This window comes from Pseudomonas sp. UBA3149, from assembly GCF_002364655.1.
GTDB lineage: Bacteria > Pseudomonadota > Gammaproteobacteria > Pseudomonadales > Pseudomonadaceae > Chryseomonas > Chryseomonas luteola.
In genome coordinates this window covers 340365-397033 of sequence record NZ_DEYV01000006.1, presented here as the reverse complement: position 1 = coordinate 397033, position 56669 = coordinate 340365, and the positions used below count along the sequence as shown (strand labels likewise).

The following is a 56669-nucleotide window of genomic DNA, read 5'->3' as shown; positions in this document are numbered from 1 at the left end:
CCGTGAAGAATTCAACATCGATAAGCTGCGTTATCACAATATCATCATCATGACCGATGCTGATGTTGACGGCTCGCACATCCGTACGCTGCTCTTGACGTTCTTCTTCCGTCAGATGCCCCTGTTGATCGAGCGTGGTTATATCTATATCGCTCAGCCTCCGCTGTATAAGGTCAAGCGTGGCAAGCAGGAGCAATACATCAAGGACGACGAGGCGATGGAGGAATACCTCACGCAGACCGCCCTTGAAGATGCCAGCCTGCACGTGAATGAGCATGCTCCAGGACTTTCCGGCGTTGAGCTGGAGAAAATGGTGAACAGCTATCGTACGGTGATGAAGTCACTCAAGCGGCTGTCCCGCCTGTATCCGTCGGATATCAGCGAGCACATGCTTTACCTGCCTCGTGTTGAATTGGAGCAACTGGCTGACCAAGCGGCGATGAACGTATGGATCGACATGCTGCGTACGCGTCTGAAGACCAATGAGCGCTCCGGTCTTGCCTACGAAGTCAACTTGCGTGAAGACCGCGAACGTCATCTTTGGCTGCCAGAGGTTGAGACCAAAGCGCACGGGCTCTCAAGTTATGTCACCTTCAACCGGGATTTCTTCGGTAGCAATGACTATCGTCAGATCACGACGCTGGGCGCTCAGATCAACAACCTGCTTGAAGACAGCGCTTATGTGAAGCGTGGCGAGCGCCGCAAGGCAGTCTCTACTTTCCGTGAAGCTCTTGAGTGGCTAATGGGCGAGACAGCGAAACGCTACAGCATCCAGCGCTATAAGGGCTTGGGCGAGATGAATCCGGATCAGTTGTGGGAAACCACAATGGATCCGAATGTACGTCGCATGTTGCGTGTCACGATTGAAGACGCTATTGCTGCTGACCAGATCTTTAATACCCTGATGGGCGATCAGGTAGAGCCGCGTCGCGACTTTATTGAAAGCAATGCCCTGGCAGTATCGAACCTGGACGTCTGACCGCTACGTAACAAACAAAAGGCCAACGGAAACGTTGGCCTTTTTTATTGTGGTTAACTTTAACAGCACCAATACCATGCGTTGATTTTCCACAGCTGTGTTGGAAATCTGCTGGTAACACAGCTTGTGTATATCTCAAAGTTATACACAGTCGAGTTAACACATGTCTTCTCTTCCCTTGTTGAAAACACATCGTTTGCAGCTAAGGCCGTATGTCCCTGCCGATGCGCCTTTTCATTATCTGCTGGCTGACAATCCCGATATTGCTTCCATGACCGGGACGCTGCCCTCGCCTTATACCCTTGAACTGGCAGAGCACTGGATCTCCAATCATGAACGTTGGTTTATGGAAGGACGAAGCCTTAATCTGGCCGTTGTGCTTCAAGAACATGCTGCATTGATTGGAACGATAAGCCTGAGCGGTTTCGGCTCTCCTCATCGGAAAGCTGGCTTGGCTTACTGGATAGGCAAAGCCTACTGGAATCAGGGCTACTGCAGTGAGGCAGCAAGGGTGGTAATTGAATATGGTTTTACTACGCTTGGACTCAATCGGATCTTCGGCGAGTGCTTCAAGCGAAACCGCGCATCTATCAGAGTGCTGGAAAAGCTAGGCATGAGCTATGAAGGGTGCCGGCGCGAAGATATGCACAAGGCAGAGCAATTCGAGGATGTGATGATGTATGGCTTGCTTCGAAAGGAATGGAAACAGACCTCTGTATAGTTTTCATCTGTGCATAAAAAACCCGGTTATCCCGGGTTTTGTTTTTTGACCTGATCAACTATTAGTGGCGGGCCTGACTGGAGGCTCAGTTAACGCTGAGTTATGCACAGGTGATATAGAGGCCAGCGCTTGATCGATAAAGGACTGACTACGCGTATTAAGGTCTACAATCGCACGGGGATCAGAACCATTGGGCGATAGGGCCGGACCAATAATCACTTTGATGGTGCCGGGACGCTTGACCCAGCTCTTGTTTGGCCAGTATTCACCGGCGTTGTGAGCGATAGGCAGTACCGGCACGTTCAACGCACAAGCCAGCGCAGCGCCACCGCGAGAAAACTTGCCAGTCTCTCCCGGCGATACACGAGTACCTTGGGGAAAAATCAGTACCCAGCAGCCTTGCTTGATGTAACGTCCGCCTTGTTCGGTAATCTGCTGAAGGGCAACCTTGCCATTGTTTCTATCGATAGCGATTGGCTTGAGCAAAGCAAAAGCCCAGCCGAAGAACGGTACCTTGAGCAACTCGCGCTTGATTACCTGCGAGGTGGGTTCAAACAGGGCAGACAGGAAAAAGGTTTCCCAGGTGCTCTGGTGGTTGGCAATGATGATGCAGGGTGTCTTGGGAATATTCTCAAGCCCTGAAATCTCATAACGGATACCGCAAATCACCTTGGCCAGCCAAACGGCAAAACCCGTCCAGGCCTTGACGATAAAGCGATAGCGCGCTCGATAGGAAAGCAGCGGAGCGACCAGCAGGGATACACACGACCAGATGATGCCGCTGGTGCCAAGGAGAATATAGAAGATCACAGTACGCAGGACGCGCATGGATTAGTCCTGTAGGAGATGTTGTACAACAGCCGCCAGATCGGGAAAGACCTGTGTTCCTTCCGGGAGCGGCTTCTGCAAGGTTCGCTCACCCTTCCCTGTTTTCACAAGGTAAGGCGTACAGCCCACGGCAATACCAGCGGTCAGATCACGCAGGCTGTCGCCGACCACAGGAACCCCGGTCAGGTCGGTCATGCCGTAATGCTGTGCCACCTGGCGGAACATACCCGGGCTTGGCTTGCGACAGCCACAGCCGTCATCCGGGCCGTGGGCGCAGTGAACGATCAGATCGACATGGCCGCCCTGCCCGCTCACCAGCTGCCTGAGTTTTTCGTGCATGGCCTCCAGTGTCTCGCCATCGAACAGCCCGCGCGCAATACCAGACTGGTTGGTGGCAATCGCCACCTTCCAGCCGGCTTGGCTCAATCGGGCCATGGCTTCGATACTGCCCGGGATCGGAATCCATTCCTCGACCGATTTAACAAACGCGTCGGAATCCTGATTGATGACGCCATCCCGGTCCAGCACGATCAGCTTCATATCGATCAACCCAGCAACGAGATATCGGCAATGCCCAGGAACAGCGCCCTTAGACGTGCCAGGAGCGCGTAGCGGTTTGCGCGGATATGCTCGTCTTCAGCGTTTACTAGTACCTGATCAAAGAAGCTATCGACCGGTTCACGTAGACTTGCCAGGCGGTTGAGTGCTTCGCGGTAGTTACGTGCCAGTGACAGCGGCTCGACGTTCTGCTCGGCATCAGTGATTGCTTCGAGCAATACCCGCTCGGCGTCGTGTTCGAAGAGCTTGGCATCGACCTGGGCCAGTACCATGCCTTCGGCCTTGCCCAGAAGGTTGGATACACGCTTGTTGGCTGCTGCCAGCGAAGCGGCTTCCGGCAAGCCACGGAAAGCCTGAACGGCCTGCACTCGCTGATCAAAGTCCAGTGCCGAGTTGGGTTTCAGGGCGCGTACAGACAGATAGACTTCAGCGGCAACGCCTTCATCCTCATAGCGCGCGCGCAGGCGGTCAAAGATGAAATCCTGTACCTGCTGAGCCAGATCGCCCGCTTTGACCTTATCACCGTACAGTTCGATGGCCTTGTCGATCGCAGCCGGAATACTGAGGTCCAGCTGTTTTTCGATCAGGATGCGTAGCACACCCAGGGCCTGACGGCGCAGGGCGAACGGGTCCTTGCTACCGGTGGGCAGCATGCCGATGCCGAAGATACCAACCAGGGTATCGAACTTGTCTGCCAATGCAACAGCGGCGCCTGTAGCGGTACGAGGCAATTCAGCTCCTGCACCGCGGGGCATGTATTGTTCGTTCAACGCGTGCGCAACGTCTTCGGCTTCACCGCCATGCAGTGCATAGTAATAGCCGGCGACGCCCTGCATTTCAGGGAATTCACCTACCATTTCGGTAGCCAGATCGCACTTGGCCAGGATGCCTGCACGTGCTGCTTTCTCTACGTCGCTGCCCAGTTGTTCGGCGATATATGCTGCCAGCTGGGAAACACGCTCGGACTTCTCATAGACAGTGCCAAGTTGAGCCTGGAAGACCACATTCTTCAATCGCTCGTTGAAGTGCTCCAGTGGCTGCTTCTTATCCTGTTTAAAAAAGAATTCGGCATCGGTCAGACGCGGGCGAACAACCTTCTCATTTCCAGAAACGATCTGGGCTGGGTCCTTGCTTTCGACGTTTGCCACCGTGATGAAGCGCGGCAGAAGCTTGCCGTTGGCGTCCAGCAGGCAGAAGTACTTCTGGTTGTCCTGCATGGTGGCGATGAGGGCTTCCTGGGGAACCTCGAGGAAACGTTCCTCAAACGAGCACACCAGTGGTACCGGCCATTCGACGAGTGCAGTCACTTCATCAAGCAGACCTGCCGGCACGACGGCATTGCCCTGCTGCTCGGCAGCCAGCTCATTGACGCGGCGCTCGATCAACGCGCGACGTTCGGCAAAATCGGCCAGCACATAAGCTGCGCGAAGGTCTTCAGCATAGTTGGCGGGAGCCGTGATGTTTACGCTGCCTGGACTATGGAAGCGGTGACCGCGAGATTCGCGGCCGGCTTTCTGGGCCAGGATTTCGCAATCCAGTACGTCATTGCCAAAGAGCATGACGAGCCACTGGGTCGGACGAACAAATTCTTCACGACGGGCGGCCCAGCGCATGCGCTTGGGAATAGGCAGTTCACCCAGGGAAGCTTCAACAATCCCTGGCAACAGGGTGCCGGCTGGTTGACCCTGAATTGTCTGGGAGAAACGAAGCTTCGGACCGCTACGGTCGATTTCGCTGATATCCACGCCGCACTTGCGGGCGAAACCCAGCGCCGCCTGTGTAGGGTTGCCGTCGGCATCAAAGGCTGCTTTGACCGGCGGGCCGTCCAGATTGACGCTGCGATCAGGTTGCTGCTCATCCAGTTGGTTGATCAGCACGGCTAAACGGCGCGGTGCAGCGTAGTAACGGGTACCGCCATAGTTCAGCCCGGCAGCCTTGAGGCCTTTTTCGATACCGGCGAGAAACGCCTCACCCAAGCTTTTCAAGGCTTTGGGTGGCAGCTCTTCAGTACCGAGCTCGACGAGGAAATCCTGGGCGCTCATTGTTCGGCCTCCTTGAGTTTGGCGAGTACTTCGTCACGCAGTTCGGACGTGGCCATGGGGAAGCCAAGGCGTGCGCGGGCCTTCAGGTAGCTGTGCGCCACAGCACGGGCCAGGGTACGAACGCGCAGAATATAGCGCTGGCGCTCGGTTACAGAAATGGCGCGGCGAGCATCCAGCAGGTTGAAGGTATGCGAGGCCTTCAGCACCATTTCATAGGTCGGCAACGGCAATTCGAGCTCAAGCAGGCGGTTGGCTTCCGACTCGTAAAAGTCGAACAGCTCGAACAGCTTGGGCACATTGGCATGCTCGAAGTTGTAGGTGGACTGCTCCACTTCGTTCTGATGGAACACGTCGCCATAGGTCACGGTACCGAATGGACCATCGGTCCAGATCAGGTCATAGACCGAGTCGACGCCCTGCAGGTACATGGCCAGACGTTCCAGGCCATAGGTAATCTCACCGGTCACTGGATAGCACTCGATGCCACCGGCCTGCTGGAAGTACGTGAATTGGGTAACTTCCATGCCGTTCAGCCAGACTTCCCAACCCAGACCCCAGGCACCCAGGGTGGGCGATTCCCAGTTGTCTTCCACGAAGCGGATGTCATGGACGAGCGGGTCAAGGCCGATGGCCTTCAGGGAGCCGAGGTAAAGCTCCTGGAAGTTTTCCGGGTTGGGCTTCAGGACTACCTGGAATTGGTAGTAGTGCTGCAGGCGGTTGGGGTTTTCGCCGTAGCGACCGTCGGTTGGACGGCGGCTGGGTTGTACGTAGGCGGCGTTCCAGGTTTCCGGGCCGATGGCGCGAAGGAACGTGGCGGTATGGAACGTACCGGCGCCGACTTCCATGTCATAGGGCTGCAAAACAACGCAGCCCTGCTCCGCCCAGTAGTTTTGCAGGGCGAGGATCAGATCCTGGAAGGTGCGCACGGCGGGTGGAGTCGAAGTCACGGCGTTCACCTGTGCTGGAGACGGTAAAAGTCAGGCAGTATAACCGATTAGACTCGGATGATATTTAGGTGAACGGCCTGTTCTGACCATTAGGGAGCCCTCATGCCGCGTTGCTACTGGTGTACTGACGATCCGCTGTATATCGCCTACCACGATGAGGAGTGGGGAATACCGCTGAAAGATCCGCAGCGGCTGTTCGAGTTGCTGGTGCTGGAAGGCTTCCAGGCGGGATTATCGTGGATCACCATTCTGAAAAAGCGCGCCCGTTATCGGGAAGTGCTGTTCGGTTTCGATCCTGGGCGACTGGCGGCCATGACCGATGAGGAGATTGAGATACGCATGCAGGATGCAGGCATCATTCGCAACCGGATGAAGCTCAAGGCTGCCCGGCAAAACGCCCAGGCGTGGCTGCGCCTGGAGGATCCGGTGACGTTTCTCTGGTCGTTCGTCGGTGGTGAGCCAAAGATCAACCATTTCCGCGATCGCAGCGAGGTCCCTGCCATCACGCCTGAGGCTGAGGCGATGAGCAAGGCGCTCAGGAAGGCAGGCTTCACGTTTGTCGGCCCGACCATCTGTTATGCCTATATGCAGGCCGCCGGGCTGGTGATGGATCACACGACGGACTGCGACCGTTACGCCGTGTTATGTGGTGATCAGATGCCGAAAGGCTGATCAGCCCCGGCGTGCGGCAGTACAATAGTGGATTTTATGCTTGTGGGAGTTGCTCTTGGAAAAGCTCAAAGGCGCGCTGATTGTCGGCTTCTTGCGTCTGTTGGCCCTATTGCCCTGGTCCATGGTACAGCGGCTGGGTTCCTTCATTGGCTGGTGCATGTGGAAACTGCCGACACGTGCTGGCAAGGTGACCCGGATCAATCTGGCCCATTGTTATCCAGAGCTTGAGGGCGAAGCGCTGGAGCAATTCTCCAAGGAGTGCCTGGCTGGTATCGGCAAGACCCTGACCGAAAGCGCCTGTGCCTGGATCTGGCCAGCAGAGCGCTCGCTCAAGCTGATTCGTGAAGTGGAAGGCATGGACGTGCTGCAGGAGGCATTGGCTTCAGGCGATGGCCTGGTGGGCATTACCAGCCATCTGGGTAACTGGGAGTTGCTCAATCACTTTTATTGCTCCCATGCCAAGCCGATCATTTTCTACCGTCCGCCCAAGCTGAAAGCAGTGGATGAGCTCCTGAAGAAACAGCGGGTTCAACTGGGCAACCGTGTGGCACCTTCTACCCCGGAAGGCATCATCAGTGTGATCAAGGAGGTGCGTCGGGGCGGCGCTGTGGGTATTCCGGCCGATCCCGAGCCTAGCCGAAGTGCGGGGCTGTTCGTGCCCTTCCTCGGCACTACGGCGCTAACCAGCAAATTTGTGCCGTCGCTGTTGGCCAAGGGTAAGGCGCGGGGTGTGTTTTTCCATGCGGTGCGCCTGCCGGATGGCAGTGGCTACAAGGTGATTCTCGAGGCTGCTCCACCGGAAATGTATGACAAGGACCCGGAAGTGTCCGTGGCCGCCATGAGCAAGGCGCTGGAGCGTTACGTCAGTACCTATCCTACGCAATACATGTGGAGCATGAAGCGCTTCAAGAACCGCCCGGATGGCGAGCCTCGCTGGTACTGAGCGTATTCCATGCACTTGTGTGGTCAATCATTGATATTCAGCCAAGTGTGATGCCTGGTATGTTCGGGTTCAGACCAGGCCTTGATACAGGCAAACCGTCTTACTGATCGAGAGCAGCAGGTGAAATTCTCAATTCCCAAAATTGCTACAGCACCCTTCTGTCCCTCCGAGGTCAGTGGGTCGGTGCCTGTCACGCCCGGTGCCCCCTTCTGGCGCAAGGCTTTCCAGTTTGCAGGTCCGGGCCTTCTGGTCTCGATCGGTTACATGGATCCTGGCAACTGGGCGACCGCCATCGAGGCAGGCTCCCGCTTTGGCTACAGCCTCTTGTTTGTGGTGTTGCTGGCCAGCCTGGCCGGCATGGTGGTTCAGTGCCTATGCGCGCGTCTGGGGCTTGCCACTGGCCGCGATCTGGCGCAGCTCTCTCGCGAGCGATACAGCCCGCGGACAGCCAAGACGCACTGGGCATTGGCACAGATATCCATCATCGCCACCGATCTGGCGGAGGTGCTGGGATGCGCGTTGGCATTTCACCTGCTGCTTGGGTGCTCGCTAACCACGGGGATCATCCTGACGGCCTTCGATACCTTGTTGATCCTGAGCTTGCAGCGTCGGGGGTTCCGTCAGTTGGAAGCCATCATGCTGGGGCTGGCCGCCACGATCGGTATCTGCTTCTTTATCGAGCTGATGCTGGTCAATCCATTCTGGCCCGACGTGGCGAAAGGCTTCGTACCGTCCTGGGAGGCGATCGCTCATCAGGAGCCCTTGTATCTGGCGATCGGCATCCTGGGCGCGACCGTCATGCCGCACAACCTCTATTTGCACTCTTCGGTGGTACAGACACGTCTGGTGGCGAAGGATCAGGCCAGCCGGCTAGAGGCCATTCGGCTGGCGCGTTTCGATACCATTGGCTCGCTGGCGCTGGCCTTGCTGATCAATGCGGCGATCCTGATTCTGGCCGCTTCGGCATTTCACCGTACCGGCCATACGGATGTGGTCGAGATCCAGGATGCATACCACCTGCTCGATCCGCTGGTTGGCGGTGCGCTCGCCAGCATTCTGTTTGGTGTGGCGCTGCTGGCTTCGGGACAAAGCTCGACCTTTACCGGGACGGTAGCCGGACAGGTCATTCTGGAAGGGTATCTGCAACTCAAGATTCCCTGCTGGCAGCAGCGATTGGCCACACGCGCCATGGCCCTGGTCCCGGCGCTGATTGGCGTGTGGTGGTTGGGCGAGGGTTCCGTGGGCAAGCTATTGGTGCTGAGTCAGGTTGTCCTGAGTCTGCAGCTTCCCTTTGCGCTCTACCCGCTCATTCGCATGACGAGCGATACGAAACTCATGGGCCCTTTTGCTAATCGCACCTATACCAAGCTGCTGGCCTGGTTTCTGTTCGGTATCATCAGTCTCGCCAACCTGTGGCTTCTGGTGCAGTGGTTATTCTGATGACAGACGGAAAAGCAGTAAGTAGGAGAGCCTGATGGGTATCAATCAGAGACGCCACCCCCGTGTAGCCATGAAGTGCCGGTTGCGCATTACGCACCCGGACTTTGGCGAGCTGATCTGCCAGACGCGTGACCTTTCCGACGGTGGCGTCTATGTGCAGCACGAGACGCTGACGGAGTGGCCTGTGGGGACGCGGGTACAGGGACAGGTGCTGGACCTGCCCATCGAGGCACCTGTTGTCGACATGGAGTTGATGCGTGTGGATGCGCTCGGTGCAGGCTTTCGCTTTCTACGAGGGTAAACCCTGCGTTGGCTTAGCCCTTCTTCTTGTCCAGACGCTTCAGGAAAACCGTCATTTCCTTTTCCGACTGCTTATCGCCCTTGGTCTGCGCAGCAGTCAGGCCTGACTCCCAGGCCGCGCGGGCACCTTTACTGTCTCCCTGCTGTTCCAGGGCCTTGCCGAGCAGCTTCCAGGCGGCCGAATAAGTGGCATCCTGCTCTACGCAGCGTTGAAGATGTATAGCGGCCTGCGCGGCATTTCCGGCATCCAGATAGCCCTTGCCCAGCCCGAAACGCAACATGGGGTTATCCATGCCTTTGGCTAGCATGTTTTCCAATGATTCGAGCATGGGCATTTCCTCTTATTTGGCGATCTTGATCAGCTTGGCGTAGTAGAACCCGTCATGGCCATTTTCCTGGGGAAGTAACTGCCGGCCGTGGGGCTGTTTGATTCCCCAGGGGGCTGGAATATCCAGCTCTCGAGCACCCGATGTTCGGGCTAGAAACGCGCTGATGTTGTCGGTATTTTCGACCGGCATTACCGAGCACGTGGCGTACAGCAGAATGCCTCCCACCTCCAGCGTAGGCCAGAGTGCATCCAGGAGTTCGGCCTGCAGTTGGGCCAGGGCTGGGATGTCTTCGGGCTTGCGGGTGAGCTTGATGTCGGGATGACGACGGATAACTCCGGTGGCTGAACAGGGTGCATCCAACAGGATGCGCTGGAACGGTTTGCCGTCCCACCAGCTGTCCACCGCACGGCCATCGGCAGCGATCAGGTTGGCAGAGAGATTGAGGCGGCTAAGGTTTTCACGCACACGCACTAGGCGCGACGCTTCTGCGTCGATCGCTACAACCTCAGCCAGCCGCTCTTCTCGCTCAAGGATATGGCACGTCTTGCCGCCCGGTGCGCAGCAGGCATCCAGGACACGTTGACCCGGGGCCAGCTCCAGCAGCAGGGCTGACAGCTGCGCAGCTTCATCCTGAACGCTGACGCGTCCCTCGGCAAAGCCCGGCAGGGTTTTAACGTCCTGAGCGACCACCAGGCGAATACCGTCCTCGCTGTAGGCGCAGGCTTCGGCCTCGATACCTGCGGCGACCAGTTCAGCCAGGTAGGCATCGCGCGTTCCCAGGCGATGGTTTACCCGCAGCATAAGCGGCGGATGCAAGTTGTTGGCGTGGCAGATCGCTTCCCACTGCTCCGGCCAGCGGGCCTTGAGTTCTTTCTGTAGCCAGCGCGGATGCGACAGCCGGGCCGCCGGGTCACGCTCAAGACCTGCCAGCAGCTCTTCGCCTTCGCGCTGGGCACGGCGCAGCACTGCATTGAGCAGGCTTTTTGCCCAAGGCTTTTTAAGCTTGTCCGCGCAGCCTACTGTTTCACCTAAAGCTGCATGGGCAGGCACGCGGGTGTAAAAAAGCTGATACAGACCAACCAGCAGCAGCGCTTCCACGTCGCGATCAGCTGCCTTGAACGGTTTTTGTAACAGCTTCTCGGCTAGCAGAGCCAACCGGGGTTGCCAACGCGCCGTGCCAAAAGCCAACTCCTGCACCAGCGCCCGATCTCGTGGATCAACCTTATCCTGTTGGGCTGGCAGGCTACTACCCAGCGAGGCGCGGCCTGCCAGTACGGCAGCCAGTGCCCGAGCCGCAGCAAGACGGGGATTAAGACTCATAAGCCAAGTACCTGACCTGCGGCAAAGCGTTCACGGCGGGCATTGAACAAGTCAGCAAACGCAAGCGGTTTACCGCCAGGAAACTGTATACGCGTTAACAGCAACGCGCCTTCACCACAGGCAACCCGTAAGCCTTCACGGCTGGCCTCCAGAATCTCACCTGGCTGTCCGTTACCGTCTACCACTGTTGCTGCGTAGATTTTCACGCCCTCTCCCGCCAAGGTGCTGTGGCACAACGGCCATGGATTGAAGGCACGAATCAGCCGTTCCAGATCGACAGCAGGACGACTCCAGTCCAGCTTGGCTTCTTCCTTATTAAGCTTATGAGCGTAGGTTGCCAAGGCATCATCTTGCAGCTTGTCTGGCAACGTACCGGCTGCCAGCGCAGGAATGGCTTCGACAACCGCTTCTGCGCCGAGTAAGGCGAGACGATCATGTAAGCTGCCACCAGTGTCCTCGGCGGTAATCGGTGTGCTTACCTTGCTCAGCATGGGACCGGTATCCAGGCCCGCTTCCATCCGCATGACCGTGACGCCCGTTTCGGTATCGCCCGCTTCGATGGCACGTTGAATTGGCGCAGCCCCTCGCCAGCGAGGCAACAGCGAGGCATGGCTGTTAATGCAGCCCAGGCGCGGAATATCCAGGACAGCTTGAGGCAGAATCAACCCATAGGCTACGACGATCAGAAGATCAGGCTTAAGGGCTGCAAGCTCTGCCTGTGCATCAGCGTTGCGTAGCGTCTGAGGTTGATACACCGGAATATTGTGAGATTCCGCCAGCTGCTTGACGGGACTCATCGCCAGTTTCTGCCCTCGTCCGGCTGGACGATCAGGTTGTGTATACACGGCGGCTATCGAGTAGCCTACCCTTAACAAGGCATGCAGATGGCGGGCGGCAAATTCTGGTGTACCAGCAAAGACAATACGTAACGGTTGAGTCATGGGGCTCTCATGGATCAGTACAAGGCAGCAACTGCTCGCTACTATAAAGACGAGTCTTGCATAGGATAGAGGTCTTGGCACCAGAATGAAAAAGGCCTGCTGCTGCAGGCCTTTTCAGAGCAATCAGGCGTTCTGCTGGATACGGTGCTGCTTTTCCAGCTTTTTCTTGATGCGGTCACGCTTGAGCGAGGACAGATAATCCACAAACAGCTTACCGTTGAGGTGGTCGACCTCATGCTGGATGCACACAGCCAGCAGACCTTCACAGATCATCTCGAACGGCTCGCCGTTACGATCAAGGGCATTCACCTTGACGCGCTCGGGCCGCTCTACTTTCTCGTAGAAGCCCGGCACGGACAGGCAGCCTTCCTGGTACTCGCCCAGATCCTGGGTCAGGGGTTCCAGTTTGGGGTTGATGAACACGAGCGGCTGACTTTTGTCTTCACTGATATCGATGACGATCAGCTGCTTGTGAACATTGACTTGAGTGGCGGCCAATCCTATGCCAGGTGCTTCGTACATGGTTTCGAACATGTCATCGATCACCTGACGAAGGGCATCGTCCACCTCCGCAACCGGCTTGGCGATAGTACGCAAGCGGGGATCAGGGAATTCTAGGATATTTAAAAGGGCCATGATGTGTGTGAAGCACGTGTGGAATAAATTCGAAAGGCACTGCTAAGATGCAGCAGCGTTGATTTAACAGCCCCGCCAGGGAGTGATTGGGGCATTCCCTCAGGGTTTTTTTGCATATTGCACATAGTAAAGGGATTCACCGGATGAGGAAATCGTTGTTCGCCCTGTTGCTGGTGGCGGCTAGCAGTTGGGTGCAGGCCGACGTACAGCTGCGCCAGGGGCATCCAGACAGTTACACGGTGGTGCGCGGCGATACCCTTTGGGATATTTCCGGCAAGTTTTTGAGCAAGCCCTGGCAGTGGCCAGAAATATGGCATGCCAACCCACAGGTCGAAAACCCGCATTTGATCTATCCCGGCGATAGACTGAGTCTTGTCTACGTGGACGGGCAGCCTCGGCTGATGCTCAACCGTGGCGAGTCCCGCGGCACGATCAAACTGTCGCCTACCATCCGGTCGACACCGATTGCCGAAGCGATACCGACGATTCCGCTGGAGGCCATCAACAGCTTCCTGCTGTCGAACCGTGTGATCGATGATGCCAATCAATTCAGGAACGCCCCCTATATCGTGGCCGGCAATGCCGAGCGTGTTGTCAGTGGCGCCGGTGATCGAGTCTACGCACGTGGCCACTTCACCGAGGACCAGCCTGCCTACAGTATTTATCGGCAGGGAAAAGCGTATAAAGATCCCCAGACTGAAGAATTTCTGGGCATCAACGCCGATTATATCGGTAGCGGCGACAAGGTGACCTCTGAAGGCGACATGACCACGCTGGTGCTCAGCCGCTCCAATGAAGAGGTTCGCCTGGGCGATCGCCTGTTCCCCACCGAGCAGCGTGTCGTCAACTCGACCTTTATGCCCAGTGCACCCGACAGGGACATCAACGGAATCATTCTTGATGTTCCGCGTGGTGTTACCCAGATCGGCCAGTTCGATGTGGTCATCATCAACAAGGGTATGCGTGACGGGCTGGTCGAAGGCAACGTACTGGCTGTCTACAAGACCGGCGAAACCGTACGCGACCGGGTAACGGGTGATAACGTCAAGGTGCCCGACGAGCGCTCTGGTCTACTGATGATCTTTCGCACCTATGACAAGCTCAGCTATGGCCTGGTCCTGAATGCGACTCGTCAGCTCTCGGTTCTGGACAAGGTCCGTAATCCCTAAATAGTCACACTGGCGCAGCCTTTCAAGGGGTGCGCCACGATCAAGGATGATCGTATGTCGTTTTCTTCCCCGGCGGAGCTTGAAGCCCGCCTGCGTCTGCATAACCTCCCTGAAATTGGTCCGCGCCGCTTTCACCATCTGATTCATGCCTTTGGCAGTGCTTCGGCAGCGCTCAGTGCGCCGGCTTCCGCCTGGCAGGCATTGGGTATTCCGGGCGTCTGCGCAGACGCCCGCCGTACCGTTGAAACCCGTGAACGTGCAGCCCATGCTCTCGCCTGGCTGGAAAGTGAACATCACCACTTGGTGTGTTGGGATGATCCTCGCTATTCCGCATTACTGGCCGAAACCAAAGGGGCGCCACCTCTGCTCTATGTAGCGGGAGCCGTGGAACTGCTGGAGCGGCCCCAGCTCGCCCTGGTCGGCAGCCGCCAGGCGAGTGCCTATGGGCTTGATAACGCTCGCCGGTTTTCCAAGAGCCTTGCGGCGGCAGGTTTCTGCGTAACCAGCGGCCTTGCGCTCGGCGTCGATGGTGCAGCTCACGAAGGTGCGCTGGAAGCCAGCGGTGCTACGATTGCCGTATTGGGCACAGGGCTTGAGCGACTCTATCCTCGTCGCCATATCAGCCTGGCTCGTCGTATCGTCGAGCACGGTGGCGCGCTGGTGTCAGAGTTACCCTTGGATGCAGCACCCAACGCCGCCAACTTTCCGCGGCGTAACCGTATCATCAGCGGGTTATCACTCGGTGTACTGGTGGTCGAGGCGAGTCCTTCGAGTGGCTCCCTGATCACAGCGCGGCTGGCAGCAGAGCAAGGACGCGAAGTGTTTGCCATTCCCGGCTCGATTCATCATCCCGGCGCACGTGGCTGCCATCAGCTGGTCCGTGAGGGGGCGCAACTGGTCGAGAGTATCGAACATATTCTGGAATCGCTCAGAGGCTGGCAAGTACCGTTTGGACAGTCATCCCTGCCCTTGATGAATGAGCCCGAACCAGTAGATGTTCCACGTGAAACGCATCCTTTGCTGGACGTGCTGAGGGCTTCCCCCCAAAACAGCGAGACGCTTGCCCAGCTCAGCGGTTACGAGGTTTCTCATTTGCTGGCCGAGCTGACGGAGCTTGAGCTGGATGGCCGTGTGGCCCGTGAAAATGGACTTTGGGTCTATCGAGCGTGACGGGTCAGTCTCGGTTAAACTCGTGATCTTTTTATGGACAGGAGTGAACCGATGCTCAGCTGCTGGCGCGTTCAATATGCTGCTCACGTCATACGTCACGGCGGTGTAATCGCCTACCCGACCGAGGCAGTCTGGGGCCTGGGATGTGATCCCTGGGATGCGGCTGCGGTCTATCGGTTGCTGCGTATCAAGCAGCGCCCGCTGGAAAAGGGTTTGATTGTAGTGGCCGACAACATCAGGCAGTTCGATTTCCTGCTGCATGATCTGCCCAAGGAATGGAAGGACAAACTGTCGAGCACATGGCCGGGGCCCAATACCTGGCTGGTGCCGCACCAGAACCGCTTGCCGGGCTGGGTGACGGGTGTGCATCAAACGGTAGCGTTGCGTGTGACTGACCACCCTCTGGTGCGTGAACTGTGTGCCTTGAGCGGCCCGATCATTTCTACCTCCGCCAACCCGGCGGGACGTCCGGCCGCCCGTTCACGGCTTAAGGTTGAGCAGTATTTTTCCGGAGAGCTGGACGCCGTGCTGGGCGGTGCGCTGGGTGGTCGCAGAAGCCCCAGCGTTATTCGCGATCTGGAAACAGGTCAGGTCTTTCGTCCCTGATAGTAGAGCTGACCTCTATGGCTAAATGGTCAGCTCTGGGGTTCGTCAACAAGCATATGACGGACCCGGTTGGCCAGCTCATCGATCAGGAAAGGCTTGCCAATTATGTCGGTACCTTCAGTCAGACTACCCTTGGGCTGGACGGCTTCGCCCGCATAGCCGGTCATGAAGAGAATCTTCAATGTCGGACGTGACGCTCGTGCCCGCTCGGCCAGTTGCGTACCGCTCATGCCGGGTAGCCCTACATCGGTAATCAGTAGATCTACCGGCGCGTCGGATTCCAGGATAGCCAGGGCCTCATGTGCATGGTGAGTATCCTGGGCCGCGTACCCCAACTCATTGAGTACTTCGACCACGAGCAGGCGAACGGCCGAGTCATCACCCACGACCAGAATGGACTCGCCGTTTCCTGGCGCTACGACTGCTTCGACTTCCTCTTGATCCAGAGACTCGGCTTGAAGTGCACGGGGGAAGTACAGGGTAATCGTTGTGCCTTGCCCTACTTCGCTTTGCAAGGTGACATGGCCGCCGGACTGTTTGACGAAACCATAGATCATCGACAGACCCAGGCCTGTGCCCTGCCCGATGGGCTTGGTAGTAAAGAACGGGTCGAAGGCCTTGGCTACGACCTCCGGACTCATACCGGTACCGCTGTCCCGTACTGTTAGCGTGACGTAGTGACCTGGATTCAGATCTTCCAGCGGATGGGTTGCCTCATTGAAAAAATGACCTGTCTTGAGTACCAAAGTGCCCCCGTCAGGCATTGCGTCGCGCGCGTTGATGACCAGGTTCAACAGGGCGTTTTCCAGCTGGTTGGTATCCGACAGGGCATGCCAGAGATGGGGATGCAGCTGGGTGATGATTTCGATGTGCTCGCCGAGGGTTCGCCGGACCAGATCTTCCAGCGAAGTGACGAGGGCATTCAGATCGATGGGCTGAGGATCGAGTGTCTGGCGACGAGCAAAGGCCAGCAGGCGCTGCGTCAATGTGGCAGCACGATGAGCCGAGACACTGGCGGCCTCCATGTAGCGCTCCAGCCCTTGAAGCTGCTGGCTGCCAATTCGGCGTTTCATGATTTCAAGCGAACCAATAATGCCAGTCAGCAGGTTATTAAAGTCATGGGCAATACCGCCGGTGAGTTGCCCGACCGCTTCCATCTTCTGCGACTGGCGTAGGGCTTCCTCGGTCTGCTTGAGCATGACCGCCGCCTCCACTTCAGCTGTGACATCCCGCGCAAAGACATAAACCTGTCCATCCTTATCGGCCGTGGCCTTCCAATCGATCCAATGCCATTCGCCTGAGCGGGCTCGGTAGCGGCTGCGAAGGCCATTGATCGTCTCGCCGATCGGGAGCTGTCGAAAATGCTGTGTGGGCGATGGATCGTCGGGATACTCGAGACGGGAAGGCTCAAATGCCAGCAGCTCCGATTGGGACCAGCCCAGCTGGCGCGTCCAGGCCGGGTTCAGGCTTTGCCAGCGCCCACGAGCGAACACACCCAAGAGATCGTCAGACAGTGCCCAGGTGCGGTCGCGTTCGGCGGTTCGTTCGGCAACCCGTTGCTCCAGAGTTTCGTTCAGCTGGCGCAAACGCTGCTCGACCTGGCGAATCTCGGTGATGTCTGTGTGTACGCCTACCCATTCGACAATGACGCCCTCTTCAATGACCGGGATCGCCCGGACCGAAAAGATCCGCCACTTGCCGTTCTGGCAACGCACGCGTTGTTCGTCGTGAAAGGTCTTGCGTCCACGTAGAGCAGCACGCCACCGCTTGAGCGAGCGAGGCGCATCTTCGGGATGCAGCGCGCGGGTCCAGCCCGTGCCCTGATATTCCTCATACGTCTGGCCCGTCAGAGCACTCCAGGCGGGCTGTTCTCCAATCATGCGGCCCTTGGCGTTGTTGGTCCACAGCACCCCCTGAACCGCATCGACCGCGGCGCGGAATCGCTGGTTGGACAGGTGCAGCGACGCTTCGGCCTGCTTGCGCTGGGTAATGTCCACAACCACGGCACTGACATACTGAGGTATGCCCTCTGCGTCGTGGGCCAGCGAGACGTGCAGGCTGGTCCAGACATGGGAGCCATCCGGCCGCATATAGCGCTTGTCGACCAGATAGGACTCCCCCGTCTTGAACATCTGCTGGGTCAGCACCTTGCTGGTCTGGCGATCTGAGGGATGCGTCAGTGCATCGACATTGCTGCCGATCAACGCTTCTTCGGAGCGCCCGAGAATATCGCAATAGCGTGCATTAACGAGCACAATCGTGCCGTCGAGATCCGTCTGGCAGATACCGACCGCAGCCTGGTTGATCAACGTGAACAGGCGGTTGGTACGGTCCTGCAGGGTGGCTTCGGCCTGAAGCCGATCTTCGATATCGATGGAAACAGTCACCGAGGCGATGACCTCGCCTTCGGAATTACGCACGGGCGCGCTGGAAACTTCAAATGTGCGAACGGTCCCGTCCGCGCGCCGATAGATCATGGGTTCCGGTGGGATGGGATTTCCAGAGGAAAGCGCCCGTACCGTCGGGTAGTCCTCAATGGCGTAGGGTCGGCCATCAGAATGAACCGCTCCCAGATGCTTGTAGCGATGCAGACTCTCCCCGCCCGGTGTAATGCCAAGTTGGTTCTGAATCTGTTTGTTCAGCATCAATGAGCGCCCGGTGCCCGCTTCGGAGATGGAAATACCCAGAGGGGCCTGCTCCAGGACGCTGGTCAGCAAGCCACTTTCGAGTTGTAGCCGGGCTTGGCTTTGGTGAAGTTGATCCTGTGTCCTGGCCTTTTCGATGGCGACCGACGCGAACTGCGCCAACTGCACCACAATGGCTTCGTCCGCCTCATCGAACTCACCCGTGAACTTATCCGAAAGCTGGATCAGGCCCAGATTGGTGCCCTGATGGCTGATCAACGGGACCGCCAGCCAACCACGCATGGGTGGATGTTCATTGACATAGGTGCCAAAGTTCTTCCAGCGCGTATGCGCTTCCAACTCGGCCTGGGTCATGCGTACGGGCTGATTGGTCTCGCAGACCATGGCATAGATGCCGCCGCCGCTGGGCAGGGCGTCGAGATGGCGCCACTTCGCGTATTTCTCGGAAAGCGACACGCTGGTGATGGATTGGCTCCAGTCTTCACCCTGGGTCATGCTGACTACGGATTGGTGAGCCCCTACGATCAGGCGGGCCTGCTCGGTAATGGCGTCCACGGTGGTTTTCATATCGGGCGCCGAGGTAATCGCTCGTGTTGCTTCGGCCAATGCCTTGAGCTGGGTCACGCGGCGGCTGAGCGTGTCAGTCAGATGATCGCGGTCGCGCTCGGTATGCAGGGATTGGGTTCGATCCCGCAGGGTCAGCAGAAAGCCGAGATGAAGGTCGTCTTTCATGAGCGGTACGGTTCGCGTACTTCCCCAGAACTGTGTGCCGTCGCGGCGTACATACCAGCGCTGGCTGTTCACATGACCTTTCGCTCGGGCCGTTTGCCGTTCCTGATGAAGAATGGGACCGATGAGGTCTTCGGCGTTGAGCAGGAACTCGACGGTCTTCCCGACCACCTCGGCCTCGCTCCAGCCGAACAGCGTCTGGGCACCGGCATTCCAGCTGGTCAGTCGCCCGTCCAGGTCCGTGGTAATGATGGCGTAATCCGTAGCGCTGTCGAGGATCGCAGCGAGGAGGGCTTGATGAGGCATACGATCGACACAGGCTCCAAATCAGCGGTACTACGGAGGAGGCAAGCCAGGCTTGCCTCCTTTCCTGCAATTATGACCGTTCCAGGATCAGAACGGTTGACCCCGTTGTTTCACGGCCTGCCAGAGCACGTTGCGCCTGGGCGGCTTCGGATAACGGGTAGCGTTGGTTGATCTCGATCTTGAGCGTACCGTTGGCGACCAGGCCGAAGAGTTCGTCTGCCATGGATTGCAGCCGCTCTGGCGTATCGGCATAGCCTGCCAGGGACGGACGTGTGACAAACAGCGAGCCTTTCTGGTTCAAGATCGCCAGGTTGACCCCTGTCACAGCGCCAGACGAATTTCCAAAACTGACCATCAGGCCACGCGGTGAGATGCAATCCAGCGACGCCTCCCAGGTATCCTTGCCGACACTGTCATAAACGACCGGACACTTCCTGCCATTGGTCAGCTCAAGGACTCGCTTGGCAATATCCTCTTCCTTGTAATTGATTGTCTCCCAGGCGCCCAGGCGACGGGCATGTTCGGCCTTGGCCGCAGAGCCCACAGTGCCGATCACGTGCACGCCCAGCGATTTTGCCCACTGACAGGCCAGGGAGCCGACACCGCCCGCAGCGGCATGAAACAGGATGGTTTCGCCCGCTTCGACACGATAGGTCTGGCGCAGCAGGTACTGGACGGTCAGCCCCTTGAGCATGACCGCTGCCGCCTGCTCAAAGCTGACGCTTGCAGGCAGGTGAACCAGATTACGCTCCGGCAGGGTGTGGACCTCGGCATAGGCGCCCAGCGGGCCGGTGGCATAGGCAACCCGGTCACCCACCTTGAAGCGGGTTACGCTGCTGCCGATGGCCTCGACGATCCCCGCGCCTTCACTGCCCAGCCCGGACGGCAAAGTACCAAGGGGATACAGGCCGCCCCGGTAGTAGGTATCGATAAAGTTGAGTCCGATGGCCTCATTGCGGACACGTACCTCGTTCGGCCCTGGGTCGGCAGGTGTGAAATCGACATATTCGAGCACTTCCGGGCCGCCGGTGCGGCTGAACTGGATACGTTTTGCCATGGGGATTTCCTTGTAAGAATAGTGGCTGAGCCTTAATCCAATCCCTTGCAGAGGCCTGCGTCAACCGGCAAAGCACCCTCCGGTGGTATGATTCAGGACTTTCTTTACCCTGCCCTACTCCAGGTGATGACCGTGAAAGACCGAATCGAAGCCGTAAAGGCATACCTGCTCGATCTACAGGATCGCATCTGCCAGTCCTTGGAAGCGGAGGATGGTCATGCCCGGTTCATGGAGGAGGCCTGGACACGTCCTACCGGCGGCGGTGGTCGTACGCGTGTGATTGGTGAAGGTGCCGTCATCGAAAAAGGCGGTGTGAACTTTTCTCATGTCCACGGCGACAGCATGCCGCCTTCGGCCAGCGCCCATCGTCCTGAGCTGGCAGGTCGTAGTTTCGAGGCCATGGGCGTCTCGCTGGTGATCCACCCTGAAAACCCGAATGTACCCACCTCCCACACCAATGTGCGTTTCTTCATCGCTGAAAAAGACGGTGAAGAACCGGTCTGGTGGTTTGGCGGCGGTCTGGATCTGACGCCTTATTATGGTAACGAGGAAGACTGTATCCACTGGCACCGGGTGGCACGGGATGCCTGTGCACCATTCGGTGAAGACGTCTACCCGCGTTACAAAGCCTGGTGTGATCGTTACTTCCAGATCAAGCATCGAAACGAGCCGCGTGGAATCGGTGGCCTGTTCTTCGATGATCTGAACGAGTGGGACTTCGAGACCAGCTTTGCCTTTCTGCGGGCTATTGGCGATGCCTACCTGAACGCCTACCTGCCGATTGTACAGCGTCGTCGGAACGAGCCTTTTACCGAAGCACAGCGCGAGTTCCAGGCCTATCGTCGCGGCCGCTACGTGGAGTTCAACCTGGTCTATGACCGCGGCACCCTGTTCGGTCTGCAATCGGGAGGCCGTACCGAGTCGATCCTGATGTCCCTGCCACCCATCGTGCGTTGGGGATATGACTGGAAGCCGGCGCCCGGTAGCGAAGAGGCTCGTTTGACCGAGTACTTCCTGACCGACCGTGACTGGTTGGCTGATACCTGATACCGACCCATTGATCTTTGCTTCAAGGACATCTCATGGACCGTTATGCCGTCATTGGCAACCCTGTCGCCCATAGCAAGTCGCCTGCCATTCATAGCCGCTTTGCCGAGCAGACAGGACAGGCCATGCGCTACGACACCTGGCTTGCGCCGCTTGGCGAGTTCGAGCGCAGCGCGCGTGAGTTTTTTGCCAATGCGGCAGGCGCTAATGTGACGGTCCCGTTCAAAGAGGATGCCTTTCGATTTGCCGATGAGCTGACTGAGCGTGCCCGACGTGCCGGTGCGGTCAATACGCTAAAGAAGCGGAAAGATGGGACCTTTCTGGGCGACAACACTGACGGTGCCGGACTGGTTCGTGATCTGACGGTCAATGCAGGCCTGTCCCTGACTGGCAAGCGTATCCTCATCCTGGGCGCTGGTGGTGCCGTACGTGGCGTGTTGGAGCCCATTCTGGCGGAGCGGCCTGCGGCCCTGGTCATTGCCAATCGGACCGAGAGCAAGGCCATACAGCTGGCGCGTGAATTTTCAGCGCTGGGAATGATCGAGGCGGCAGCGTTCAACCTTGAGGCGGAGCCGTTCGATCTGATCATCAATGGCACTGCTGCCAGCCTTTCCGGCGATGTTCCCCCTATCACCCCTGCCCTGGTCCGCGCTGGGGTAACTGTTACCTACGACATGATGTACAGCAAGGAGCCAACGCCCTTCTGTTGTTGGTCAACCACATACGGCGCAGTACAAGCCCTGGATGGTCTGGGTATGCTGGTTGAGCAGGCTGCCGAAGCATTTTACCTCTGGCGCGGCATACGGCCGGAGAGCGGCCCGGTATTGCATGAACTCAGACAGCAGCTGGCGGCGTCCTGATTAGAGCATTGCGTCTTCTGGATAGCTTTATTAGGAGACCTGCTACTGACGCATGTGGATAAGTAATGCCTGTACAAAACGATCCGAACATTATCCAATGCTGAAAATAGATATTGTGGCAGCCCTGTTTTGACTAACAGGATTTATGGCTTGAAGGCAAAAGACAGGCGTATTAAGACGAAGTAGCAATAGAGTTTGCTATAGCGCATGTGGATAAGATTCAACTCCTGTGCATAATTAAGGAGATACCCACAGGCTTCATGTTGTCTTTATATACGCTTGAAGAATGACGCTGGAAGGTATTTGCGGCAACCAGTGCCCGGCAGCGTAGCCAGGCACTGAGTTGAATATCAGTTCAGCAAGGTGGCATCTAGGCTGATCTTGGCGTTCAGTACCTTGGAGACTGGGCAGCCTTCTTTCGCCTTGTTGGCGATGGCCTGGAATTGGTCGTTGTCGATGCCTGGGATCTTGGCCGACATGGTCAAATCAATCGTCGTGATTTCGAAGCCTTCGCCGACCTTATCAAGCGTAACCACTGCCTTGGTTTCGATACGCTCGGCTGTGAAGTTCTCCATCCCCAGCATCATGGAAAAGGCCATGGAGAAGCAGCCCGCATGCGCTGCGCCAATCAGCTCCTCGGGGTTAGTGCCGGGCTGGTCTTCGAAGCGAGTGTTGAAACCGTAGGGATTTTCCTTCAGCGCGCCGCTGCCTGTGGAAATCGTACCTTTACCGTCCTTCAAACCACCTTGCCATACAGCAGATGCTGTCTTTTTCATGGTTCCTCTCCTGTGGATGACTCGAGTTATATGTGAAATCGGATGCTGGGCAAAGTTCGTTGGAGGGTGCGGCGAAACGTAAGGCGTACAGGTGGTGTTCATCAGGGTAAGGTAAAAAGGCCGGAGCAAATGGTCAGGGTTGTGGTCAGCCTATGACCTGCCTTTTCTCCGGTCTGATTTATTTCAAGGAGTCGTCATGGACTATAAGAACCTCGGGTCTACGGGCCTGAAAATTTCTCCGCTGTGCCTGGGCTGTATGACCTACGGCGTGCCTGAACGTGGTAATCATCCATGGACGATGGGCGAAGAAGAGAGTCGCCCGCTACTCAAGAAAGCCCTCGACATGGGCATTAACTTCTTTGATACCGCCAACGCCTATTCCGATGGTACCAGTGAGGAAATCGTCGGTCGGGCGCTGAAGGATTTTGCCCAGCGTGACGAGATTGTGCTGGCCACCAAGGTCTATTTTCCGATGCGCAACAAGCCCAACGTGGGCGGCCTGTCACGTAAGGCGATTTTTGCCAGTATCGATGCCAGCCTCAAGCGCTTGGGCACTGACTACGTGGACCTGTACCAGATCCACCGCTGGGATTATGAAACGCCCATCGAAGAAACCATGGAAGCGCTGCACGATGTAGTAAAGGCGGGTAAGGCGCTGCATATCGGTGCGTCCAGCATGTACGCCTGGCAATTCGCCAAAGCTCTGCATGTGGCGGATCGAAATGGTTGGACCCGTTTCGTCACCATGCAGAATTATGTGAACCTGCTGTATCGCGAAGAAGAGCGCGAAATGCTGCCGCTCTGCCGTGACGAAGGCATAGGGGTCATTCCCTGGAGCCCCATGGCACGTGGAAGGCTGACCCGAGATTGGGATACCAGCAGCGCACGCGTTGAGAGTGACGAGTTTGGCAAGAGCCTGTATGCCAATACGGCCGATGCCGACCGCCGTGTGGTTGAGCGTGTGGCCGAGATTGCCAACGAGCGTGGCGTACCGCGTGCGCAGGTGGCACTGGCCTGGGTTGTGCAAAAAACTGGCATCAGTGCACCCATCATTGGTGCGTCCAAACCGCAGCACCTCGAAGACGCTGTGGCCGCCCTCTCGCTCAACCTGACCGCCGAAGAGATCGCCCGCCTTGAGGAACCTTACGTCCCTCATGGTGTGGTCGGTTTCGCCTGATCATGGTCTTTCCGGTACGACACCTGTCGTACCGGACCTACCGCGCCATTACCTCACCCTATCGGTTTCATAGTTACTAAAAAGAGCCTGGTTACTTTTAATAACTGCCTTAAAGGCGTAGAGTGAATTTCTTGATGTAATCACGCTCAGCGAGGTTGCCATGGACGATTTTAACAAGTCCGCTACCGGGCGCCGCCGACTGAAAAACCACGACTGCCCTATCCGTGATGTGCTGGACCGTGTAGGCGATGCCTGGTCGGTACTGGCTGTTTTCAAGCTGGACAGCGGACCACTGCGTTTCAATGAACTCAAGCGTCAGATCGATGGCATTTCCCAACGAATGCTGACCGTCACGTTGCGCAACCTGGAGCGCGATGGATTGATTACCCGAACGGTCATTCCGTCAACGCCGCTCCAGGTGGAATACGCCCTGACCGGGATCGGGCAAAGCCTGGTCATTCCCATTAGAGCCTTGGCCGATTGGGCCGCTCAATCGCAGCCGATCATTCAGCAGGCGCGCGATACCTACGATCTGGCCGTGCGGCAGCGGCAAATTGAAGAGCCTGCCGCGGCTAACGAGGAGACTTCTGCATGACTCAACTCAAAGACACTGCCATTTCCGTTTTGGACCTGGCGCCGGTACGGGACGATGGTAACGCCGCCCAGGCTCTGCACAACTCACTCGACCTTGCTCGCCATGCGGAGCGGCTAGGCTATAACCGATTCTGGGTCGCTGAGCATCACAACATGGACGGTATCGCCAGCTCGGCCACGGCCGTTCTGCTCGGATACCTAGCGGGTGGTACATCCACGATCCGCATCGGCTCCGGTGGCATCATGCTGCCCAACCATGCCCCTCTTGTTGTGGCCGAGCAATTCGGCACGCTGGATGCTCTGTATCCGGGCCGTATCGATCTGGGGCTTGGCCGTGCGCCCGGGTCCGATCAGATGACCGCCCATGCGCTGCGTCGCGATCGTTTGGGAAGCGCCGATGACTTCCCTTCCGACGTAGAGGAGCTGCAGTACTTTCTGGGTCCACGACAGGAAGAACAGCGGGTAATCGCCGTGCCGGGTGTCGATAGCAACATACCGATCTGGCTATTGGGGTCGAGCCTATTCAGTGCTCAGCTGGCGGCTGCCAAAGGTTTGCCGTATGCCTTTGCATCCCATTTTGCGCCACGCTATATGCATGAAGCGATTCGTCTGTACCGTGAAAACTTCCGCCCTTCTGAGGTGCTGGACAAGCCCTATGTCATGCTGGGTGTTCCGCTGGTTGCAGCAGACAGCGACGAGGAAGCCAATTACCTGGCAAGCACGGTTTATCAGCGCGTCCTGGCATTGATGCGTGGCCAAAGCCTGGTGCTTCGCCCGCCGGTTCGAAACATGAGTCCTGAATGGTTGCCTCATGAAAAAGACGCTGTGCTGAACATGCTGGGCATGGCGATTATTGGTGGGCCGGACAAGGTACGCGAGCGGGTCGATTTGCTGCTTGAGAAGACCGACGCCGATGAATTGATTTTCACCTGCGATGTGTATGAACATGCTGATCGACTCAGGTCGTATCAGATTCTGGCCGAACTTAAAGGCTGATATAAAAAGGGCGCTATGGCGCCCTTTTTCATAACGTTAAACTAATAATGCTGATATCAGCGCATTCTAAAGAGATATCAATAAGCTATTAAATTAATATTACTTTATTAGCGGGCTATTTATCTGCAAAGTTCTGTTGCCAGAACTGTTCGAAGGCTTCTTTCCACTCGGGTAATTGCACGCCCCAGTTAGTCTGAATACGTGAGCAATCCATTCGTGAATTAGCTGGACGTTTCGCTGGAGTGGGATACTCATACGTGGCAATAGGATAAAGCCGGGCACGTAAACGGCCTTGCTCTTCAAGTTTCTGAGCGATCGTTTCGGTAAAGCCAAACCAGGATGTCTTGCCTGTCGAGGTAAGGTGGTAAATACCCCAGGGGCCTGGGTTGCCCATGGTAATGCGATCTACGATGTGGCTAGTGGCTGAGGCAATCGTATCGGACCAAGTCGGTATGCCGATCTGATCATCTACAACGCGCAATTCGTCTTTTTCCTGCAGCAGGCGATGCATGGTACGAACAAAGTTGTGACCATCCTGGGAGTAAACCCAACTGGTTCGCAGAATCAGATACTGCCCGCCTACGGCCTGAACCGCCTGTTCGCCAGCCAGCTTGCTTTCGCCATACACGCTGGTGGGGTGGGTGGCATCCTCTTCACTGTAGGGCTCATTCTTGTCACCATCAAACACATAGTCGGTCGAATAGTGGATGAACGGAATGGCCCGTGCCACGGCCTCCTCCGCCAGAATCCGCGGTGCCTCTGCGTTTACCTTGAAAGCCATCTCGGCGTCGGTCTCGGCCTTGTCCACAGCCGTATACGCAGCAGCATTGATAATCAGGTCTGGCTGCACACGTCGAACGGTTTCTCGAATGGCCTCTTCATTTGCAAGATCCATGGCATCACGACCTAGAACAACAAGTTCATGATCGGTTTTAAGGCTTCTTTGCAGCGCTTGAGAGACCTGACCGCTTCGACCTGTAATTAAAATTTTCATATTTCTCCAGCCTGATCGAGCGGCATTAACCAAAAAGCAGTGAGCTAGTTGATTAAGAACCCGATAGTGGTTGGTTTAATAATGAGCCACTGATGCTCAATTATTGCCCAACAGTAAATCAATGTGATGGTCGCTATGTTGAACGCGTTTAAAAGTTAAGCAAACTTTAAATAAAGCGAAAAACACAGAGCACCGCAGTTTATAAAAAACCAGGGCGATAGTGTGCCTGCCTGTACGGGCAAGGCCAGAGGCGGGGCGGAGCGCTATGGCGGCGTGGGCAGCCAGAAAAGGAGAGTGGTCATAAAACGTGCCAATAACAGCGTGCTTAGTCGGCGAACACTAACACACCTTTGTGACGGTTTGTCAGCAAAGTTGTTTCAAGACAGACAAACCTTTACAGAGGCTGTTGAAAGGCCATGAAGTTGGCAGAAGAAGCGGGCCTAGTACCTTGAGGCTTGTGAGTTCCATGGCAAGGCCGCTCTTCTTTGATAAGGGTCAAACCGGCTTTTGTACCAGTGCAAGGCCAGTCATTTCCCGAAGACTTTCAAGTGTGAGGCCTTCGACGAGTTCGCTGGCATACACGCGGCCGTTAGCAATATCGAAAATAGCCAGATCGGTATACACACGAGATACGCAGCCTACGCCCGTCAGCGGGTAGGTACAGTGCTCGACGAGCTTGCTTTGCCCGGCTTTGGTCATGAGATCCATCATGACAAAGACCTGCTTGGCACCTATTGCAAGGTCCATGGCACCCCCTACGGCAGGAATCGCATCAGGCTCGCCGGTATGCCAGTTGGCCAGATCGCCTGTGACGGATACCTGGAAAGCGCCGAGCACGCAGATATCCAAATGGCCGCCGCGCATCATTGCAAACGAATCCGCATGGTGAAAAAACGCACCGCCTGGCAGCAGGGTGACAGGCTGCTTGCCAGCGTTGATCAGATCAGAATCTTCCTTGCCCTCCTCTGGCGCCGGACCCATGCCTAGTATGCCGTTCTCGCTGTGCAGAAAAATTTCGCGGTCAGCCGGTAGGTGGTTGGCCACTAGCGTCGGCAGTCCAATCCCCAGATTGACGTAGGCCCCTTCCGGGATGTCCTGGGCGACTCGGGCAGCGATCTGGTTGCGGTTGAGTCTGTTCATTCCTGATCTCCTGAAACACGAACGACACGTTGCACAAAAATGCCTGGCGTAACGATGATTTCCGGATCGATCTCGCCCAGCTCCACAATTTCACGGGTTTGCACGATGGTAGTCTTTGCAGCTGTCGCCATGATGGGACCAAAATTGCGGGCAGCCTTGCGGTAGGTCAGGTTGCCCCAACGGTCGGCACGGTCCGCGCGAATCAGGGCAAAGTCGGCATGAATGGGATATTGGATAACGTAGTGCTTGCCGTTGATTTCGCGTGCTTCCACGCCTTCGGCCAGAATCGTGCCGTAGCTGGTCGGCGTGAAAAAGGCGCCGATACCGGCACCCGCAGCGCGGATACGCTCGGCCAGATTGCCCTGCGGCACTAACTCAAGTTCAATTTTGCCGGCACGGTAAAGCTCGTCGAATACATAGGAGTCGGTCTGGCGTGGAAATGAACAGATGATTTTGCGAACCTGACCTGCCTTGAGCAGGGCTGCCAGGCCTACATCGCCATTGCCCGCATTGTTGTTGATGATGGTGAGATCTTTCGCACCGTGCGCTATCAACGCATCAATCAGCTCAGAAGGCTGTCCGGATGGGCCGAAGCCGCCAATCATCACGGTGGCACCATCGTGGATGTCTTCCACCGCCTGGCTCAGGCTCTCGACAATCTTGTTGATCATTGTATGTCCTCATTCAAGGGTCTCGCTGTTGCTCATGCACCAGCCGAGGAGGTAAGCCGCATGCGCCGAGCATATGCGATTGCATCCCTTGAAAAAGGTAGTTGTGTCCGATAATCGGACACAAAACGCTTCATATGTGCGTTTATCGATCGTCACCCGTATTAGTACGCCGTTGTAAGGCAAGTAGGCCATCTCAGCATTTCAATACGGCCTTTGGAGAATTAACCGGCACAGCGCTGGTCATTTTAATGACTTACACAAATGCGATGATGGCAAAAGGCTCTAGGTCAAGCATTGGCGATTAGGTTAACCAAATATTTGTGTGCACTAATTCACGGTATTGTAGGGAAATCTGAATCATTCCTGAACATGGGAGAATCGGTTAAGCAAAAAGCATTGTGATCCTAAAGTTTCCTTTTACTGTGTCGACTTATTAAAGAGGCCACAGGAAATTCGGCTTTCGCGCTAACGCTATCAACACAAGGGATTTGAATGAATATTCTTCAGGAAACACTGAATGAGCTATCTTCACTCCGCGCCCAGTATTGGACGTTTTGTACCCAAAGAGCAGCATGTCTTTTGGGGTGAGCGAGTCAGCGAGCTGCTGCAGATCGTTGCGATCAGTCACGGCTTTGATTTGATGCGCCTTGGCGCAAGCGAGGCATACCGCCTCAAGGGCTTTCTGGATATGCTCGAACAGAATGACTATCCAGAACTGGCCGACTGGAATGACCGGGTTTTTGCCTGCACCCGCCTTACGTGCCGGGTCGAGCTTGAGAAGTACATGCTGGAAGGCATGCCCAAGTCCTGACGTACCCCCTCTCCTTTCTGGGCTGCCCGCCTGATGTGGCAGCCGGACGCTCATGGTGAAACCGCCTCTTCTTCAGCCGATGCAGGTTTGGTCAGGCGCATTGAGGTCAGATATAGCGAAAATACCAGGACGAAGGCACCCAGAAGAAAGCCGACATAGGGAATTCTGAAGGCAATCAACAGGGCGGCGGCGGCACCGCTGGCTGCTGCTGGGATAGCTCTGAACACATCAAGCTTCAAGGTAAAGGGTTTGTGGCATTCGGGACATAATCGGCTTCCATCCGACTCAGGCGGACCGAAAACTGCAGCGTGGAAGGCGCTGATGCTTTGTTTGCAGTGGGGGCATTTCATGCTGAATTCCTTTTCAAGCAGTCAGGCAGGTTAACTGCATCCTGAAATCCTACGCGCGCTTCGAAGAAAATGGGGAGCTGCCGTGCAGAGCTGTGAGCAGGTTCATGTAAATAAGCATGGGTTTGTGCTAAAGCCATAGGCCATTAGCTCAAGTGCCTGGACTGTCTTTTCGAACAGATAGGACCCTCCAGGCTGCCGATCGTTTCTGGTCTTATCACATCTTGTGGCCCTGGCTGGAGCAGCCCTGCGTCAGAATGTCAGTCACGGTATTGTTCGTCCCTGCCGTACGCCAGGATATGCTGGCATAGCCTTTCGTCTAAAAACATATAAGGTGACTCAACGCTTACGGGCGCGTTCCGAAACGAGCCTTCTTCTCCCTGCCCATCGAAGCGGTTTCGCTGGAATGGTTTCAGTAGAGGCACTCCAGCGCAGCGGCTTAAAGTGACCCCGTCAGTGAGGTCTTTTGGATCTGTCCAGTCCTAGTCGTATTGCTTCCCATCGGCATGTGCCGGGCGGACGAAATGCTCTCACCCACCCTTTTTACCTTGTTGCAGAATCCCTTGGCAGGCAGATGAGCCCTTTCCCTTCAGGTGGCGCTGTCTGCCTTTAGCGACAGGCCCGGCTAAGCGGGCTGTGGACACAATAACTAAAAAGGGTGGTAGCGATGGAGCACATTCTCAAAGCAGCCTTCGGCTGCCTAAGCGAAGCCGAGCATGTCCGACATGAGTTGATCGCAAAAGGTGTAGCCGGTCGGCATATCTCACTTTCAGCCTCTCGAAATGAGACGGCAGGTTCTTCTACAGGTTCGTTGGGTGAACGAATCAGCCATTTCTTCTGTTCACTTTTCGACCTGGCCGATGATGAGCCCGCGCGCGAGGCCATTACCCAGCACTCGACTGTCCTGACGGTCACGCTTACCGAGTACCAGCAGCAGGCCGTAGTCGAGGCCGTGCTCGCGCAGAACGGCGCAATGAGTGCCCATGCCCTGACGGATGACTATGCCATCTCCAGTCACTATCCAAGTTCGGCCTGTACGCTCGGCATGGGTTCCTTCGCCTTGGCCGGTCAGGTGCCACAAGAGGCAACAGGAGGCCGGTTCGTGCCGACCCAGGCGGAAGAGGAGGCCTGGTTGACCAAGCCTCCGCTGGAGCTGCCCTCGCTGTCTCTCTCATTTGCCAAGCCCTGATCACAGGATCAGGGCTTGCAGGGCTAGGTGTGCAGTGCTGCCATGGCCTGGCCGAGATAGCGCTGGATATCGTCTGTCATCCAGGTGCCCTCAGCCAGTTGCGGTTCGCAGGCATGGGCCTGGCGCAGTTTATGGTGGGTCTCGGGATTTGTGCCTGCATAGGCGGTAAACAATGCGGTCCAGCGTTGCGCCAGCTGCAGCGCCTCTGGAGAGTGGGGAGGCAGTCCGTTATCCATAATGCGGCGTAGATCGGCCAGAAGCGGTAGCCATTTCGGGACCTGCTCGCCATAGTTTGCCTGCATGAAGGCGAACTCTTCGGGTGTGAGATACCGTTCATAGATCGCAAGCTTGCCGGCCGTGAAGGCCTTCAGGATAAAGCGGGTCATCTCGGTGGTGACACCCGTCTGTTCCTGTAGCGGGGCCTCATGGCGGAACAGCTCGTTGAGCCGTACGGCCAGGGCCGGGTTGGTTGATGTATTGCGCTCCAGGAGCGTCATCCAGCGCCGTGCCAGCGACTGTGCTTGAACGGACTCAGGGGGGAGCCCTTGTTGGAGGAGCTGATGGGCTTCCTGCACTAGTGCGCGCCAAGCCTGCTGGTTGGCGGGAGTGTAGAAAGGCAGATCATTCAGGTCTTCAGGGGCGAAATGCTGTTCGTACATGGTCATCAATTCCAGGGTCTTCAACCAATCGGCCAGGTCAGGCTCCTCTCCTTCACTGAGTTGGCGATGCAGGTCTGCCAGGCGATTACGCAGATTCGTTTGCCGGGTAATCTGTCGGTCCAGCAGGCGGATCTGCTGCTCGGTGATGGTCAGGAGCGCAACGTCTGGCCGCGCCAGAAGGGCTCCGATCTCGGCCAGCGACAGGCCCATGCCACGCAGGGCCTGGATCTGGTGCAGCCGGGCAATATCGGCCCGGTTGTACAGTCGGTAGCCGGCATCGGAGCGCGCGGAGGGTGTGAGCAGGCCGATGCTGTCGTAATGGTGAAGAGCCCGAATCGTAAGACCCGACTGCTTAGCCAGTTCGCCCACTTTCAATAGCATCGAATTACTCCTTTCTTCCACGTGCGGAATTGATCCTGAGGCCTCACGTTACGATAGGGTCAAGGGGGCTATGAACAAAGACGCGGGCTGGCTATTTAAATGGCCAGCCCGGAAAGACATTACCGCGCTGAGGCGGGCTCGGCCGATGAGGAAAGGCGCGTGACCAGCGCCCAACCCAAGCCACTTACCACGACTCCAATGGACAGCGCCACGGCCAGACGGAAGGCGCTGCCGTACACCAGCGGTGCAAGCCAGCCGCTGACGATGGAAAAGAAGATCATCTGGACAAACCCCAGGACTGACGCGGCGGTGCCGGACAGCTCCGGTACGCACTCGAGGATGCGTAGTGTCATGGTAGGAATACCCAGCGACAGGCCGAAGACGAACAGCCCGTGCGGGATGACGGCCGCATAGACGTTCAGGTCGGTAGCCAGACCTGTATAGGTCAGGTTGATCAGGCAGCTCAGGCCAAGCATGGCGTAGGCAAAGCCGATCAGTCGACCGGAAGGCAATTGTGAGGAAAGCCGTGCTGCCAGAAAGGACCCGCTGGTCAATCCGATTACGATGGGAATAAACAGATAGCCAAAGTCAGTTTCGGCCAGCCCCAGTACCTGGGTGACAAAATCGGGGGCGGCGCCGATCAGGAAGGCGAAGCCGCCAAACAGGGCGCCAAAGACCACAGCGCGGGCCATGAACTGCCCGTCCCGCATGACCCGTCCGTAATTGCGCGACAGGACGCTCAGATCGAAGGCTTGTCTGCGTTCTGGCGCCAGGGTCTCGGGCATCAGGAACGCGCAGAGCGAGGCGCTGAAGACGGCAAGCGCCGCCAGGAAAAAGAATACGCCGCGCCAACCGGTGTGTTCTGACAGGTAGCCGCCAATAATCGGCGCAAAGGCTGGGGACACGCTGAAGACCATGATGATGTAGGACATGGTTTTCTGGGCCACCGGACCCTTGTAACAGTCCGTCACGATGGCCTGTCCCACTACCATTCCTGCACCAGCGGACAGGCCCTGGCAGACACGGCCTGCCAGCAGCCAGTCGAAGCTCGGGCCGAGCGCCGCGATCAGCGAGCCGGCGATGTACACCGCCAGGGCCGAAAGAATGACCCGCCGGCGGCCGAACGAGTCGGACAGGGTGCCATGCAGAAGCGTCATGAATGCGAACGCCAGCATATACAGGCCGAGTGTCAGTTGGGTCTTTTCAGGTGTCAGCTGAAAATCTCGGCCGATGGCGCCAAAGGCCGGCAGGTAGGCATCAATCGACATGGGGCCGATACAGGCCAGGGCGCCGAGGATCAGCACCATCACGGGATAGCGAGGAATAGAGGTGGTGGTCGTTTGCAAGGAAATAACCTGTCACGGGCCACAGTGGCCCGCGTCAAACAAGGGAAACGCCTACCCCTCAGGGCAGGATGATCAGCCGGTCCGGTAGCTCGTTACGCGTATGGGTTGCCGGCAGGTGTTGCTTCAGGTGCTCACCGCATGCGTCGATACAGGTCAGAAAGCCCTGCAAGGTTTCGCCGCGACGAACCTGCTGTGTAAAGGTTGCGATGATCGACTGCCAGGTTTCGTCACTCAGCTTTTGTGAAATTCCCCGATCCACCAGGATTTCCACATAGCGTTCGGCTTCCGATACAAAGATCAGCATGCCAGTTTCCGCCTGTGTGTGGTGAAGGTTGTGCTCGAGAAACTGACGGCGTGCCAGGTTGGACGCGCGCCAGCAACGCACCTGGCGCGGAATCAGACGCGTCGTGATGGCTGGAATACGGAAGATCAGACTCAGCACAATTAACGTGCCCCACTGGACCAGCAGGAGTTCATGGGGGCTCAACCAACCTGGGTAGTAATTGATTGCGCCTGGAACGATCAATGCAATGAGGCTCGCCCAGAGTAACGGGATATAGGTGTAATCATCGGCCCGTGCGGCCAGCACCGTGACCAGCTCTGCATCGGTATTGCGTTCAACGCGAGAGATGGCTTCAGCGACCTGTCGCTGCTCGTGCTCGTTGAGTAATGTCATAGAGGTCCGCTCTCCTTACCAATCACCTGAAGCCCCGCCGCCGCCAAAGCTGCCGCCGCCCCCACCAAAACCACCTCCTCCAAGGCCACCTCCTCCCGAGCGGCCACCACCGCCGAGAACACTGCCAAGGATTGCGCCGGTTAGCACCGAGTTGCCTCGCCCGCCACGTCCACCACGCCCGCCTCCGCCACCTTTCATCATGAACAGGATGATGACGAACAGGACGATGAACAGAATCGGGGTAGGACGATCTTCACTGCCGTGATATGTATCATCCTGTGCCGGGCGTGCCAGCGGATCGCCGCCCAGCACCTTGAGCATGGCACTGGCTCCCTCGCTGATGCCTTGGGCAAACTGACCCTGCCGGAACGCGGGAACGATCACCTGATTGATGATCAAGAAGGACTGTGCATCCGTCAGACGATCCTCTAGACCATAGCCGACTTCGATTCGGACCTTGCGGTCGTCACGCGAGACAAGAAGTAGCGCACCATTGTCTTTGCCTTTCTGCCCGATCCCCCAATGGCGACCGAGCTGATAGCCATACTCCTCAATGGAACGGCCTTGCAGGCTGGGGATGGTAGCGACCACCACCTGTTCGCTCGTCGCCTGCTCATGGGCCTTGAGCATCTGCTCCAGTCGGGCCTTGGTCTGGACATCCAGCATTCCGGCCTGATCAACGACCCGGCCGGTCAAGGGTGGGAAGGCAGGAGCCTGCTGGGCCTGTGCCACCTCTGCACAGGCCCAGAACAGGATCCACAGCGCAAAGGCGCGAAACACCGGGCGATCAATCATTGATTGAAGTTGACCTTGGGTGCCTGATCAGCGTTGGGCGTCGTGGCTTTGAAGTTCTCGCGAACCGGCAGGTCGCTGTAGAAGATCTTGTGCCAGATGCTGCCCGGGAAAGTGCGGATTTCGGTGTTATAGCGCTCGACCGAGGCGATGAAGTCACGGCGGGCCACGGCGATACGGTTTTCAGTACCTTCCAGCTGGGATTGCAGGGCCATGAAGTTTTGATTGGATTTCAGATCCGGATAACGCTCGGACACCACCATCAACCGGCTCAGGGCACCACTCAGCTGCTGCTGGGCCTGATCGAACTGCTGGAGTTTCTGGGGATCGTTAAGCGTGCTCGCGTCGACCTGAATGGAGGTCGCCTTGGCACGGGCCTCGATCACAGCGGTGAGGGTATCCTGCTCCTGCTTGGCGTAACCCTTTACAGTCTCAACCAAATTCGGGATGAGATCGGCACGGCGCTGATACTGGTTTTCCACCTGCGCCCAAGCCGACTTCACCTGCTCATCGTAGGTAGGGATAGTGTTGATGCCGCAGCCGCTCAAGAGCGAAGCCAGCACGGCGAAGACCGCAATTTTCCAGCTCAAGCGTAGTCCCTGGGTCATGTACATTGCGTGTAACTCTCCGTTTGTATACCTGAATATGGGTGGCAGTCATGGCTTCGTGATGACGAAGCGTGCGTATAAATACGGATAGCGCGACCCCGCAAGAGTTCAGGCCAATCGCCTCCGCTGTTGTCACGAAAATCGCAACCACTGCCCATTGAGGTAAGACTGAGCGAGGCTCATTATCTGGCAGACGGAACTGCCCGGAACAGGCGTTAGGTTTTTGTTGCAGATGGGATAACGAGAGGGGAAATGCAGAGGAATGGGATTACGGAGCTGCGCGGGGGTTGATAGCGGATCGGCGCAAAGGCCGCTGCGCTATCACCTGCCGGGCAGCTCCAGGAAGTTCTCGCAGCAATAGAGCGTTTCGCCGCTTATTGGTTCACTGCGAAATCTCTTTTATCAGATCAGCTGTTTTCGATACGAAAACCGATTTTCAGCGTTACCTGGTAGTGCGCCACCTTGCCGTCTTGAATATGACCGCGCGTCTCGGCGACTTCAAACCACTCCATGTTCTTGATGGACTTGCTGGTCTCCGCCAGGGCGTTGTTGATGGCATCTTCGACGCTGGTGGTGGAGGAGCCGACAATTTCCAGCTTCTTGTACGTGTGATGATCAGACATGTAAACCTCCTGGTTGTAGTTGGCCAATCATCTGGCCAAGGAAAAAACCGCTTGTTTAATGAGTCTCATCAAAACGTGGATTAGTTCAGTGTGTACAAGTGTTGATCAAGTTTGTGTCGCACTTTCGCTGCCGGGTGAAGTCAGACCCGGAACACCCAATGAAACAGGAGGTTCACGCCATGGCTCGTAACAGTTCCTATCAGGCAACCCTTGAAAATCTTGAAGACCAGATTCAGACACTGAAAGATTCTCTCTCCTCCTTGAAGCGCAGTGCTTCGGCGGAGTCCCGTCATTCGTTGAAGTCGTTCAAGGACACCACCAGCCACGCGCTGCACCGCTCGGGTGAGAGCCTGGAAGATTTTTATGACGAAGCACGTGTACTGGCACTAGAAGCCAGCAAAATAGCCGGTACAAGTGTGCGCAAGCACCCTTGGGCTACTGTAGGCGTGGTGGCCGGTCTGACTGTACTGGCAGGCTGGTGGCTGTTGCGCGACGAATAATAATGTCGCCTTTTTCGCCGCTCGCCTTGCCGGGCGGCGATGATCCTTCCTAGTCTTCTGCCAGCGCTGCTCGCAGCCACTGTGCAAGCCGCTGTGCTCGCTGGTCCGCCAGCCGCCCCGGCACCCATAATGCCAAAACCGCTTCGGTCTCAACGAATCCCCACGGTGCTATCAGCCGTCCTGCCGCCAGATCTCCTGCCACTAGGGGTTTAGGCGCAATGGCGACCCCTAACCCGGCCACTGCCGCTTCCAATAGGTAATACAGGTGCTCGAAGCCTGCGCCAACCGTCAGGCTGTCAGCTGGCAGACCATGGCGTTGCGCCCACGCAGGCCAGGCCTGCGGGCGGGAAGCCGTATGCAATAGTGGCTCGCCCAGTAATGCCGTAGGTGGTGCGTTCTGAAACAGGGACGCATTGGCATACCGGGGACTGACGACCGGGCCGATACATTCAGGGGCCAGTACGTGTACGTGCATGTCCGGCGGTGCAGTTGGCTCGGCAAACAAAAGTGTGGCGTTGAGGCCGGGACGGCGGGGATCGAGCTCTCCCTCGCTGGTAGACAGGCTCAGCCGTAGTTCAGGCAATTCACGGTTGAGTCGATCCAGCCGCGGAATGAACCAGCGAGCCAGAAGGCTGCCCGAACACCCCAGAACAAAGGGGGCATCGCTGGCGCCGCGTTTGAGATCGGCGCAGACGCTGCGCAGCCGCTCGAACGCTTCGGCACTGGCGTCCCGCAGCCGAAGACCCGCTTCGGTTAGCGCAAGACCCCGCCCTTCCCTGACGAACAGCACCACGCCCAGCTGTTCCTCCAATGCACGAATCTGACGGCTTACCGCGCCATGGGTAACGAACAGCTCCGCTCCTGCCTTGCTGACGCTTCCCAGGCGTGCCGCTGCCTCAAAGGCACGCAAAGCATTTAAAGGAGGAAGATCGTTCATTATCCGACCTGTGAGTTTTCCTGACAGATACAGGCGATCTTATCGATTTATTCCTGTCCAGCAACCGGTTAGTGTAAAACCATATTCACAGGGAGCTCTCCCATGACAGACATGACCTACAGCCAAGGCCCTGATGCTCAGGGCATGTTCGGCCAGTTTGGTGGCCGCTACGTGGCCGAAACCCTGATGCCGCTGATTCTGGATCTCGAGCGTGAGTACACCGCCGCGATGAAGGATCAGGCGTTTCTGGATGAGCTGGCCTATTTCCAGCGCGACTACATTGGCCGCCCCAATCCGCTGTATTTCGCCGAGCGCCTGACCGAGCATTTTGGTGGCGCCAAGATCTATCTGAAGCGCGAAGAGCTAAACCACACCGGCGCGCACAAGATCAACAACTGCATCGGCCAGATTCTCCTGGCCAAGCGTATGGGCAAGACCCGCATCATTGCGGAGACTGGCGCCGGCATGCACGGCGTGGCCACTGCCACCGTAGCGGCCCGCTTCGGCCTGCCCTGTGTGATCTACATGGGCACCACCGATATCGACCGGCAACAGGCCAACGTCTTTCGCATGAAGCTCCTGGGGGCGACGGTGATCCCGGTCACTGCCGGTACGGGCACACTCAAGGATGCGATGAACGAGGCACTACGTGATTGGGTGACCAATGTCGCCGATACCTTCTACCTGATTGGCACCGTTGCCGGTCCACACCCCTACCCGGCCATGGTTCGTGATTTCCAGGCCGTAATCGGTCGTGAGGCCAAGGCGCAGATTCTTGAGAAAGAGGGTCGTCTACCTGACAGCCTGATCGCCTGTGTGGGCGGTGGATCAAACGCTATGGGGCTGTTCCATGAATTCGTGGACGACAAGGACGTGGCGATCATTGGCGTTGAAGCCGGTGGCCACGGTGTCAGTACCGACAAGCACGCCGCCAGCCTGAACGGTGGCGTTCCTGGCGTCCTGCATGGCAATCGTACGTTTCTTCTACAGGACGACGACGGCCAGATCATCGACGCGCATTCCATCTCCGCCGGCCTGGACTATCCTGGCATCGGCCCGGAGCACGCCTGGTTGCATGATGTGAAGCGCGTGGAGTATGTGCCGATCAATGACGACGAGGCGCTGGCGGCTTTCCACCAGACCTGCCGTCTGGAAGGCATCATTCCAGCGCTGGAATCCGCCCACGCTCTGGCTGAAGCCTACAAGCGCGCGCCTACGCTGCCCAAGGATCACATCATGATCGTCTGCCTCTCCGGCCGCGGCGATAAGGACATGCAAACCGTGATGAGCCATCTGGGAGACAAGCTATGAGTCGTCTGGAAACCCGTTTCGCCCAGTTAAAGCAAGAGGGTCGCGCCGCGCTCGTGACCTATACCACCGGGGGTGATCCGGATTACGCTACGTCGCTGGCAATCCTCAAGGGCCTGCCCAAGGCGGGTGCCGATGTGATCGAGCTAGGCATGCCCTTCACCGATCCCATGGCGGATGGCCCGGCCATCCAGGCTGCGGCCCTGCGTGCGTTGAAGAACGGGCAGACCCTGGCAAAAACGCTGGAGATGGTGCGTGAGTTTCGCCAGGAAGAAGCCGAAACACCCCTGGTGCTGATGGGTTACTACAATCCGATTCACCGTTATGGCGTTGAACGCTTCCTGACCGAAGCCAGGGATGCCGGTGTAGACGGCCTGATCGTGGTGGACCTGCCGCCCGAGCACGACGCCGAGCTGTGTGACCCGGCTCAGGCCGTAGGCATCGACTTTATCCGGCTGACGACACCTACTACAGACAATAACCGCCTGCCGCGTGTGCTGAACAGCAGCTCAGGCTTTGTATATTACGTCTCGGTGGCGGGTGTGACAGGGGCGGGTTCGGCCACGAACGAACACATCGAGCATGCGGTCGAGCGGCTGCGGCAGTTCACTCAGCTTCCGTTGTGCGTAGGCTTTGGTATCCGGACGCCCGAGCAGGCCAGAGTGGTTGCTCAGCTGGCGGATGGGGTGGTAGTGGGCTCCGCCTTGGTCGACCAGATCGCCAAGGCGCAAAGCAGCACCGAGGCCGTCGAGGGTGTATTGAGCCTGTGTGGCAGTCTGGCGGAAGCGGTACGCAGCGCGAGGCGATGATAGATAAGTGGCCTGAGTGATGGATATCGCTTCGCTCAATCTATCCTATGGGCTAATACCCTGCCGGTACTGCGCGTAACGCACTCGCCTCAAACAAAAGCCGCTGCATTTGCAGCGGCTTTTGTTTTGCAGGATGGGTTGAGCTTGGCGATACCCCTCATTCCCGCTCATACCGCGTCTTACTGCGCGGCGACTGCCTGACGAGCAGCCATATGGCGCTGCTGCTTGTAGGCCTTGGCCACTTCCGGGATAGGGGTGACCTGGCCGGTTTCTATCCACTTGCGCAGGCGGCTCGCATCGGCCATGTGGGTGTATTTGCCAAAGGCATCCAGTACCACGAATGCAACCGGGCGGTTGTTCATGACCGTGCGCATGACCAGACAATGACCCGCTGCGTTGGTAAAGCCGGTCTTGGTGACCTGAATATTCCAGTCGCTCTTGCCCACGAGGTGATTGGTGTTGTGGAAGCCCAGGGTGTAATTGGGCTTGCGGAACGCCACAGTCTTCTCTTGCGTGGTGCTCAGCTGACCAATCAGCGGGTAATTGCGGGTGGCCTGGAGCAGCTTGACCAGGTCACGGGCGGTCGAGACGTTGTTCAGGGACAGACCTGTCGGCTCGGTATAGTGGGTATTGGTCATGCCCAGCGCACGCGCCTTGGCGTTCATGGCGGCCACAAAGGCCTTTACACCGCCCGGGTAATGCTCGGCCAGACTGGTGGCAGCACGGTTTTCCGAGGACATCAGCGCCAGCAACAGCATGTCATGACGGCTGATCTCGCTGCCCAGACGCACACGCGAATACACACCGCGCATTTCCGGCACATCGTCAATCTTGACGGTCAGCATTTCATCCATGGGCTGCTTGGCATCCAGGGTGACCATGGCAGTCATAAGCTTAGTGACGGATGCAATGGGAGCCACGACGTCGGGGTTGCTGGAATACAAGGGCTGGCCCGTTTGCATGTCGACCAGCAGGGCGCTGCCCGATGCCAGTTCTTGCCGCATCGGTACAGTGGCCTTGGCCTCGGCTGCACTGACATTTGCAGCCCCCAGGCTGCCCCCGATCAATACAGCACTCAATACGAGAGAAAGATATTTCACGTGAATATCGTCCGGCTGAAGAGGTAAATAGCAGACTCGACCTGTCTGGCGTCTCGAAAGGCACTCTGGCAGGTCCCGAGTCCGGCGCAGCGGCAGTATAAAGGGCACCCTCCCGGGCGATGGAACCCCCTTACCCAAGTTTTTTCGTGGCGCGAAGGTAAAGGTTTGCTGACATAGCGCTCTGACGACGCGGATGACGATAGACTGAAAACAGCCCATACCGTAGGTAACGGGTTGTTTTGAATCAGGATCCTCTGGATCGCCATGTGGGAGACCACCATGAATCGCATGAAAAAAGCCATCGCCAGCGTATGCGTTACGTTGTGTGTGGGATCGCCACTTGCGCTGGCTGCGCCGCCGGATCAAATGAATGGGCCGCAGGGCGGCGGCAAGGGACACGGTCAGGGCGCGCAGATGCCGCATGGCCAGGACCATAAAGGCGGTTCTGCCCAGTCGAAGGGTAACCAGGGCAATCAAGGACATGGCGGTCCGCAGGCCAGCCAGGGCCATGGCAAGCGGTTACCTCCGCAGGATTTCAGCCCGGTACGTGAAACCATACGGGCCCACAAGGGCGAGATCGGCCGCGGCTCACCGCTTCCGCCGGGGCTGGTGATCGCCAAGGGCAAGCCGCTACCCCACGGGTATGGCAAGCCGCTGCCACCCGGCATCGCCAAGCAGCTACCCCGCTATGAGGGTTATGAATGGCGCCGTTTGGGCACGGACATGGTACTGATCGCCATCACGACCGGCATCGTGTATGAGGTCCTGCACAACGTGCTGGATTGATTGGTCAATTCTTTGGGTGGTGGCGCAGTAACCCTGCGTTAGTGCGCCTTTGCCTAGACTAAAGCAATCCATGGTGCCGCACAGTGCGTCATCACGGGCTTACTGAAAGTCGTATTGCACGGGTTCTTCGGGTAACACGGAGAGGTCAAGCGGCCTTACCGCACCCATCCAGAGGGCATGGTCGCGGTGATCGGCACGATCATGGCCGGTCACGGGATGGAGAAAGATCACCAGCCCGTTCCGGTTGAGCGCCAGCCAGGGCACCACGTCCGCAAATACCTCTGGACGAAACGACAGCTGACAACTCCAGTCCGGGTGAGGGCCGACCGGTCGCTGGTGAACCCGGCCCATCGTCACGGCAAAGCGGCGCGCAGCCTCTTCGCACAGTGCCCTGGCCTGCTCCAATGTCGTGGCGTCAAAATAGACATGGGCGTGGTAGCCCTGGATAGCCGCTGTCATGTCTTACCCTTCAAAGCGAATGACGACTTTGCCCACATGGCCCTGTCCGTCCATGTAGCGATACGCCGCTTCGGCCTCGTCGAAGCTGAAGACTTTGTCGATCACCGGCTCGATGCGATGCAGGGCGATGGCACGGTTCATGGCATCGAACATCTCGCGTGAGCCGACATAGATACCCTCCAGTACGACAGAGCGCTGGATCAGCGCTGCCGGGTTGATCTCTCCGCCCGTCAGCACACCGATCAGGTGGGTGGCGCCGCCCGGACGAGTCGAGCGCAGCGAGCGAGGCAGCGTACCGGCGCCGCCGACCTCTACCACATGGTCAACGCCGATCCCTTCGGTCAGGCCTAGCACCTGCTCCTGCCACTCCGGATACTGCTTGTAATTCACGGTCTCGTGAGCGCCCAAGGCCTTGGCCTTTTGCAGCTTCTCATCGCTGGATGAGGTAATGATGGTACGCGCCCCGGCCGCACGGGCGAACTGGAGACCAAAGATGGACACACCGCCTGTACCCAGCAGCAGCACGGTCTGACCAGCCACCAATGGCTGAACACTGCCAAACAGTGCATGCCAGGCGGTTACACCGGCGCAAGGCAAGGTAGCGCCAGCCTCATAGGACAGGTGCTCCGGCAGTGTAACCACGCCGTTCTGGTCGAACAGTACGTATTCGGACAGCACCCCACCCACGGCGCCACCCAGGGCGGAGGCGCCGTGGGTGGGGTCCAGATGGCCGCCAATCCAAGTCTGCATGAAGATACCGGCCACGCGATCGCCTACTTTGACGCGGTCAACGTCATCTCCGATCTCCACTACTTCCCCTGCACCGTCGGACAGGGGTACCAGATCCTTGGGCAGACCGCCACGTGCGTAACGGCCGGTTGCGACCATGAGGTCGCGGTAGTTCAGCGAGGCGGCCTTCATCTTGACCAGAACCTGGCCGCGTCCCGGCTTGGGTGTATCACGCTCGCGCAGGGTCAGGTCTGCATAGGATTCGGCTTTAGGCAGGCAATAGAAACGCATCGTACTCTCCTGTTTGAGAAATGAGCGGGCTCAGGGCCGCCACAGAAAAAGGTTCAAACCGTTACACTTGGGTCGGACCGCATGGAAACGATGAAGCTCAACAGAATGTGTCACAAAGCGAACTGATATCACCGGTTCAGGTCTGTTAGCTAACTTTTTTGCCCGTGCCTCACTGATCAGAATGAGTAAACGCCATGAAGCTGCCCTCTTTGCTACCACTGTTCCTGCTCGCGCCACTGACCGGCATCGCGACCACCGCCAGCGCTGAGCCGGGACTGTATAACCTGCTGGTAGGGACCTACACCAACGGCAGCAGCCAGGGGCTTTATGTCTACCGATTCGACAGCCGTGCCGGGCAGGTCACCGGACCGCTGCGCGTTGTCAAAGCCCACAACCCGTCCTATCTGACGCTGGCGCGCGACGGCCGTACCGTATTTGTCGTCAACGAGAATGGTCGTGGCAGCCAGGGCGATGACATTGGCCGCGCCACGTCTTATCGCTTCGATCCAGAAAGCGGCCGGCTGCAACAAATCAGTCAGGTCAAGACCCTGGGTGATCATCCAACTCACTCGACGCTCAGCCCTGACGGACAGTTCCTGTTTGTCGCCAACTATTCCGTCGAGCCCGAAGGCTCTCTTGCCGCGCTGCCGGTGCAAAGCAACGGTGTGCTGAGCCCGGTTGCCCAGATCGAATTCTTCCAGGCCAGTAATAATCACCCGGAGCGGCAGACGTCCGGCCATGTACATGGGGTGACGTTTACGCCAGACGGCCAGTATCTGTTCTCGCCAGACCTCGGCGCTGACAAGATTTTTGCCTATCGCTACAACCCTGCGCGACAGGAACGTCCGCTATCTCCGGCTGAAACCCCCTACACGCCCGTTCCATCAGGCAGCGGCCCGCGCCATATCGTCTTTAGCGGTGATGGCCGTTTCGCCTACCTGACTCTTGAGCTGACCGGACAGGTCATGGTGTTCGCCCATGAAAACGGTGCACTGCGACAGTTACAGGTCTACACCTTGGCGCCGGAAGGTTTCAGCGGCAAGGTAGGAGCAGGCGCCATCCATCTCTCCAACGATGGCCGCTTCCTCTACGCTGCCAACCGAGGCGATGACAACCACATCGATGTGTTTGCCGTCGATCCGGTGGAAGGAACGCTAACCTTTGTTGATCGCCGCTCCGTCAACGGTCGCGAGCCCCGCGAGTTCAGTATCGACCCGACCGGTCGTTATCTGCTGGTCGCCAACCAGGGCAGCAGCCAGCTGAAGGTGTTCGCGCGTGATCCGCAGACTGGCAAGCTGGGCGAAGAGCTGCAGAGTGTCGACGTAGCCATGCCGTCCGACCTGAAGTTCGTGGCGGTGCCCTGATGTTCGACCGTTTGCACCATGTGGCGCTGATCTGCTCCGACTACCCCACGTCCAAGCGTTTTTACATCGAGGTGCTGGGGCTCAGGGTGATAGCCGAAACCTTTCGTGAGGCGCGCCAGTCCTGGAAGCTGGATCTGGCTGTTGGTGATCACGCCCAGCTCGAGCTGTTCTCCTTCCCGGACGCGCCACCGCGCCCTTCCCGGCCGGAAGCGCAAGGGCTGCGTCATCTGTCCTTTGCCGTGGAAGACCTGGACGCTGCCATTGCGCATCTCAAGCAGCATGACGTTGCTGTAGAGCCTATCCGGGTAGACGAGCTGACGCAGAAACGCTTCACTTTTTTCAGCGATCCGGACGACCTGCCCCTTGAGCTCTACGAGCGCTAAAGACGAGGCCATCAGCCAATAAAAAAGGCAGCTCTTGGAGCTGCCTTTCGTTTTACACAGGCGTCAGATCTCGAAACGTTTCACCAGTCCGTTCAGGTCCACCGCCAGGCGAGACAGTTCCGCACTGGCAGCATTGCATTGGGCTGCGCCGGTTGCGGACTGGGAGGCCAGGTCACGGATGTTGACGAGGTTACGGTCTACTTCACGAGACACCTGCGCCTGCTCTTCCGACGCGCTGGCAATCACGATGTTGCGCTCGTTGATCTCGGCAATGAGCTGGGTGATTTCTTCAAGCGCCGCACCGGCAGACTGGGCGATCGCCAACGTGTTTTGCGCTTGGCTGGCGCTGCCCTGCATGGATGTTACGGCTTCCTGCGTACCGCCCTGGATGGCGCTGATCATCTGTTCGATTTCACGGGTGGACTCCTGGGTGCGGTGGGCCAGGGCACGCACCTCATCCGCGACCACGGCAAAGCCGCGCCCCGCTTCACCGGCCCGTGCTGCCTCAATGGCCGCGTTCAGGGCCAGCAGATTGGTCTGCTCGGCAATGGCCCGAATTACATCCAGCACCTTGCCAATATCGTGGGCCTGTTCGGCCAGTCCGCTGACCAGTGTGGACGTCTTGTCCACCTCGCCGGCCATGTGCTCAATGGCTGTAACCGTGTTGTCCACCTTGGTGCGGCCTTCGTGAGCGGCCTGCGCCGAGCGCTTGGACGATTCGGAGGTGGACACGGCGTTACGGGCCACTTCCTCGACAGCGGTGCTCATCTGGGTCACGGCAGTTGCAGCCTGCTCGATCTCGTGGTTCTGCTGGGTCAGGTTCATGGATGAGCTTTCCGTAACCAGATTCAGCTCCTCTGCCGCAGAGGCCAGTTGTGTGGAGGACGAGGAGATCTGTTCGATCGCATCGCGCAGGTTGCCCTGCATGACGGCGAGGGATTCGAGCAGCTGCCCTACTTCATCTTTGCCTTCTACCTGAACCGGCACGCTCAGGTTGCCGGATGCCACGGCGCGTGCACTGCTCACGGCCTGACCCAGCGGACGTACGATGCTGCGGCTCATGACCCAGGCCAGCAATACCGTGATTGCAAACGCCAGGGCGATGGCAAGGCCGACGCCCAGCTTGCCAGCGTTATAAGCTGCCTCCGCCTTGTCGGCGGCCTTGCCGGATTCGTCTGCGCTGAGCGCTGCCAGCTTCTTGAGCTGGGTAGCCATCTGGTTGGCGTATTCGTTCAGGCTCTTGTTGAGTATGGCCGAGGCTGATTGCATGTCGCCCGCCAGCGCCAAGCGTGTCACTTCAGCCTGATCGGTAAAATACTTGTCCTGCCACTGCTTGAAGTGAGCGTAGGCCTCTTTTTCAGAGTCCAGTACCAGGAGCGTTTCATAGCGAGCCTGAGTATCGCGAAGACTCGCCTTGATATCGCTTGCCTTCTGGCTATCTTCCTGGCGACGCTGCGCCGTGTCCGCGGTAAACAGGCGCAAGGTAAAGACGCGGATACGCATCATATCCATGTTGATCTCGCCCAGCGCATTGATGGCCGGTAACCAATGCGTATCAACCTGCCGTGATTGCTCACGCATGTTGCTCATCTGGCTCATTGAAAACAGGCCGAGCCCTAGAACGATGAGTGCCATAAGGCCAAAGCCTACGGCCAGGCGGGGGGCGATTTTCAGAGTGCGTAACGCCATGAGTCCATCCTCAGGAACAATAGGCAAAAAGCCTTTGCTTGTCCTATCGGTCCGGGCGCTATTAGCTTGATAGGCTTTTTACATATCGCAATAAAATAGTTTTCATACACTGAGTCGAAACCTGTCTAGCGCAAGGGTTTCACCGTTGATCTCATTATGCAGCCACCCGACGAACTGCTCGACCAGCCTGCCCCGCCGCTTCCGCTCGGGAATCAGTGCATGATAGCCATAGGCGGACGTGGCGCACTCGGCGATCGGGCGACATAGCAGCCCTTGCTCGACCAGATTGTCCACCAGATGCCGCCAGCCAATCGCAACGCCCTGGCCAGCGATAGCGGCCTGAATGACGAGGGTGTAGTTATCAAAGCTCAACACCGCCGGAATAGGCGGGGCCTGAATATCCAGCGCCTGGAAGAGTTCTTTCCAGTCGAACCATTTGCTCGACAGCTCCGGCTTCAAATGTAGCATGGGCAGGCTGGCCAGCGTTTGTTTGGGGAGCGGCAGTGTCATGCTCTGAACAAGGCGCGGACTACAGACCGGGAAGACCTCTTCTCGGAACAAGGCCAGCGACTCACCATGTTTGAAGCGACCATCGCCAAAGGTCAGAGCTACATCGATATCTTCACGCATCAGATTCATCATCCTGTCGCTTGTAATCAGGCTGACATCCAGCTCGGGGTGGGTAGCATGAAAGCGCGGCAGACGAGGCATCAGCCAGTAGGACGCAAAGGCAAAATCAGTCGCCACCTGCAAAACCTCATGGGCAGGGTGCTCCCTTAGCGTAGCCAATCCCGTTTCGATGTTTTCCATTCCCATCTGCACGTGGTGATGGAGCAACTTACCCGCTTCAGTCAGAACAAGGCCGCGGTAGATTCGATCAAAAAGCCGTACGCCTAGGTCTTGCTCCAAACGCTTGATCTGCTGGCTGACCGCTGGCTGGGTTGTTCCTAATTCCAAGGCTGCGGCCGTAAAGCTGAGCAGGCGTGCAGCAACACTGAAAATTCTTAATGTATCCAAGGAGGGCGAGGCGTTAATCATGGCAATCCCTTTGACAGTGATCCATAGGAGCGAATCGGCTATGGCTCTCTCTGATAGGGAGGATCATCAATAACCATAAAGAAAAACTATGCGAACTGTTTCACAATTCTTAGCTCCAAGCTTGCGATATTAAATTGCCACCTTGCAGCAACTATCGAGGCTAATCCCATGAGCTGGTTTATGCAGTTAAAGCTCGCGTACAAGTTGACCCTGACATTTATCCTGTGTGCTTTCATTACTTTGGGCGTAGGAGCTTTAGGTCTGCAAGGTATCAATCGCCTGGCAGGCATGATGGATGAATTAACCACCAATAATCTGGTTTCGGTGAGCCGGGCCAACGAAGCGTTGGGAAGCGTCATCTCTCAAAACCGCTACCTTTATCGTCTATTGGCTGTCACGGTAGGCGGCGCGACGGAAGCTGAAAAAGCTGAAATTCTGCAAAACCTCAAGGCAGAACAAGCGGCAGGTGAAAATGCCTTTACCACCTACCGGAACACACACCTGGCACCGGATGAAAAGCAGGCGGGTGATCATTTCGAACGTATCTGGCCTGCTTATTTGGTCAGCGTTGACCAATATTTGAACAACCTGGCTCAGGGTGATATCAGCCATGCCCGGGAACTACTGATCTCGACGATCCAGCCTCAATTCGAGCAACTGATTGGCGACCTCAAAACTATTCTTGCCTCTAATAACCGCCAGGTTGAAGAAAGCACCAAAGTATCTAAAGCATTGCAATCCAGCGCAATGCTGACCCTGTTTGGTGGTATTGCATTGGCCTTTGTATTGGCAATTGGGCTGGGCCTCTTTATTACTCGCCTGATTACTCGTCCTATCGCTGAGGCAGTGGCCAGTGCCAAGCGTATCGCCGCGGGTGATCTGACTCAGCGTATTGAGACAACTCGTCAAGATGAGCCTGGCCAGATGTTGCTGGCCTTGGTGGATATGCAGGATAGCCTCAAGAGTACGCTCCAACAGATTGCCAGCGCATCGGATCAACTGGCTTCCGCTGCTGAAGAGCTGAGCGCTGTAACCGAGGAAAGCTCAAGAGGGCTGGTTCGCCAGAATGACGAAGTCCAGCTGGCAGCAACGGCCGTCAATCAAATGACTTCAGCCGTTGAAGAGGTAGCCCGTAACGCCGTGTCTACATCCGAAGCGTCGCAAAGCTCTACTGAAGAAGCACGTTTGGGTCGCCAGCAGGTACAGGAAGCGGCTACAGCCATCACCAGCATGGTCAATGAGCTTGATGTCTCGACAGGAACAGTTGAAAACCTGGCCGAGCAGGTACGCGATATCAGCAAGGTTGTGGACGTCATCCGTACGGTAGCGGAACAAACTAATCTACTCGCGCTTAATGCCGCCATTGAAGCCGCCCGTGCCGGTGAGCAGGGCCGTGGTTTTGCAGTGGTTGCAGATGAGGTCCGCTCGCTTGCTCACCGGACCCAGGCTTCGACGGGTGAGATTGAAACCATGATTGCTAGTGTGCAGGCGCGCGCCGAGGAAGCGGTTCGCGCTATGGAAAATAGCCAGACACTGGCTCGCAACACTCAGCAAATGGCGCAGTCGGCCGATCAGGCGCTGCAGCGGATCACCGATAAGATCGTTAGCATCAACGAGCGTAATCTGGTGATTGCCAGTGCAACGGAAGAACAAGCACTGGTTGCTCGTGAGGTAGACCGTAATCTGCTGAATATCCGCGACCTATCTACCCAGACTGCCACAGGCGCTCACCAGACCAGTGCCTCCAGCCAAGAGTTGTCACGTCTTGCTGGTTCCTTTAATGAGTTGGTTGCTCAGTTCAAATTGTAAGTACAGGATCCGGCTCCACGGATGGAGCCCGGTTATGGCATAAGCTGTACTTATCCAAGTCATGCCTCCCTATGCGGTTTACCGATCAGGAGCCCTCGTCTGATGATGATTACAAGTGTGAGTACGTAATCATCAACACAGGTCGGAGGGTATGTGAAAAAGCCAAACATCCTTTTCATCATGGCGGACCAGATGGCTACGCCGCTGCTGCCGCTCCACCGTGCCGACTCGCCCATCAAGGTTCCCAATCTTGAGCGTCTGGCACAGCAGGCCGTGGTGTTCGATTCGGCATACTGCAACAGCCCGTTGTGTGCGCCCTCTCGCTTTGTCCTGATGAGTGGGCAATTGCCTTCCAGAATCGGGGCCTACGACAACGCCGCTGACTTTCCTGCGGACGTTCCGACTTATGCCCATTACCTGCGCCGCCTGGGCTATCGCACTGCCCTCTCCGGCAAGATGCATTTCTGCGGACCGGACCAGCTCCACGGCTTCGAGGAGCGTCTGACCAGCGACATTTACCCTGCCGATTATGGTTGGGCGGTGAACTGGGACGAGCCGGATGTGCGTGCAAGCTGGTATCACAACATGTCATCCGTGCTGCAGGCCGGGCCTTCCATCCGCACCAATCAGCTGGACTTCGATGAGGAAGTGGTCTTCAAGGCCAGGCAATACCTCTACGACCATGTCCGTCGGGGGGATGACCAGCCCTTTTGCCTGACTGTCTCCATGACTCACCCGCATGACCCCTACACGATTACCAAGGAATTCTGGGATCTGTATGAGGAAACGGACATCGAGTTGCCACAGGTGACGCTGTCCCAGGATGAACAGGACCCTCACAGCCAGCGCCTGCTCAAGGTCATCGACCTGTGGGATAAGCCGTTGCCGGAGCAAAAGATTCGGGATGCGCGCCGCGCCTACTATGGGGCATGCAGCTATGTGGATGCCAATATAGGCAAGTTGCTCAAGACTCTGGAAGAATGCGGACTTGCAGAGGATACGATCATTGTCTTCTCGGGTGATCATGGCGACATGCTGGGCGAGCGCGGCCTCTGGTACAAGATGCACTGGTTCGAGATGTCTGCCCGCGTACCCCTGCTCATCCACGCCCCCAAACAGTTTGCGGCGCGGCACGTCAGTGCGTCGGTTTCCACCATGGACCTCTTGCCGACCCTCGTGGAGCTGGCCGGAGGCTGTGTGCAGGACGGCCTGCCCCTGGATGGTCGATCACTGCTGCCGCACCTGGAAAACCGTGAGGGCCACGATGAAGTGATCGGCGAATACATGGCCGAAGGTACTCATAGCCCGCTGATGATGATCCGGCGTGGCCGCTACAAGTTCATCTACTCCGAGCAGGACCCGCTGCTTCTGTTTGATCTCTCCAATGATCCCCAGGAGCTGGAGAACCTTGCAACCAGCAGTGAATACCAGAGCGTGTTGGATACCTTTGTACAGGAGGCCCGTACCCGATGGTCCATACCCCATATCCATGCCGATGTGCTGGCCAGCCAGCGGCGTCGCCGCTTTGTCGCCGAGGCGCTGAATAAAGGCGTACGTACAGCATGGGATCACCAGCCGTTCGTGGATGCGAGCCAGCAATACATGCGCAACCACATCGACCTGGATGATCTGGAGCGCCGTGCCCGTTATCCACAGCCGTTGTAATCAATCCTTGCCCGAAGGATGCTGACGGGCCACTGTAGACCCGATAACACACGCTGAAGGACGCACGCATGAAACCAATACCCACGCTTTTGATGGTTGGCGCCGCCCTGTTTGGTATGCAGGTTCACGCTGAAGATGCCGCTTGCGGCACTGTTCGTATGGCTGATCCGGGTTGGAGCGATATATCCACTACCAACGCTGTTGCCGGCTTTCTGCTCGAATCGCTGGGCTACCAGAGCACGGTCGACACGCTTTCCGTCCCCATCGTGTTTGGCGGCTTGAAGGATGGCAAGATCGACGCCTTCCTGGGCAACTGGATGCCTGCGCAGCAAGGGTATTACGATCAATTCGTTAAAAGCGGCCAGGTGACCGACCTCAGGGAAAACCTGAACGGGACCGAATTCACCCTGGCCGTACCCAAGTATGTCTGGGACGCCGGTGTGAAAGACTTTAGCGATCTGGCCAAGCATGCTGGCAAGTTCAACAAGAAAGTCTACGGCATCGGCTCGGGTGCCCCGGGTAACCAGTCGATCCAGAAGATGATCGACGGTAACGAGTTCGATCTGGGCGGCTGGCAACTGGTGGAATCGAGTGAGCAGGCCATGCTGGCGCAGGTAGGCCGCTCTGTGAAGCGCAACCAGTGGGTGGTCTTCCTGGGCTGGACGCCCCACCCCATGAACATCAATTACGAGATGAAGTACCTCACCGGCGGTGAGAAATACTTTGGCGAGGCGGGCACAGTTCATACGTTGACACGTAAAGGGTATGCCGAGCAGTGCCCGAACGTAGGCAAGCTACTCTCCAACCTTGCGTTCACGCTGGATATGGAAAACGCCATCATGAACGACGTAGTGGAGAAAAAGATCAGTTATGCCGACTCTGTACAGAACTGGCTCAAGGCTAATCCACAGGCCATTGAGCCCTGGCTGCAGGGGGTGAAAACCAAGGACGGTAGCGACGGTCTGGACGCGGTCAAGGCAAAGTTGTAGAACATGATTGCGCAGGGAAAACGGGATGTATCACTAACCCGTTTTCCCTGCAGCTACAGGCTGAACCAGCCCCTATCGATAGCCATATTCACTAGGCTGTCACAACACGGCGATAGCCTTTATCGCACCGTGTGCAGCGGACAAAAAATGTCCCTTATCGGCTACACCTCCCTTATTTCCTGTATTTCACAAACTTATGAAACGTCATACGTCAGACATCGTATGAGTTAAAAGACTATGCGAAATCGCCAGATAAATAGTCATACCTATTGCTAACGAAGTGGGGCGGTTATGAGTAACTTCACCGGGTCATGTAGCGAGCTTTAGAGCGCGCTACACATGATTTCGCGGCCTACAGGGAGGGAATATCGGCGGTTAAGGAGCATGTTGAGCGAAGCGATTTTGCTGCTTTTCTCTGTATTCAGTGGCATGAATGTTTTGATGATGGGTATCGCGCAGCTCAACCCATCTTGCTCATCACACCAGCGCTTCTTTCAACGCCTCCAGTGTCTCAAACACAAACCGCGGCCCTTCCGCTTCCAGCTCTGCACGGCCTCCATAACCGTAGCTCACACCGGCTGCATCTACACCGTTGCGTCGAGCACCTATGAGGTCGTGTTTGCGGTCCCCAATCATCAGGCAGGTCTCGGGCTGCAGCTTTTCCGTCTCCAGCACATGTTTGATCAGCTCACCCTTATCCGTACGCGTGCCATCCAGCTCGCTGCCATAAATGGCCTTGAAATACCCCGTCAGCTCAAAGTGGCGCGCGATTTCATTAGCAAACACCCAAGGCTTGGACGTCACCACATACAGGCTGTACCCCTTCTCTTTGAGCGCTGCCAACGTCTCGCGGATGCCTGGGTACGGCGTGTTTTCATACAGGCCCTTCTCTTTAAAGCGCACCCGATAGTGCTCCACGGCTTGCCAGGCCTGGGCATCGTCGAATCCATAAGACGCCATAAAGGCGCTGTGCAGCGGCGGGCCGATAAAATGAGTAAGCGTGTCTGGATCGGGCTCATTGATACCCATCTGAGCCAGTGCATATTGGATGGACAGTGTGATGCCGAGCTTGGGATCGGTCAGTGTGCCGTCCAGATCGAACAGGAGATTGGCATAAGGCATAAAGTCTTCTCATCAAGGCTGTGGATAACAGAGCCTACCCTAACCGCGCGGGCTGGTTTAGGCTCAGGCCTTACCTAATAAGAAGAAGGATTCACGCATGAACGCAGCCGGTAAAGTCGCGCTTGTCACCGGGGCCTCCCAAGGGATCGGCAAGGCCGTTGCCCAAGCGCTATTGAATGATGGGTATCGCGTCGTAGTCGCTGCTCGCCGCGAAGCGCCGTTGCAGGCGTTTATGGAAGAAGCCAAGGCTGCAGGTCAGGAGGCCCTAGCCGTTGTGTGCGATGTGACGGACGAGCAAAGCGTAGACGCCCTGTTCGAGCGCATTAACGCAACTTATGGCCGGCTCGACGTCCTATTCAACAATGCGGGTATCGGTGCCCAGGCCGTACCTATTGATGAGCTGGACGTCAGTGCCTGGCGTGCTACGGTCGACACCAACCTGACCGGCGTCTTTCTGTGCAGCCGCGCCGCCTTCCGCCTCATGCGCCACCAGACACCCCGCGGCGGTCGGATCATTAATAATGGCTCCATCTCCGCCCACGCCCCACGGCCTTTCAGCGTAGCCTACACCGCGACTAAACATGCCATCACCGGCCTTACCAAATCCCTCTCCCTCGACGGCCGCGCCTATGACATTGCGTGCAGCCAGATCGACATCGGCAACGCCGCCACCGATATGACCGAGCGCATGAGCACAGGCATTCTGCAAGCCAACGGCGAAAAAACCATCGAGCCACGAATGGACGTGCAACATGTAGCGGACGCCGTGCGTTATATGGCCGGTTTGCCGCTGGAAGCGAATGTGCAGTTTATGACGGTGATGGCGACTAAGATGCCGTATGTGGGACGGGGTTAACTGTTAGCTTTATCAGTTACATAGGGCATTTATCTAGGTTCGATTTTCGTTAGTGCCTGTTCTCTACTGAATTTATAAGGCAGTAATTATGAATAAAAGAAGAGTCTTTGGTCATATACCTGGTACGTCTGTAAACCAATTTTTTGCGGATCGAATTGAGTTAGCTAAATCGGGCATTCATCCACCAACTCAGGCAGGTATTAGTGGAGCTGCCTTAGAAGGTGCTGACTCTATAGTGTTATCTGGAGGTTATGCAGATGATGAAGACTACGGTGACGAGATTATCTATACAGGCTCAGGCGGAAGAGATCAAAATAATAAGACACAAATTTCAGATCAAATCCTAGAAAAAACCAATTTGGCGCTAGCTAAAAATAAAATAGAAGGTTTGCCGGTTAGAGTTACAAGAGGACATAAACATAAGAGTGAATTTTCTCCTGAAAAGGGTTACCAGTATTCGGGGTTATATATTGTTGATGATTATTGGCGTGAGAAAGGACAGGCAGGATTTTATATATATCGCTATAAGCTTATTTCATGCGAGTCTAATACGCGGACAGGGAATGAGGTAAGAGAAAGTACCTCTGAATATAAGGAGAACCGCCGTCGGGAGTCCATTATTCAGCGTGTAATAAGGGATACTGCATTAGCAAAAAAAGTTAAGAGTTTGCATAATTATCGCTGTCAGGTCTGTGACATAGTTATAAAGACAAGTGCTGGTCTCTATGCCGAAGCTGCACATATTGTTCCGCTAGGTAGACCGCATAATGGGCTGGATATCGAAAGTAATATAATATGCCTGTGTCCGAATCATCATGTGCTTTTTGATAATGGGGGATTTACGATAGCAAGTGACTTTAGTCTTATTGGTATTAACGGAAAACTTAGATTAGTAAGAGGTCACGATTTAAATCAGGAATTTTTAAGCTATCATCGTGAGCATTGTTATGCTTAGTTTTAATTGATTTTTAATTATAAGCTTAGATCTCAGGGCGATTTATTAATTTATTTAATGCTTGCTGCTTTATCTTAGGCTATTTGTTTGGTCAGTTGATAAGAATGTTTGAGGATATTGTGATGACTTTGAGTGCTTCATAAGAGAGTTGGGAATGAATTTCTAATAAGGCAAAGCAATTTATTAGGGTTTGTCTCTTTCTGATTAATTATAAGTACTGCTACGATTAGGTTAATCACGTATGCGTCAGATACCCCCGCCAGTCCTGCTCCCTTTCCTCTCCCCATAATCTGTCGATACTTGGCCCGTTTGGTCGACAGAAACATCTTCAAAACTCCTTACCTCATACTTCCCTTGCCAGGTTGAAGCTTCCAGATTACACAACGCAGTAAGCCAGTCGGCGGGTAGGGTTTCGCGAGCTTGTTGATAACTGTTGGCGGTAATGGGCTCGCTGGAAACCCTTTCTTTATAAACCGCTCTTGAGTACCAGCAAGAATCGAGCGTTGGACTATCGCTCAGTATTCGATGTGGCAGCTGTCTGCCGGATTGTCAGATATATGAAGGAGCCGGTGCGGTTGTTTATATTCTGCTTGGGCCTTATCCCTTCCGATGGCTATGGCCTAAGCACGTGGTATTGCTCGGCCATTCAGGTCATAGACGAACTATTGCCATGGGCTACGCTGCAAGAAGTGGCGTATCTGATGTGTTTTGACATACCTCTCCTGCACAGCCTGGGCGAATAAAGTCATCACGTAGGACCGCCACCTAGACATTTTTATGGCCTGACGATGGGGCGTTCTATGCAGAACAGTGGTTTATCTCGGCGTAGCTTTTTCCGTGGTGCTTGTGCAGGAGCGGTTGGGGTGGCAGGTGGTGCGCTGCTGCCTCAGGTTTTTGCAGCGGATGTAGAGAAAAAGGTGGCCATCAGTCCAGATGAAGCCCTGAACCGACTCAAGGAAGGCAATCAGAATTTTCTGCAAGACAAGCAATCGACTCCAAACACCCTAGGCAGTGAACGCCGTCTGGAGATCGCGCGGAGCCAGTCGCCGTTCGCGGTGCTGGTGTCCTGCTCAGACAGCCGAGTGCCGCCGGAGCTGTTGTTTGGGCGCGGGTTGGGCGAGCTGTTTATTGTTCGTAATGCAGGTAATACCGTAGATACGGTTGCGCTGGGCAGTATTGAATATGCTGTGTATGCCCTTGGCGTTTCTTTGATTGTTGTGCTGGGGCATGAGCGATGCGGTGCAGTGGATGCTGCGCTATCTGTAGTGGAAAAGAACGCAACGTATCCGGGCAGTCTGGGGCAGATGATTGAGCCGATTATCCCGGCGGTACTGAAGGCCAAGGCTAACTGCAACTGCGCTACTAATCATGATGAGTTGCTGGACGCCGCTGTTCGGGAAAATGTGCAGCGTATTGTGGCTCGTCTGAGAACGTCGGAGCCGGTGCTGCTCAATCCGCTTCGTGAGGGCAAGCTTAAGATCGTAGGGGCCCGTTACGATCTTGATGATGGTCGAGTCGATTTCTTCGAGAGCTAATGGGGAGTAGGCCCTATAAACATGCCGGGTACGGGTAGTTTAGCCGGGCACAAATCCGGCTAATATCGCTTTATGTTGGGCGTCATGCGGTTGCCTCCCTACTTGAAAGGACTCTCCATGCAGATCAAACGAGACGATCTTACCAGCCCTGACATTCACGCCCTCTTGCGTGAGCACCTCCATAGCATGACGCTGCACTCCCCGCCTGAAAGTATTCACGCCCTTGACCTTGAGGGACTGCGCCAGCCGGGCATTACGCTTTAGACCGCCTGGGAAGGCCGCGAACTGCTCGGCTGCGGTGCGCTCAAGGCGCTGGATAA

At 56.7% G+C, this 56669-nt stretch carries 57 protein-coding genes and 2 pseudogenes (2 of these 59 cut by a window edge); 30 read left to right on the top strand and 29 right to left on the bottom strand.

All coding sequences use genetic code 11. The features are described from left to right. Positions 1-979: the end of a DNA topoisomerase (ATP-hydrolyzing) subunit B gene (gene gyrB, locus B3729_RS05555; protein WP_010796347.1), read on the top strand. The gene continues 1442 nt to the left of window position 1, outside the view; 979 of the gene's 2421 nt are visible here — the last part of the coding sequence; the start codon falls outside the window, past its left edge; the stop codon is at positions 977-979. A gap of 163 nt (positions 980-1142) precedes the next feature. Continuing rightward, the gene (locus B3729_RS05550) at positions 1143-1700 is read left to right on the top strand and encodes a GNAT family N-acetyltransferase (protein WP_125888033.1); all 558 of its coding nucleotides are present in this window, start codon (positions 1143-1145) and stop codon (positions 1698-1700) included. Positions 1701-1754: 54 nt separating this feature from the next. Here B3729_RS05550 and B3729_RS05545 read toward each other — a convergent pair whose 3' ends face one another. From B3729_RS05545 to glyQ, 4 genes are read right to left on the bottom strand one after another with little or no spacing between them, the layout of a single operon-like run. Then, a complete protein-coding gene (locus tag B3729_RS05545) occupies positions 1755-2528 on the bottom strand; it encodes a lysophospholipid acyltransferase family protein (protein ID WP_286787333.1) in 774 nt (257 codons plus the stop codon). Positions 2529-2531: 3 nt separating this feature from the next. Further along, positions 2532-3068 carry a D-glycero-beta-D-manno-heptose 1,7-bisphosphate 7-phosphatase gene (gene gmhB, locus B3729_RS05540; protein ID WP_286787332.1) on the bottom strand — a complete coding sequence of 179 codons (537 nt, stop codon included), beginning with the start codon at positions 3066-3068 and terminating at the stop codon, positions 2532-2534. A 5-nt stretch (positions 3069-3073) separates the two neighbouring features. Further along, positions 3074-5128, bottom strand: coding sequence for a glycine--tRNA ligase subunit beta (gene glyS, locus B3729_RS05535; RefSeq protein WP_286787331.1), 2055 nt, complete (start codon positions 5126-5128; stop codon positions 3074-3076). Further along, complete coding sequence (glyQ, locus tag B3729_RS05530; RefSeq protein ID WP_219651308.1) at positions 5125-6075, bottom strand: glycine--tRNA ligase subunit alpha; 951 nt, start codon at positions 6073-6075, stop codon at positions 5125-5127. The genes glyS and glyQ overlap by 4 nt, the downstream gene beginning before the upstream one ends. Positions 6076-6177: 102 nt before the next feature. On the opposite strand from glyQ, the gene B3729_RS05525 reads away from it, so the two are divergent. The 4 genes from B3729_RS05525 to B3729_RS05510 all read left to right on the top strand — a co-directional run bounded on the left by B3729_RS05525 (position 6178) and on the right by B3729_RS05510 (position 9431). Next, positions 6178-6747, top strand: coding sequence for a DNA-3-methyladenine glycosylase I (locus B3729_RS05525; protein ID WP_286787330.1), 570 nt, complete (start codon positions 6178-6180; stop codon positions 6745-6747). A 55-nt stretch (positions 6748-6802) separates the two neighbouring features. After that, complete coding sequence (locus B3729_RS05520) at positions 6803-7690, top strand: lysophospholipid acyltransferase (protein ID WP_010796354.1); 888 nt, start codon at positions 6803-6805, stop codon at positions 7688-7690. 120 nt (positions 7691-7810) lie between these two features. Beyond that, the gene (locus B3729_RS05515; RefSeq protein WP_010796355.1) at positions 7811-9130 is read left to right on the top strand and encodes an Nramp family divalent metal transporter; all 1320 of its coding nucleotides are present in this window, start codon (positions 7811-7813) and stop codon (positions 9128-9130) included. A 34-nt stretch (positions 9131-9164) separates the two neighbouring features. After that, the gene (locus B3729_RS05510) at positions 9165-9431 is read left to right on the top strand and encodes a PilZ domain-containing protein (protein WP_010796356.1); all 267 of its coding nucleotides are present in this window, start codon (positions 9165-9167) and stop codon (positions 9429-9431) included. Positions 9432-9444: 13 nt separating this feature from the next. On the opposite strand, the gene B3729_RS05505 is transcribed toward B3729_RS05510, so the two are convergent. From B3729_RS05505 to def, 4 genes are all read right to left on the bottom strand, one after another. Further along, on the bottom strand, positions 9445-9759 hold the full coding sequence (locus tag B3729_RS05505; protein ID WP_286787329.1) for a hypothetical protein: 315 nt from the start codon (positions 9757-9759) through the stop codon (positions 9445-9447). A 12-nt stretch (positions 9760-9771) separates the two neighbouring features. After that, entirely contained in the window at positions 9772-11079 is a 1308-nt protein-coding gene (rsmB, locus tag B3729_RS05500) for a 16S rRNA (cytosine(967)-C(5))-methyltransferase RsmB (RefSeq protein WP_074820959.1), read from the bottom strand. Next, the gene (gene fmt, locus B3729_RS05495; protein ID WP_150348372.1) at positions 11076-12020 is read right to left on the bottom strand and encodes a methionyl-tRNA formyltransferase; all 945 of its coding nucleotides are present in this window, start codon (positions 12018-12020) and stop codon (positions 11076-11078) included. The genes rsmB and fmt overlap by 4 nt, the downstream gene beginning before the upstream one ends. 123 nt (positions 12021-12143) lie before the next feature. Further along, positions 12144-12656, bottom strand: coding sequence for a peptide deformylase (gene def / locus B3729_RS05490; RefSeq protein ID WP_010796360.1), 513 nt, complete (start codon positions 12654-12656; stop codon positions 12144-12146). 143 nt (positions 12657-12799) lie between these two features. Between def and B3729_RS05485 the strand changes: the two genes are divergently transcribed. The 3 genes from B3729_RS05485 to B3729_RS05475 are packed head-to-tail and all read left to right on the top strand — an operon-like array spanning position 12800 to position 15601. Then, entirely contained in the window at positions 12800-13825 is a 1026-nt protein-coding gene (locus tag B3729_RS05485) for a LysM peptidoglycan-binding domain-containing protein (RefSeq protein WP_010796361.1), read from the top strand. 54 nt (positions 13826-13879) lie between these two features. After that, on the top strand, positions 13880-14995 hold the full coding sequence (gene dprA, locus B3729_RS05480) for a DNA-processing protein DprA (RefSeq protein ID WP_286787328.1): 1116 nt from the start codon (positions 13880-13882) through the stop codon (positions 14993-14995). Positions 14996-15046: 51 nt separating this feature from the next. After that, a complete protein-coding gene (locus B3729_RS05475) occupies positions 15047-15601 on the top strand; it encodes an L-threonylcarbamoyladenylate synthase (RefSeq protein WP_010796363.1) in 555 nt (184 codons plus the stop codon). 29 nt (positions 15602-15630) lie between these two features. On the opposite strand, the gene B3729_RS05470 is transcribed toward B3729_RS05475, so the two are convergent. Both B3729_RS05470 and B3729_RS05465 read right to left on the bottom strand, forming a co-directional pair. Beyond that, positions 15631-19281: a PAS domain S-box protein gene (locus B3729_RS05470; protein ID WP_286787327.1), complete on the bottom strand. Its 3651-nt coding sequence runs from the start codon at positions 19279-19281 to the stop codon at positions 15631-15633. A gap of 70 nt (positions 19282-19351) precedes the next feature. After that, complete coding sequence (locus tag B3729_RS05465) at positions 19352-20338, bottom strand: NADPH:quinone reductase (protein WP_286787326.1); 987 nt, start codon at positions 20336-20338, stop codon at positions 19352-19354. A 132-nt stretch (positions 20339-20470) separates the two neighbouring features. Here B3729_RS05465 and hemF point away from each other — a divergent pair, with 132 nt between their 5' ends. After that, a complete protein-coding gene (gene hemF, locus B3729_RS05460) occupies positions 20471-21385 on the top strand; it encodes an oxygen-dependent coproporphyrinogen oxidase (protein ID WP_286787325.1) in 915 nt (304 codons plus the stop codon). 35 nt (positions 21386-21420) lie between these two features. Next, positions 21421-22245, top strand: coding sequence for a shikimate dehydrogenase (gene aroE / locus B3729_RS05455; protein ID WP_286787324.1), 825 nt, complete (start codon positions 21421-21423; stop codon positions 22243-22245). A 350-nt stretch (positions 22246-22595) separates the two neighbouring features. Here aroE and B3729_RS05450 read toward each other — a convergent pair whose 3' ends face one another. After that, on the bottom strand, positions 22596-23021 hold the full coding sequence (locus B3729_RS05450) for an OsmC family protein (protein ID WP_010796368.1): 426 nt from the start codon (positions 23019-23021) through the stop codon (positions 22596-22598). A gap of 196 nt (positions 23022-23217) precedes the next feature. Between B3729_RS05450 and B3729_RS05445 the strand changes: the two genes are divergently transcribed. The 3 genes from B3729_RS05445 (at position 23218) to B3729_RS05435 (ending at position 25788) form a co-directional block, all read left to right on the top strand. After that, positions 23218-24198 carry an aldo/keto reductase gene (locus tag B3729_RS05445; protein WP_219651321.1) on the top strand — a complete coding sequence of 327 codons (981 nt, stop codon included), beginning with the start codon at positions 23218-23220 and terminating at the stop codon, positions 24196-24198. Between the two features lie 160 nt (positions 24199-24358). Continuing rightward, positions 24359-24793, top strand: a complete 435-nt coding sequence (locus B3729_RS05440; RefSeq protein WP_239383269.1) for a winged helix-turn-helix transcriptional regulator — start codon at positions 24359-24361, stop codon at positions 24791-24793. Continuing rightward, positions 24790-25788, top strand: coding sequence for an LLM class flavin-dependent oxidoreductase (locus tag B3729_RS05435; protein ID WP_019366499.1), 999 nt, complete (start codon positions 24790-24792; stop codon positions 25786-25788). Before B3729_RS05440 ends, B3729_RS05435 begins: the two co-directional genes overlap by 4 nt. A gap of 115 nt (positions 25789-25903) precedes the next feature. On the opposite strand, the gene rfbD is transcribed toward B3729_RS05435, so the two are convergent. From rfbD to B3729_RS05420, 3 genes are all read right to left on the bottom strand, one after another. Next, positions 25904-26782, bottom strand: coding sequence for a dTDP-4-dehydrorhamnose reductase (rfbD, locus tag B3729_RS05430; protein ID WP_219651326.1), 879 nt, complete (start codon positions 26780-26782; stop codon positions 25904-25906). 495 nt (positions 26783-27277) lie between these two features. After that, a complete protein-coding gene (locus B3729_RS05425) occupies positions 27278-27922 on the bottom strand; it encodes a 3-oxoacid CoA-transferase subunit B (RefSeq protein WP_286787323.1) in 645 nt (214 codons plus the stop codon). Continuing rightward, a complete protein-coding gene (locus B3729_RS05420; RefSeq protein WP_286787322.1) occupies positions 27919-28593 on the bottom strand; it encodes a 3-oxoacid CoA-transferase subunit A in 675 nt (224 codons plus the stop codon). Before B3729_RS05420 ends, B3729_RS05425 begins: the two co-directional genes overlap by 4 nt. A gap of 517 nt (positions 28594-29110) precedes the next feature. On the opposite strand from B3729_RS05420, the gene B3729_RS05415 reads away from it, so the two are divergent. Continuing rightward, positions 29111-29404, top strand: a complete 294-nt coding sequence (locus B3729_RS05415) for a hypothetical protein (RefSeq protein WP_286787321.1) — start codon at positions 29111-29113, stop codon at positions 29402-29404. A gap of 50 nt (positions 29405-29454) precedes the next feature. Here B3729_RS05415 and B3729_RS05410 read toward each other — a convergent pair whose 3' ends face one another. Beyond that, complete coding sequence (locus B3729_RS05410; RefSeq protein WP_010796376.1) at positions 29455-29754, bottom strand: hypothetical protein; 300 nt, start codon at positions 29752-29754, stop codon at positions 29455-29457. Positions 29755-30418: 664 nt separating this feature from the next. Between B3729_RS05410 and B3729_RS05405 the strand changes: the two genes are divergently transcribed. After that, positions 30419-30940, top strand: a complete 522-nt coding sequence (locus B3729_RS05405; protein WP_019366505.1) for a hypothetical protein — start codon at positions 30419-30421, stop codon at positions 30938-30940. Positions 30941-30963: 23 nt separating this feature from the next. Here B3729_RS05405 and B3729_RS05400 read toward each other — a convergent pair whose 3' ends face one another. From B3729_RS05400 to B3729_RS05375, 6 genes are all read right to left on the bottom strand, one after another. After that, positions 30964-31980 (bottom strand): MerR family transcriptional regulator, encoded by a 1017-nt coding sequence (locus B3729_RS05400; protein WP_286787320.1) that lies wholly within the window; start codon positions 31978-31980, stop codon positions 30964-30966. A gap of 119 nt (positions 31981-32099) precedes the next feature. Continuing rightward, the gene (locus B3729_RS05395) at positions 32100-33326 is read right to left on the bottom strand and encodes a multidrug effflux MFS transporter (protein WP_286787319.1); all 1227 of its coding nucleotides are present in this window, start codon (positions 33324-33326) and stop codon (positions 32100-32102) included. Between the two features lie 58 nt (positions 33327-33384). Then, positions 33385-34002, bottom strand: a complete 618-nt coding sequence (locus B3729_RS05390) for a TPM domain-containing protein (RefSeq protein ID WP_239383265.1) — start codon at positions 34000-34002, stop codon at positions 33385-33387. A 15-nt stretch (positions 34003-34017) separates the two neighbouring features. Beyond that, entirely contained in the window at positions 34018-34797 is a 780-nt protein-coding gene (locus B3729_RS05385; protein ID WP_286787318.1) for a TPM domain-containing protein, read from the bottom strand. Continuing rightward, positions 34794-35402, bottom strand: coding sequence for a LemA family protein (locus tag B3729_RS05380; protein ID WP_112297976.1), 609 nt, complete (start codon positions 35400-35402; stop codon positions 34794-34796). The genes B3729_RS05385 and B3729_RS05380 overlap by 4 nt, the downstream gene beginning before the upstream one ends. Positions 35403-35809: 407 nt before the next feature. Then, positions 35810-36025: a dodecin gene (locus tag B3729_RS05375; protein ID WP_010796383.1), complete on the bottom strand. Its 216-nt coding sequence runs from the start codon at positions 36023-36025 to the stop codon at positions 35810-35812. A 179-nt stretch (positions 36026-36204) separates the two neighbouring features. Here B3729_RS05375 and B3729_RS05370 point away from each other — a divergent pair, with 179 nt between their 5' ends. Continuing rightward, positions 36205-36525: a DUF883 family protein gene (locus tag B3729_RS05370; protein WP_286787317.1), complete on the top strand. Its 321-nt coding sequence runs from the start codon at positions 36205-36207 to the stop codon at positions 36523-36525. Between the two features lie 49 nt (positions 36526-36574). On the opposite strand, the gene B3729_RS05365 is transcribed toward B3729_RS05370, so the two are convergent. Then, positions 36575-37465, bottom strand: a complete 891-nt coding sequence (locus tag B3729_RS05365) for a LysR family transcriptional regulator (protein ID WP_037029877.1) — start codon at positions 37463-37465, stop codon at positions 36575-36577. Positions 37466-37564: 99 nt separating this feature from the next. Between B3729_RS05365 and trpB the strand changes: the two genes are divergently transcribed. Continuing rightward, complete coding sequence (gene trpB / locus B3729_RS05360) at positions 37565-38773, top strand: tryptophan synthase subunit beta (protein ID WP_122041186.1); 1209 nt, start codon at positions 37565-37567, stop codon at positions 38771-38773. Then, entirely contained in the window at positions 38770-39579 is an 810-nt protein-coding gene (trpA, locus tag B3729_RS05355; RefSeq protein ID WP_010796387.1) for a tryptophan synthase subunit alpha, read from the top strand. Before trpB ends, trpA begins: the two co-directional genes overlap by 4 nt. 179 nt (positions 39580-39758) lie before the next feature. Here trpA and pbpG read toward each other — a convergent pair whose 3' ends face one another. After that, the gene (gene pbpG, locus B3729_RS05350; RefSeq protein WP_074821005.1) at positions 39759-40679 is read right to left on the bottom strand and encodes a D-alanyl-D-alanine endopeptidase; all 921 of its coding nucleotides are present in this window, start codon (positions 40677-40679) and stop codon (positions 39759-39761) included. Between the two features lie 279 nt (positions 40680-40958). On the opposite strand from pbpG, the gene B3729_RS05345 reads away from it, so the two are divergent. Then, a complete protein-coding gene (locus B3729_RS05345; protein ID WP_181123851.1) occupies positions 40959-41465 on the top strand; it encodes an anti-virulence regulator CigR family protein in 507 nt (168 codons plus the stop codon). A 99-nt stretch (positions 41466-41564) separates the two neighbouring features. Here B3729_RS05345 and B3729_RS05340 read toward each other — a convergent pair whose 3' ends face one another. Together B3729_RS05340 and B3729_RS05335 are read right to left on the bottom strand one after the other, a co-directional pair. Continuing rightward, a complete protein-coding gene (locus B3729_RS05340; RefSeq protein WP_010796390.1) occupies positions 41565-41924 on the bottom strand; it encodes a DOPA 4,5-dioxygenase family protein in 360 nt (119 codons plus the stop codon). Between the two features lie 3 nt (positions 41925-41927). Next, the gene (locus tag B3729_RS05335) at positions 41928-42944 is read right to left on the bottom strand and encodes a zinc-dependent alcohol dehydrogenase family protein (RefSeq protein ID WP_286787316.1); all 1017 of its coding nucleotides are present in this window, start codon (positions 42942-42944) and stop codon (positions 41928-41930) included. Positions 42945-43138: 194 nt separating this feature from the next. Here B3729_RS05335 and B3729_RS05330 point away from each other — a divergent pair, with 194 nt between their 5' ends. Together B3729_RS05330 and B3729_RS05325 are read left to right on the top strand one after the other, a co-directional pair. Then, a complete protein-coding gene (locus B3729_RS05330) occupies positions 43139-44308 on the top strand; it encodes a lactonase family protein (protein WP_286787315.1) in 1170 nt (389 codons plus the stop codon). Then, complete coding sequence (locus tag B3729_RS05325; protein WP_286787314.1) at positions 44308-44691, top strand: VOC family protein; 384 nt, start codon at positions 44308-44310, stop codon at positions 44689-44691. The genes B3729_RS05330 and B3729_RS05325 overlap by 1 nt, the downstream gene beginning before the upstream one ends. Before the next feature lie 63 nt (positions 44692-44754). On the opposite strand, the gene B3729_RS05320 is transcribed toward B3729_RS05325, so the two are convergent. The 3 genes and pseudogenes from B3729_RS05320 to B3729_RS05315 form a co-directional block, all read right to left on the bottom strand. Beyond that, a complete protein-coding gene (locus B3729_RS05320) occupies positions 44755-45813 on the bottom strand; it encodes a methyl-accepting chemotaxis protein (RefSeq protein ID WP_409438597.1) in 1059 nt (352 codons plus the stop codon). A 24-nt stretch (positions 45814-45837) separates the two neighbouring features. Beyond that, positions 45838-46380: pseudogene (locus tag B3729_RS24735) on the bottom strand (MCP four helix bundle domain-containing protein); the annotation flags it as partial. A 102-nt stretch (positions 46381-46482) separates the two neighbouring features. After that, a complete protein-coding gene (locus B3729_RS05315; RefSeq protein WP_286787312.1) occupies positions 46483-47418 on the bottom strand; it encodes a choline sulfate utilization transcriptional regulator in 936 nt (311 codons plus the stop codon). A gap of 168 nt (positions 47419-47586) precedes the next feature. Between B3729_RS05315 and B3729_RS05310 the strand changes: the two genes are divergently transcribed. The 3 genes from B3729_RS05310 to B3729_RS05300 all read left to right on the top strand — a co-directional run bounded on the left by B3729_RS05310 (position 47587) and on the right by B3729_RS05300 (position 51881). After that, a complete protein-coding gene (locus tag B3729_RS05310; RefSeq protein ID WP_286787311.1) occupies positions 47587-49227 on the top strand; it encodes a methyl-accepting chemotaxis protein in 1641 nt (546 codons plus the stop codon). A gap of 153 nt (positions 49228-49380) precedes the next feature. After that, positions 49381-50892, top strand: a complete 1512-nt coding sequence (betC, locus tag B3729_RS05305; RefSeq protein ID WP_286787310.1) for a choline-sulfatase — start codon at positions 49381-49383, stop codon at positions 50890-50892. A gap of 68 nt (positions 50893-50960) precedes the next feature. Then, a complete protein-coding gene (locus tag B3729_RS05300; protein WP_286787309.1) occupies positions 50961-51881 on the top strand; it encodes a choline ABC transporter substrate-binding protein in 921 nt (306 codons plus the stop codon). Between the two features lie 477 nt (positions 51882-52358). On the opposite strand, the gene B3729_RS05295 is transcribed toward B3729_RS05300, so the two are convergent. Continuing rightward, positions 52359-53003 (bottom strand): HAD family hydrolase, encoded by a 645-nt coding sequence (locus tag B3729_RS05295; RefSeq protein WP_125888065.1) that lies wholly within the window; start codon positions 53001-53003, stop codon positions 52359-52361. A 97-nt stretch (positions 53004-53100) separates the two neighbouring features. Between B3729_RS05295 and B3729_RS05290 the strand changes: the two genes are divergently transcribed. The 5 genes and pseudogenes from B3729_RS05290 to B3729_RS05270 form a co-directional block, all read left to right on the top strand. Then, positions 53101-53859: an SDR family oxidoreductase gene (locus tag B3729_RS05290; protein WP_286787308.1), complete on the top strand. Its 759-nt coding sequence runs from the start codon at positions 53101-53103 to the stop codon at positions 53857-53859. 88 nt (positions 53860-53947) lie between these two features. Further along, entirely contained in the window at positions 53948-54814 is an 867-nt protein-coding gene (locus B3729_RS05285) for a YDG/SRA domain-containing protein (RefSeq protein ID WP_286787307.1), read from the top strand. A gap of 800 nt (positions 54815-55614) precedes the next feature. Next, positions 55615-56349, top strand: a complete 735-nt coding sequence (locus B3729_RS05280) for a carbonic anhydrase (RefSeq protein WP_286787306.1) — start codon at positions 55615-55617, stop codon at positions 56347-56349. Positions 56350-56466: 117 nt separating this feature from the next. Further along, complete coding sequence (locus B3729_RS05275) at positions 56467-56613, top strand: hypothetical protein (protein ID WP_286787305.1); 147 nt, start codon at positions 56467-56469, stop codon at positions 56611-56613. A 15-nt stretch (positions 56614-56628) separates the two neighbouring features. Beyond that, positions 56629-56669 (top strand): annotated as a pseudogene (locus tag B3729_RS05270) (GNAT family N-acetyltransferase); its annotated part runs 253 nt beyond the window's last position; the annotation flags it as partial.

Coding starts and splice junctions, on each gene's coding strand:
- B3729_RS05550 (WP_125888033.1), top strand. CDS start 1,143: ATGTCTTCTCTTCCCTTGTTGAAAACACATCGTTTGCAGCTAAGGCCG.
- B3729_RS05445 (WP_219651321.1), top strand. CDS start 23,218: ATGGACTATAAGAACCTCGGGTCTACGGGCCTGAAAATTTCTCCGCTG.
- B3729_RS05315 (WP_286787312.1), bottom strand. CDS start 47,418: ATGATTAACGCCTCGCCCTCCTTGGATACATTAAGAATTTTCAGTGTT.
- fmt (WP_150348372.1), bottom strand. CDS start 12,020: ATGACTCAACCGTTACGTATTGTCTTTGCTGGTACACCAGAATTTGCC.
- B3729_RS05280 (WP_286787306.1), top strand. CDS start 55,615: ATGCAGAACAGTGGTTTATCTCGGCGTAGCTTTTTCCGTGGTGCTTGT.
- B3729_RS05330 (WP_286787315.1), top strand. CDS start 43,139: ATGAAGCTGCCCTCTTTGCTACCACTGTTCCTGCTCGCGCCACTGACC.
- B3729_RS05370 (WP_286787317.1), top strand. CDS start 36,205: ATGGCTCGTAACAGTTCCTATCAGGCAACCCTTGAAAATCTTGAAGAC.
- B3729_RS05300 (WP_286787309.1), top strand. CDS start 50,961: ATGAAACCAATACCCACGCTTTTGATGGTTGGCGCCGCCCTGTTTGGT.
- gmhB (WP_286787332.1), bottom strand. CDS start 3,068: ATGAAGCTGATCGTGCTGGACCGGGATGGCGTCATCAATCAGGATTCC.
- aroE (WP_286787324.1), top strand. CDS start 21,421: ATGGACCGTTATGCCGTCATTGGCAACCCTGTCGCCCATAGCAAGTCG.
- dprA (WP_286787328.1), top strand. CDS start 13,880: ATGTCGTTTTCTTCCCCGGCGGAGCTTGAAGCCCGCCTGCGTCTGCAT.
- B3729_RS05465 (WP_286787326.1), bottom strand. CDS start 20,338: ATGGCAAAACGTATCCAGTTCAGCCGCACCGGCGGCCCGGAAGTGCTC.
- B3729_RS05435 (WP_019366499.1), top strand. CDS start 24,790: ATGACTCAACTCAAAGACACTGCCATTTCCGTTTTGGACCTGGCGCCG.
- B3729_RS05375 (WP_010796383.1), bottom strand. CDS start 36,025: ATGTCTGATCATCACACGTACAAGAAGCTGGAAATTGTCGGCTCCTCC.
- B3729_RS05335 (WP_286787316.1), bottom strand. CDS start 42,944: ATGCGTTTCTATTGCCTGCCTAAAGCCGAATCCTATGCAGACCTGACC.
- B3729_RS05390 (WP_239383265.1), bottom strand. CDS start 34,002: ATGACATTACTCAACGAGCACGAGCAGCGACAGGTCGCTGAAGCCATC.
- B3729_RS05510 (WP_010796356.1), top strand. CDS start 9,165: ATGGGTATCAATCAGAGACGCCACCCCCGTGTAGCCATGAAGTGCCGG.
- B3729_RS05400 (WP_286787320.1), bottom strand. CDS start 31,980: ATGCTATTGAAAGTGGGCGAACTGGCTAAGCAGTCGGGTCTTACGATT.
- B3729_RS05420 (WP_286787322.1), bottom strand. CDS start 28,593: ATGATCAACAAGATTGTCGAGAGCCTGAGCCAGGCGGTGGAAGACATC.
- B3729_RS05295 (WP_125888065.1), bottom strand. CDS start 53,003: ATGCCTTATGCCAATCTCCTGTTCGATCTGGACGGCACACTGACCGAT.
- B3729_RS05285 (WP_286787307.1), top strand. CDS start 53,948: ATGAATAAAAGAAGAGTCTTTGGTCATATACCTGGTACGTCTGTAAAC.
- B3729_RS05415 (WP_286787321.1), top strand. CDS start 29,111: ATGAGCTATCTTCACTCCGCGCCCAGTATTGGACGTTTTGTACCCAAA.
- B3729_RS05485 (WP_010796361.1), top strand. CDS start 12,800: ATGAGGAAATCGTTGTTCGCCCTGTTGCTGGTGGCGGCTAGCAGTTGG.
- B3729_RS05545 (WP_286787333.1), bottom strand. CDS start 2,528: ATGCGCGTCCTGCGTACTGTGATCTTCTATATTCTCCTTGGCACCAGC.
- B3729_RS05425 (WP_286787323.1), bottom strand. CDS start 27,922: ATGAACAGACTCAACCGCAACCAGATCGCTGCCCGAGTCGCCCAGGAC.
- B3729_RS05385 (WP_286787318.1), bottom strand. CDS start 34,797: ATGATTGATCGCCCGGTGTTTCGCGCCTTTGCGCTGTGGATCCTGTTC.
- B3729_RS05450 (WP_010796368.1), bottom strand. CDS start 23,021: ATGAAAAAGACAGCATCTGCTGTATGGCAAGGTGGTTTGAAGGACGGT.
- trpA (WP_010796387.1), top strand. CDS start 38,770: ATGAGTCGTCTGGAAACCCGTTTCGCCCAGTTAAAGCAAGAGGGTCGC.
- B3729_RS05275 (WP_286787305.1), top strand. CDS start 56,467: ATGCAGATCAAACGAGACGATCTTACCAGCCCTGACATTCACGCCCTC.
- def (WP_010796360.1), bottom strand. CDS start 12,656: ATGGCCCTTTTAAATATCCTAGAATTCCCTGATCCCCGCTTGCGTACT.
- B3729_RS05310 (WP_286787311.1), top strand. CDS start 47,587: ATGAGCTGGTTTATGCAGTTAAAGCTCGCGTACAAGTTGACCCTGACA.
- glyS (WP_286787331.1), bottom strand. CDS start 5,128: ATGAGCGCCCAGGATTTCCTCGTCGAGCTCGGTACTGAAGAGCTGCCA.
- rfbD (WP_219651326.1), bottom strand. CDS start 26,782: ATGAAAATTTTAATTACAGGTCGAAGCGGTCAGGTCTCTCAAGCGCTG.
- B3729_RS05475 (WP_010796363.1), top strand. CDS start 15,047: ATGCTCAGCTGCTGGCGCGTTCAATATGCTGCTCACGTCATACGTCAC.
- B3729_RS05405 (WP_019366505.1), top strand. CDS start 30,419: ATGGAGCACATTCTCAAAGCAGCCTTCGGCTGCCTAAGCGAAGCCGAG.
- B3729_RS05505 (WP_286787329.1), bottom strand. CDS start 9,759: ATGCTCGAATCATTGGAAAACATGCTAGCCAAAGGCATGGATAACCCC.
- B3729_RS05440 (WP_239383269.1), top strand. CDS start 24,359: ATGGACGATTTTAACAAGTCCGCTACCGGGCGCCGCCGACTGAAAAAC.
- B3729_RS05525 (WP_286787330.1), top strand. CDS start 6,178: ATGCCGCGTTGCTACTGGTGTACTGACGATCCGCTGTATATCGCCTAC.
- trpB (WP_122041186.1), top strand. CDS start 37,565: ATGACAGACATGACCTACAGCCAAGGCCCTGATGCTCAGGGCATGTTC.
- B3729_RS05325 (WP_286787314.1), top strand. CDS start 44,308: ATGTTCGACCGTTTGCACCATGTGGCGCTGATCTGCTCCGACTACCCC.
- B3729_RS05470 (WP_286787327.1), bottom strand. CDS start 19,281: ATGCCTCATCAAGCCCTCCTCGCTGCGATCCTCGACAGCGCTACGGAT.
- B3729_RS05345 (WP_181123851.1), top strand. CDS start 40,959: ATGAATCGCATGAAAAAAGCCATCGCCAGCGTATGCGTTACGTTGTGT.
- B3729_RS05340 (WP_010796390.1), bottom strand. CDS start 41,924: ATGACAGCGGCTATCCAGGGCTACCACGCCCATGTCTATTTTGACGCC.
- B3729_RS05380 (WP_112297976.1), bottom strand. CDS start 35,402: ATGACCCAGGGACTACGCTTGAGCTGGAAAATTGCGGTCTTCGCCGTG.
- B3729_RS05410 (WP_010796376.1), bottom strand. CDS start 29,754: ATGAAATGCCCCCACTGCAAACAAAGCATCAGCGCCTTCCACGCTGCA.
- B3729_RS05290 (WP_286787308.1), top strand. CDS start 53,101: ATGAACGCAGCCGGTAAAGTCGCGCTTGTCACCGGGGCCTCCCAAGGG.
- rsmB (WP_074820959.1), bottom strand. CDS start 11,079: ATGAGTCTTAATCCCCGTCTTGCTGCGGCTCGGGCACTGGCTGCCGTA.